This is a genomic window from Mycobacterium palustre, assembly GCF_002101785.1.
Taxonomy (GTDB): domain Bacteria; phylum Actinomycetota; class Actinomycetes; order Mycobacteriales; family Mycobacteriaceae; genus Mycobacterium; species Mycobacterium palustre.
Genome location: NZ_LQPJ01000109.1, coordinates 1 through 57,671, shown reverse-complemented (window position 1 = coordinate 57,671; position 57,671 = coordinate 1). Strand labels below are relative to the sequence as shown.

Genomic DNA, 57,671 nt, shown 5'->3' with positions numbered 1-57,671 from the left:
GCTCTCGGTGCACGTCTACCGGCTGGTGTGGCGGCAGATGATCCTGTTCGCGCACAACATCGTCATCTACATCGTCGTGGCGATCATCTTCCCCAAGCCGTGGTCGTGGGCCGACCTGTCGGTGATCCCCGCGCTGGGGCTGATCGTGCTCAATTGCATATGGGTGTCACTGTGTTTCGGCATCCTGGCCACGCGTTACCGCGACATCGGCCCGCTGCTGTTTTCGGTGGTGCAGCTGCTGTTCTTCATGACGCCGATCATCTGGAACGACGACACCCTGCGGCAGCAGGGCGCCGGGCGCTGGTCGAAGATCGTCGAGCTCAACCCGCTGCTGCACTATCTGGACATCGTGCGGGCGCCGCTGCTGGGAGCGCACCAGGAGCTGCGGCATTGGGTCGTCGTCGTGGTGCTGACACTTGTCGGCTGGATATTGGCGGCGTTCGGGATGCGGCAGTATCGGGCGAGGGTGCCGTACTGGGTGTAAGGGCCGCCCCGTCAGAAATGCGCCTGGGAAGGAACGGAAGTTTGCAGTGCCGTCGGCATCATGTCGCTGATCTCGGCCGCGATCTGCTCAAATAGTAACTGTCGCAATTTGAGTTCCGACGGCAAGCCACCGTTCACGAACTTTAGCAAGCTGACCGCCCGGAACCGAAAGCAACAGGCCGAAGGCCGCAGGCGGATCCGCTCCGTCACGATAATAATCCCTATAAAATGGCACCTTGTTGGCGAACCAGCGGAAAATTTCAGGTTGTTCAACCAAGAACATGTGCGCATTGGTCATGTGTGTCAGGTAGCCCCGGGCAGGGGGTTTACGCAAATCGACGTTAACCAAATTGTCCAGGTCACGCATCCAATCATTGAACGCATCCTTGTTCGGGTGGTCCATGAATCGCGGCGGAAAATGCCAGGCCTCGGCGAAGGCGGCAAAAAGAGCATCGAGCGTTCCGATGTGCGCCCCATTAATGTTGCGAAGCTGGACTCTGGGTGGTGGCACAAGCGGCGCGGGTGTCACGGCGTGTACGCCCACGCAGGGTCCCTGATCAGCGGCCTGCAGAAGGAAGTCATCTAGATTCACAGTCATCGTAGCCGCCGAAATGTGCCGTAGTGATCTGAGGTATACCACGCCGACCCGTCGCTGCCCGTAACGATGCGCTCGTCGTCGCGGACTTGACCAGGGACTCTCGGATTGACGTCCCACTCTTGATAGGTGATCGGCTTGCCGGATGAATCGGTGGTCGGCAAAAGTTGATCTTCATTCTCGTAAGGACGCCCGCCTTTAGTACCCGGCGCGTTCGCCGCCTGAGGCCACTTTCCTTCATCTATCTGCTTAAGAACTTCCTGAACCTTTTGCGGGACCTGCGGACCTGGCTGATGTGGTTGCTCCGGCGCCGGTTGTGTCCAGGATGGTATGTCCGTTCGTACAGCGTCTTTGGCGGGCGTGTATTGCGCGTTTGACGAATTTAATTGTCTCTCGAGTTGGTCCTTCCATGCGTTGTATGTCCACGCCTCTTGGTTGTAGGCGTTCACCGCTTCCAGATTAGTGGGGTCCGGACGCCACGAATTGTGATGCTCGATAGCACTTATCAAATCCTGGTATGCCTTTTGCGCCGCCTCCACCGATTTCGGTATCGGCGGGCTGGCCCATGCGGGAGGAGACGGGGGCTGTAGCGGAGGTTCGCCCGGTGACGGAGGGGGAGGCGGCGGAACGGGCGGTCGCGGATCAAGCGGAATGGGGAAGGGCGGCGCCTGAGGCGCTTGTCCCGGTCCGGACCCCAGCATTTGGGCGCCGAGGCCGCTAGGACCGTTGCCATCGGGAGGCGGCCCCGGCGGGCCGCTTTGCGGCGCAGCTGGCGGTCGCGATGCCGGTGGAAGCTGTGGCGGCGGTGGGGGGTTCAGCTTGTGCGCGGGGCCGCCAAAATCTAGCTGGGGCCGTTGCGATGGCGTGGAAGCGACGGTGGGACGTGACGGTTCGGGAGGAACGTAGGCCAGCGGCTGAGCGGCCGTAAGAGGCGCGGCAGTGACGGGGCAGCGCAGCTCGACGGCGTTAAGCATGCCAGGACGCGCGCTGCTGAGCTGCTCGTCGGTTGGAGGGGTGAAACCGTCGCCGGTGGGCCGGAGATAGCTGGTGAATCCCGCGCCCGGATACCCGCTGGCGACACCACCTGGCCCTGGAGCCGATCCAGTTGGCGGCCTTAGGGTTTCGGCTCGCGACATCAATGCCTGGTCAACCAGGGAGGGGGTCAGGCCCGGCCCGGGGGGTGCGCCCGTCGTCGGCGCGGCAACGGTTTCGGCCTGCGGAGGCCGGGCGAACATTCCCGTCGGAGCTTGCGGGGCCCCGGTCACCGTCCGGGCAGAGGGTTGTGCGGCCGCGGCTGGCGTGATCGCCGCCTGCACGGCTTGCTCGCTGGCCTGCATCGTGGCACCGGCAGCGCTCACGGCTGCGTTTTCGGCCAACGCCGCCGCGGCGACAGCAGGCGCCACCGCTGATCCTCCGGGGACCGCCGGCGGAAACGGAACCATGATCGCCGCCGTACTCGCCCGCAACGCCGCCCCATACGCCGCGCCCGCGGCGGCATTGCGCGGCCACATATGCCCGTAATACTCAAAATTCAGAGCCGCGATCCGCGGGGTCATGGCGCCCAACGTGATCAGGTTGATTTGCTCCGCGGCGTGCTCCTCCATCCGATTCGCCACGGCCTGCTCGGCAGTGACCATCGACGCTAACGCCGTCTGGTGAGCGGCGGCCGCCGCCGCCACATGCGGGACCTTTTCCGTTAGCGCCACGACCAGTAGCTCGTGCTGGGTGTCCAGCGCGGTCTGCGTGGTCGCCGAGGCCCCCGCGGAAGCCCCTTGCCAACTGGTGCCATAGGTCGCCGAACCGGTCGCCGTCGACGTCGCCGCCACCGTTTGCAAATTCGCCGCGTGGGCGCTCAATGTCTCGGCATACGCCAACGTCGATGCCGGACCCGACCCCGACATCAACGACGTGTAGTTGGCCTCCGGGCTAAAACTCGGCCACGGATGCGCCACCAGAACCCCTCAACTGCTACAGCGACAAGGTCGCCGCGCGGATCGCCTCACTACTCGCCGTGGTCGCAGCCGCCGTGGACTGGGCGTCAGAGAACAAAGCCCGTGCCGCCGCATGCTCAGCAGCGGTCACGAGAAACGCCGCACCGACCGCGGCCAGCGCCGCGGCGAAGGCCGCCGAATCAGCGTCGACGCCCATCGGCCTGGCTCCCAGCAACGTCGCAGCGCCCGCGGCCGCATCCGCACCTGTTTGAGCAGCCAAATCCGCCTGGGTCGCCGCCGAAGCCCCCACGGCAGCCGGCTCCATCGCAAATACCATCGGGCCGATCCTAGCCGGGAGCCAGTAGCGCCGCAGTTCACCGAACTGAAAGTCGGACGTGTCAGTGGAGTCAACTAATCTCGAACACATGTTCGAAGCAATGTCCGATGCCGCGGTGGTGGACGCCATCACCGATGCCGGGCGCGCTCAAAACATGGCGTCCGCACGCGAGCTCGCGGCCATCGGCGAGCTGTACGCACGCCGGGCGCCGGAGGATGACGTCGAGCGGTTTAGTTGGGTCGTCGACGGGCACGAGAACGTCGTCGCGGAGGTCGCGGCAGCGCTGCGGATCAGCCGGGGTCGCGCCCGTGGTCGATTGCGCCATGCGATCGCGTTGCGTGAGCGGCTGCCACGGGTGGCGGAGGTGTTCGCGCGCGGCGATATCGACTTCCGCCTGGTGGCAGCGTTGGTGACGCGGACGGAGAACATCGACGATGCCGAGGTAATCGCCCGGATCGATGCCGCGGTCGCGCGGCATGCCCCGAAGTGGATGCGCTTGTCCGGCCCCAAGACTGCCGAGCGCATCGACATGTGGGTCGCGCGCTATGACCCGACGGGAGTTCGGGTGCCGGGCCCGCGCAACCAGGACCGCTATGTCGAGGTCGCGTGCACCGATCCCGGGCTCGCCGGGGTGTGGGCGCAACTGCATGCCACCGACGGCGTAGCCCTCGATCACAAGCTGGACGCGCTGGCGGCCACGGTATGCCCGGACGACCCGCGTACGAAAGCTCAGCGTCGCGCCGATGCTTTGGGTGCGCTGGCCTTGGGGGCCGAGGTGTTGGGCTGCCAGTGCGGCAGGGCGGAATGCACTGCGCCCCTACGCCCGACAAGCGGCAACCTGGTGATCCATGTGCTCGCCGAGCAGGCGGCCGTCAACGGCGACTCGGAAGCGCCCGGCTACCTGGCCGGGCATGGCCCATTGCCCGCAGAGCTGTTGCGTGAGATGGGCGCGCTCGCCAGAATCAGGCCCCTGTGGATCCCGCCGGGCGTGGCGGAGTCGGGCTATCGACCGTCGACGGCGCTGGCCGAATTCGTGCGGTTCCGTGATTTGACATGCCGCTTCCCCGGTTGCGACGAGCCGTCCGAATTCTGCGACATCGACCACACCGTGCCGTTTCCGCTGGGTCCCACCCATCCGTCGAATCTCAAACTGCTGTGTCGCTATCACCACCTTCTCAAGACGTTCCACGTCGGCCCGGATGGGTGGCGAGACCGACAGGAGCCCGACGGCACCGTGGTCTGGACATCACCCTCGGGCCGCGAATACGCCACCAAACCCGGTGGGAGCCTGCTGTTTCCGGCCCTGGCCGTCCCTACGGGAGCGCTGGTGTTGCCGACGGACCCCCCTCCGGCGGAAAACCGCGGCCTCATGATGCCGGCCCGCCGGCGAACCCGGGCCCAGGAGCGGGCCGCCAGGATCAGCTGGGAGCGCGGCGTCAACGAAGCGCGGATCGCCGCGGAGGCGGCACGGCGCGCCGAGCGGATCGCGGCCAGCTACGAGCCACCGCCCTTCTAACGCCGCCAAGAATCCTCCAAGGATCCGTCAAGGCGCCGGCCCGACTCTTGGCCCATACGACGACGTCTACGTCGCCACCATGCACCGAGCGGCCGCACCGCGCGCTACCGAGCGCGCAAGGTTTTCGAGACCTGCTGTGCTGCCACCGCTCCTGGCCAACCTGGGCAAGCGCCGAAACCGAACCCAGCACCGGATCGAGGCGAGCGAGAGCCGCCACAACGTGGTCACGCTCACCGCGGGACCGGTAAGGGCGCCGGGTTGGGCATAGCCAGCAAACAAGGATAGAAACCCCGCCTTCCGGGTATGCACGTGTACAACAACGGGGCTAGCCGCGGAAATGGTGGCGGCTGCCTCGTCGTGGTGCGACACTGAAGCGCTACGAAGCACAGTTGCGGCAGACAGGGTCGAAGGACGTGAGCAAAAAAGCCCCCTCAGCGGCGGACTTGGCGCGGGAGAACCTCGCCGCCGAGCTGGACCGGTTACGGCAGCGGCGGGACCGCCTCGAGGCCGAGGTCAAAAACGACCGCGGCATGATCGGCGACCACGGCGACGCCGCCGAAGCCATCCAGCGCGCCGACGAACTGGCCGTCCTCGCCGACCGGATCAACGAACTCGACCGGCGATTGCGGTCCGGGCCCGCGCCCGACGAAGACGCCGAGGCGCTGCCCGGCGGCACCGAGGTGACCCTGCGTTTCCCAGATGGGGAAGTCGTCACGATGCACGTCATCTCCATCGTCGAGGAGACCCCCGTCGGCCGCGAAGCCGAGACGCTGACCGCGCGCAGCCCCTTGGCGCAGGCCCTAGCCGGGCACAAGGCGGGCGACACGGTGACCTACCCGACGCCCCAGGGCGAGAACCGGGTCGAGCTGATCTCGGTGAAGCTGCCCCGCTGACGCAGCCCGGGCACACCCCGGTCCCGTTAGAATGAGCCCGCCATGTCTCAAGCCGCGCCGTCGGGCCCATCGCTGAGTCTGACGACGCAAGTCTGGCGCTTCGTCGTCACCGGCGGCATGGCCGGCATCGTCGACTTCGGCCTCTATGTCGTCCTTTACAAGCTGGTCGGCGTGCAGGTCGACCTGTCGAAGGCGACCAGCTTCGTCGTCGGCACCATCACGGCCTACCTGATCAACCGCCGCTGGACGTTTCAGGCGCCACCGAGCACCGCCCGGTTCATCGCGGTCATGGTGCTTTACGCCGTTACCTTCACCGCGCAGGTCGGGCTCAACCACCTGGCCCTCGCCCTCTTGCATTACCGCGCGTGGGCGATACCGGTCGCGTTCGTGATCGCGCAGGGCACCGCGACGGTCATCAACTTCGTCGTGCAGCGAGCGGTAATCTTCCGCATCCGCTGAGCCCAGCCGGGCAGGCGGTACCCTCGTCACGATGTTCACCACCAAACGGCTCACCGGTTGGGGCCGCACCGCACCCTCCGTGGCGACGGTGCTTTCCACCCCCGACCCGGACGAAATCGCCAAGGCGGTGGCCAACGCGGGTGACCTGAAAAGCAAGCGGGGCGTGATCGCCCGCGGGCTGGGCCGTTCCTACGGCGACAACGCGCAAAACGGCGGCGGCCTGGTGATCGACATGACGCCGCTCAACCGGATCCACTCCATCAGCGCGGACACCGCGCTCGCCGACCTCGACGCCGGGGTCAATTTGGACCAGCTGATGAAGGCGGCGCTGCCGTTCGGGCTGTGGGTGCCGGTGCTGCCGGGGACCCGCCAGGTCACCATCGGCGGCGCGATCGCTTGCGACATCCACGGCAAGAACCACCACAGCGCGGGCAGCTTCGGCAACCACGTGCGCAGCATGGACCTGCTGACCGCCGACGGCCAGGTCCGCCACCTCACCCCGTCGGGCGAGGACGCCGAGCTGTTCTGGGCCACCGTCGGCGGCAACGGCCTGACCGGGATCATCCTGCGCGCCACCATCGAGATGACGCCAACGGAGACCGCGTATTTCATCGCCGACGGGGACGTCACGGCGAGCCTCGACGAAACCATCGCCTTTCACAGCGACGGCAGCGAGGCCGACTACACCTATTCCAGCGCCTGGTTCGACGCCATCAGCGCGCCGCCGAAGCTGGGCCGCGCGGCGATATCGCGCGGCTCGCTGGCCACACTGGACCAGCTGCCCGAGAAGCTGCGGCGCGATCCGCTGAAATTCCAGGCGCCGCAATTCTTTACGTTTCCCGACGTCTTCCCGAATGGTCTGGCCAACAAGTACACCTTCGGGCCGATCGGCGAGCTGTGGTACCGCAAGTCCGGGACGTATCGCGGCAAGATCCAGAACCTGACGCAGTTCTATCACCCGCTGGACATGTTCGGCGAATGGAACCGCGCATACGGCCCGGCCGGCTTCGGCCAGTACCAGTTCGTGGTGCCCACCAGCGCCGTCGAGGAGTTCAAGGGCATCATCCGCGACATCCAAAAGTCCGGGCACTACTCGTTTCTCAACGTGTTCAAGCTGTTCGGCCCGGGCAACCAGGCGCCGCTGAGCTTCCCGATCCCGGGCTGGAACGTCTGCGTGGATTTCCCGATCAAGCCGGGGCTCAACGAGTTCCTCAACGAACTCGACCACCGGGTCCTGGAATTCGGCGGCCGCGTCTACACCGCCAAGGATTCGCGTACCACCGCCGAAACCTTCCACGCCATGTACCCCCGCATCGACGAGTGGATCGCCGTGCGCCGCAAGGTCGACCCCACCGGCGTGTTCGCCTCCGACATGGCCCGACGACTGGAGCTGCTCTAGATGGTGCTTGACGCCGTGGGCAACCCGCAGACCATCCTGCTGCTCGGCGGCACGTCCGAGATCGGGCTGGCCATCTGCGAGCGCTACCTGAAGAACGCGCGGGCGCGAATCCTGTTGGCCGCCATGCCCGACGACCCGGGCCGCGACGACGCCGTGGCCCAGATGAAAGCCGCCGGCGCGCGCTCGGTGGAGCTGATCGACTTCGAGGCTCTCGACACCGACAGCCATCCGAAGACCATCGACCAGGCGTTCGCCGGCGGAGACGTCGACGTGGCCATCGTCGCGTTCGGCATCCTCGGGGACGCCGAAGAGCTGTGGCAAGACCAGCGTAAGGCCGTGCGGGCCGCCGAAATCAATTACACCGCGGCGGTTTCGGTGGGTGTGCTGCTGGCCGAGAAGATGCGGGAGCAGGGCTTCGGCCAGATCATCGCGATGAGCAGCGCGGCCGGCGAGCGGGTGCGGCGGTCGAACTTCGTCTACGGCTCCACCAAGGCCGGCCTGGACGGCTTCTATCTCGGCTTGGGAGAGGCGTTGCGCGAGTACGGCGTTCGCGTCCTCGTCATCCGGCCCGGCCAGGTCCGCACCCGAATGAGCGCGCACATCAAGGAGGCGCCGCTCACCGTCGACAAGGAGTACGTCGCCAACCTGGCGGTGACCGCGTCCGCAAAAGGTAAGGAATTGGTTTGGGCGCCAGCAGCATTCCGCTATGTGATGATGGTGTTGCGACACATCCCGCGGAGCATCTTCCGCAAGCTGCCAATCTGAACATGCGCAACGCCCTGGCCACGCTGGGCCAGATGGTCGCGGCGGTTGCGGTGGCTACCGTCGTCGCAGTGGTGTCGCTGACCGCGATCGCCGGCGTGCAGTGGCCGGCCTACCCCTCGTCCAACCAGCTGCACGCCCTGACCACCGTCGGACAGGTCGCCTGCCTGGCCGGGCTGGTCGCCGTCGGATGGCTGTGGCGCCGCCACCGCGGGCTCGCGCAGCCGGGCGGGCTGGTGTTCGTCTCCGCGTTCAGCGTCGTGACGCTGGGCATGCCGCTGGGTGCCACCAAGCTCTACCTGTTCGGCATCTCCGTGGATCAGCAGTTCCGCACCGAATACGTGACCCGGCTCGCCGACAGCCCCGCCCTGCACGACATGACCTACGTCGGCCTGCCGCCGTTCTACCCGCCCGGCTGGTTCTGGATCGGGGGGCGCGTCGCGGCGCTGACCGGGACGCCGGCCTGGGAGGCCTACAAGCCGTGGGCCATCACCTCGATCACCATCGCGGTCGCCGTCGCGCTGGTGTTGTGGTGGCGGATGATCCGCTTCGAGTACGCGCTGATCGTCACCACCGCGACGGCCGCCGCCACGTTGGCGTACAGCTCGCCCGAGCCCTACTCCGCCATGATCACCGTGCTGCTGCCGCCGGTGCTGGTCCTGACCTGGGCGGGCCTGCGCGCCGGCGACCGCGGCGGCTGGGCGGCGGTGGTCGGCGGCGGGCTGTTTTTGGGCTTCGCGGCCACCTGGTACACGCTGCTTTTCGGGTTCACCGCGTTCACCATGTTCCTGATGGCGCTGGCGGTGGCCGGCGCGCGGTGGCGCCGCGACGGGCCCCGGGCGGTGGTGGACCCGCTGCGGCGGCTGGCCGTCATCGCCGTCATCGCGGCGGCCATCGCGAGCACCACCTGGCTGCCGTTTTTCCTCCGCGCCGTCAGCAGCCCGGCCAGCGGCGCCGGCAGCGCCCAGCACTACCTGCCCGCCGACGGCGCCCAGCTCACCTTCCCGATGCTGCAGTTCTCCCTGCTGGGCGCGGTCTGCCTGCTGGGAACCGTGTGGCTGATCGTCCGGGCGACGTCGTCGGTGCGGGCGGGCGCCCTGGCCATCGGCGTGCTGGCCGTCTACCTGTGGTCGGTGCTGTCGATGCTGACCACGCTGGCGCGCACCACGCTGTTGTCGTTTCGGCTGCAGCCGACGCTGACCGTGCTGCTGGTAGCCGCCGGCGCGTTCGGCTTCGTCGAGGCGGTCCGGGCGCTGGCCCCGCGAGGCCGCGCGGTCGTCCCGGTGGCCGGCGCCCTCGGTCTGGCCGCCGCGATCGCGTTCAGCCAGGACATCCCCGACGTGCTGCGGCCGGATCTGACCATCGCCTACACCGACACCGACGGCTACGGCCAGCGCGGCGACCGCCGGCCGCCGAGTTCGGAGAAGTTCTACCCCGCCATCGACGCGGCGATCCTGCACGCGACGGGCAAGGCGCGCGACCAGACCGTGGTGATGACCGCCGACTACAGCTTCCTGTCGTACTACCCCTATTGGGGCTTCCAGGGCCTGACGTCGCATTACGCCAACCCGCTGGCCCAGTTCGACCTGCGCGCGGCCCAGATCGAGAAGTGGTCCAAGCTCAAGACCCCCGACGAGCTCATCCACGCGCTGGACGCCTCGCCCTGGCCACCGCCGACCGTCTTCCTGATGCGCCGCGGCGCAAACAGCAACTACACGCTGCGGTTGGCCCAGGACGTCTACCCCAACCAGCCCAACGTCCGCCGCTACACCGTCGAGCTGCCGGCCGCCCTGTTCGACGACCCGCGCTTCGCCGTCGACACGATCGGCCCGTTCGTGCTGGCCGTCCGCAAGCCGGGAGCCAACCGCTGATGGCCACCGAAACCCCGGCTGACTTGGTCGAAGAACTACCATCTACCCCCGTGGACGACGAGGGCGGCAACTACCGGATCGCCCGGGTGGTTGCCATCGTCGCCGGTCTGCTCGGCGCCCTGCTGGCGATCGCCACCCCGCTGCTGCCGGTCAACCAATCCACTGCCCAGCTGAACTGGCCGCAGAACGGCACGTTCGGCAGCGTCGAGGCGCCGCTGATCGGCTATGTGGCCACCGACCTGAACGTCTCCGTGCCGTGCCGGGCCGCCGCCGGGCTCGCCGGACCGCAGAACTTAGGCAAGACGGTGCTGCTGTCGACGGTGCCCAAGCAGGCCCCCAAGGCCGTCGACCGCGGGCTGCTCATCCAGCGCGCCAACGACTACTTGGTGCTGGTGGTGCGCAACGTCGCGGTGGTCACCGCCCCGCTGAGCCAGGTGCTCGGCCCGGCCTGCCAGCGGTTGACGTTCACCGCGCACGCCGACCGCGTCACGGCCGAATTCGTCGGGCTCACACAGGGACCCAACGCCGAGCACCCCGGCGCGCCGCTGCGCGGCGAGAAGAGCGGCTACGACTTCCGCCCGCAGATCGTCGGCGTCTTCACCGACCTGTCCGGGCCGGCGCCGCCCGGGCTGACCTTCTCGGCGACCGTCGACACCCGCTACAGCAGCAGCCCCACGCCGCTGAAGATGGCCGCGATGATCCTCGGGGTCGTGCTGACCGCGGCCGCCCTGGTCGCGCTGCACGTCCTCGACACCGCCGACGGCACCCGGCACCGCCGCTTCCTGCCGTCGCGCTGGTGGTCGGTTGGTGCCCTGGACGCCCTCGTCATCGCGGTGTTGGTGTGGTGGCATTTCGTCGGCGCCAACACCTCCGACGACGGCTACATCCTGACCATGGCGCGGGTGTCCGAGCACGCCGGCTACATGGCCAACTACTACCGCTGGTTCGGCACGCCCGAGGCGCCGTTCGGCTGGTACTACGACCTACTGGCGGTGTGGGCCCACGTCAGCACCGCCAGCATCTGGATGCGGCTGCCCACCCTCGCCATGGCGCTGACCTGCTGGTGGTTGATCAGCCGGGAGGTGATGCCCCGCCTGGGTCACGCCGTCAAGCGCAGCCGCGCCGCGGCCTGGACCGCTGCGGGCATGTTCCTGGCCGTGTGGCTGCCGCTGGACAACGGCCTGCGGCCCGAGCCGATCATCGCCCTGGGCATCCTGCTCACCTGGTGCTCGGTGGAACGCGCCGTTGCCACCAGCCGGCTGCTGCCGGTGGCGATCGCCTGCATCGTCGGCGCGCTGACGCTGTTCTCCGGGCCGACGGGCATCGCCTCGATCGGTGCGCTGCTGGTCGCGGTCGGGCCGCTGCGGACCATCCTGCACCGCCGATCCGCACGGTTCGGCGCGCTGCCTCTGGTCGCCCCCATGCTGGCCGCGGCCACCGTCACCGCCATCCTGATCTTCCGCGACCAGACCCTGGCCGGTGAGGCGCAGGCCAGCACGCTCAAGCGGGCCGTCGGGCCCAGCCTGAGCTGGTTCGACGAACACATCCGCTACGAGCGGCTGTTCATGGCCAGCCCCGACGGGTCGGTCGCTCGCCGCTTCGCCGTGCTGGCGTTGCTGCTGGCGCTCGGGATAACGGTCGCAATGTCGTTGCGCAAGGGCCGAATTCCGGGCACCGCTGCGGGACCCAGCCGCCGCATCGTCGGGATCACCATCATCTCGTTCCTCGCGATGATGTGGACTCCCACCAAGTGGACCCACCACTTCGGGGTGTTCGCCGGGCTGGCCGGGTCGCTCGGGGCGCTGGCCGCCGTCGCGGTGACCTCGGTGGCGATGCGCTCGAGACGCAACCGCACCGTGTTCGCCGCGGTGGTGCTGTTCTTGGTGGCGCTGTCGTTCGCCAGCGTCAACGGCTGGTGGTACGTGTCGAATTTCGGTGTGCCATGGTCGAATTCGTTTCCGCAGTGGCACTACGGCTTCGCGACCATGCTGCTGGGGCTGACCGTGGTGGTGCTGCTGCTGGCGGCGTGGTTCCACTTCGTCGCCACCTATAACGGGCCACCCAGGAGCCGGTACGGGGCCCAGGTGGCCGGAATCGTGCAGTCCCCCTTGGCGATTGCGGCATGGGCCCTGGTGGTCTTCGAGGTGCTGTCGCTGACCCTGGCCATGACGGACCAGTTCCCGGCGTGGTCGGTGGGACGCTCCAACCTGGAGGCACTGACCGGCAAGACCTGCGGGCTGGCCGAGGACGTCCTGGTCGAGACCGATCCGACCGCCGCGCTGCTGTCGCCGGTCAGCGGTTCGGCCGCCGACGCCCTGGGCGCCGGCCTGTCGGAGGCGTTCACCCCCAACGGGATTCCGGCCGACGTCCGCGCCGACCCGGTGATGGAGCGTCCGGGCGACCGCAGCTTCGTCACCGAAGACAGGCTGACCACCGGCGCCGAGGCCGGCACCGAGGGCGGCACCACCCCGGCGCCCGGGATCAACGGGTCGGCGGCCCAGCTGCCCTACAACCTGGACCCGGCCCGCACGCCGGTGCTCGGCAGCTGGCGCTCCGGCATCCAGGTGCCCGCGCACCTGAGGTCGGGCTGGTACCGGCTGCCGGCGCGGGACAAGGCCGGACCGCTGCTGGTGGTCAGCGCCGCCGGGCGCTTCGACCCGCGCGAGGTCCAGGTGCAGTGGGCCACCGACGGCGACGCGGCAGCCGGACACGCCGGCGGGTCGTTCCAGTTGGCCGACGTGGGCGCCTCGCCGGCGTGGCGCAACCTGCGGTTGCCACTGTCGGCCATCCCCAGGGCCGCCACCCAGATCCGTTTGGTCGCCGACGACGAGGACCTGGCCCCGCAGCACTGGATCGCTCTGACGCCGCCGCGGATTCCGCAGCTGCGCACGCTGCAGGACGTGGTCGGCTCGCGGGACCCGGTGTTTTTGGACTGGCTGGTCGGCCTGGCGTTTCCGTGCCAGCGACCGTTCGGGCACCAGAACGGCGTCGACGAGACACCGAAGTGGCGCATCCTGCCGGACCGCTTCGGCGCCGAGGCCAACTCGCCGGTGATGGACAACAACGGCGGCGGCCCGCTGGGCGTCACCGAGCTGCTGGTGAAGGCGACGACGATGGCGACCTATTTGAAAGACGACTGGTCGCGCGACTGGGGCTCGCTGCAACGGTTGACCCCCTACTACGCCGACGCGCAGCCCGCGCGCCTGCAGTTGGGCACCGCGACGCGCAGCGGTCTGTGGAACCCGGCGCCGCTGCGCAGGGGTTAGCGCCGCTTACAGCCCGGGGATGCCGAGCCCGGGGAGGCAGCCCAGGTTGGGCGGCGGATTCCTTGCGCCCGGGGTGTTGCCGGTCCCCATTGGTAAGCCTAGACTTACGGTTCGTGGTCACTTACCAAGCCGGCCGTCGCGGCGACGGCTGGCTGGCGCTGGCCGACGGGACGCGGCGGGCCATCGTCGAACGCCTCGCGCACGGCCCGGCGGCCGTCGGCGAACTGGCCCGCGAGCTGCCGGTCAGCAGGCCCGCGGTGTCCCAGCACCTCAAGGTCCTCAAATCGGCCGGCCTGGTTCGCGATCGGGCCGCCGGAACGCGCCGCGTCTACCAACTCGACCCGACCGGCCTCGAGGCGTTGCGCGCCGACCTCGACCGGTTCTGGACCCAAGCGCTGGCCGGCTACGCGCAGGCCGTCGACGAAGCGGAGGGAGAAAACCCATGACGAAGCCGCGCAGCGTCGCGCACCGAGTCGTCGTCAACGCGCCGATCGAGCGCGCGTTCGCCGTCTTCACCGAGCGGTTCGGCGACTTCAAGCCCCGCGAGCACAACCTGCTGGGCGTCCCGATCGCCGAGACCGTCTTCGAGCCGCGCGTGGGCGGACACATCTACGACCGCGGCGTCGACGGCACCGAATGCCGATGGGCGCGCATCCTGACCTACGAGCCGCCGCATCGCGTGCTGTTCAGCTGGGACATCGGCCCGACGTGGCAGCTGGAGGCCGACCCGGCCAAGACGAGCGAGGTCGAGGTCCGCTTCACCGCCGAATCCGGAGGCCGCACGCGCGTCGACCTCGAACACCGCCACCTCGACCGCCACGGCCCGGCCTGGGAATCGGTGTCCGACGGCGTCGGCGGCGACGCGGGCTGGCCGCTGTACCTGGGCCGCTACACCCGCCTGTTCGGTGTGGAGGCTGGCACGTGACGGACACCCTGATGGCGATGGCCAGCGCCGAGCGCGCCGACCTCGCCGACTTCCTGGGCACCCTCACGCCGCAGGACTGGGCGGCGCCGAGCCTGTGCGCTCGCTGGAGCGTCAAAGACGTTGTCGCGCACGTGATCAGCTACGAGGAGCTCGGCACGGCCGGGCTGCTGAGGCGCTTCGCGAAGGGCCGGATCGTGCGGGCCAACCAGGTGGGTGTCGACGAGTTCGCGGCCCTGACCCCCGAGCAGCTGCTCGCGTTCCTGCGCGAGCACCAAACGCCGCGGGGGCTGACGGCGTGGTTCGGCGGCATGATCGCGTTGGTCGACGGCACCATCCACCACCAGGACATCCGCCGCGCGCTGGGCCGCCCGCGCGCCGTGCCGGCCGACCGGCTCACGCGGGTGCTCGGGCTGGTGCCGGGCAACCCCAGGATCGGCGCCGGGCGCCGGATCCGGGGGTTGCGGCTGCGCGCGACCGACGTCGACTGGGCGCACGGCCGCGGACCCGAGGTGAGCGGGCCGGGCGAGGCGCTGCTGATGGCGATGGCCGGCCGCCCCGCGGCGCTCGCCGAACTCGGCGGCCCCGGCCGCGACACCCTGGCCCGACGGCTGGGCGGATAGCCGTCAGCGGGGGCGAACCTCGAAAACGAACTCGTGGCCGCCGATGCAGATGCGGTCGCCGTCGGCCAGGCTGGCGCTGCCCCGGACGCGCCGGCCGGCCACCTCCACGCCGTTGGTGGAACGCAGGTCGGTCATCATGAAACCCGTTCCGGTGTCGGTGATTACGGCATGATGGCGGCTGACGTCGGTGTCGTCGAGGACGATGTCGTTGTCGGTGAACCGCCCGATCCGGGTGATCGCCCCCGCCAGCGGGTGGAGCCGCCCGCTCCGGTCCCGCAGCCGGGCCACGGCGGCCTCGGCCGCCGCCGGCTCCTGGTAGACGCCGCGCTTGTGGGTGGTCAGGGCCGCGCGCGTCGCGCCCAGCGGCTCCTGGCGCAGGATCCGCTCGTGCAACGCGCTGACCGTCGGCCCCGGGTCGATGCCCAGCCCCTCGGCCAACGCCGACTTGAGCCGCCGGTAGGCGCCCAGCGCATCGGACTGCCGCTCGGTGACGTAGTAGGCGGTGATCAGCTGCGCCCACAACGGTTCGCGATACGGGTGCTCGGCGACGAGCGCCTCGAGCTCACCGATCACCGCCCCGGCGCGCCCGCACGCGATCTCCGCCTCGGCGCGCGCGGTGTGCGTCGCCACCTTCTCTTCCGTCAGCGCGGTGGCGAAGGCGTCGACGAAGGCGAAGTCGCGCAAATCGTCGAGCACCGGTCCGCGCCATTCGCCCAGCGCCAGCGAGAAGTGGCCGCTGGCGTCCTCGAAGCGTCCCGCCGCGACGGCCTGCGTTCCCGCCGTCCGCTCGGCGCTGAAGCGTCCCAGGTCGCAGTCGGCGTCGGCGACGCTGAGCTGATATCCCGGCGGGGCGCTGGCCAGCACCTGATACGCGTCGACCCCGGCGTCGCGCAGCAGCCGCCGCAGGTTGGACACATGGGCCTGGATGCTGGTGCGCGCCGCCGGCACCGGTTCGTCGCCCCATACCGCATTGATCAGCGCGTCGACCGACACCGGCCGGTTGCGGTTGACCAACAGCATGGCCAGCACCGCGCGCTGCTTGGGCGCACCCACCGGGACGCGGACGCCGTGGCTCGTCATCAACAACGGCCCCAAGACACCGAACCCCAGGCCTGCGTTCGTCATCGCAAACCATTTTGACCGCACCCGCTGCCGCCAGGGCGAATTCGCCCGACATTCGGCGCGCCACGTCGGGCACCGCGGCCCTGCGTCCGAACCGCGCTAATCCGCTTCCCTTACCATCGACCCTCGTGCCCCACGACGGTAGCGAGCGATCGCCACGCATCCCCCGGCTGATCGCCGTCGTCGCGGGAATCGCGGGCCTGCTGTTGTGCGCGCTGGTTCCGCTGCTCCCCGTCAAGCAGACCACCGCGACGGTCCTGTGGCCGCAGGGCACGACGGACGGCCACGTCACCCAGGTCACCGCGCCGCTGGTGTCGGGGGCGCCGCGGGCGCTGGACATCTCCATCCCGTGCCCGGCGATCGCCACGCTGCCACCCAACGGCGGGCTGGTCGTTTCGACCCTGCCCGCCGGCGGGGTCGACACCGGCAAGAACGGGCTCTTCGTGCGGGCCGACAGGGACGTCGTCGTCGTGGCGTTCCGCGACACCGTGGCGGCGGTGGCGCAGCGCCCGGCGGTCGCCGCCGGCGCCTGCAGCGTGCTGCACGTGTGGTCCGACATCGGCGCGGCCGGCGCGGATTTCGTCGGCATCCCCGGCGCCTCGGGCGTCTTGCCCGCGGAGAAGAAGCCTCAGGTGGGCGGGATCTTCACCGATTTGAAGGTGCCGCCGCAGCCGGGGTTGTCGGCCCGCGTCGACGTCGACACCCGGTTCATCACCGCCCCCACCGCGCTGAAGACCGTCGTGATGGCGTTGGGAGCCCTGTCGGTGCTGGTCGCCGTCGTCGCGATGGCGGTGCTGGACCGGCGCAGCCGCGGCGGTGACCTGCGGGTCAGCTGGCGCCCCCCCATCGGGTGGCGGGTCGGCGTGGCGACATGGGTCGCCGACGTCGGCGTGATCGGAACGCTGCTGGTCTGGCACGTCATCGGCGCCACCTCGTCGGACGACGGCTACAACCTGACCATCGCCCGGGTCGCGCCGAAGGCCGGCTACGTCGCCAACTACTACCGCTTCTTCGGCACCACCGACGCCCCGTTCGACTGGTACTTATCGCTGCTGTCGAAGTTCGCGGCGGTGAGCACCGCCGGCGTGTGGATGCGGATACCGGCCACGCTGGCCGGGATCGCGTGCTGGCTCATCATCGGGCACTGCATGCTGCGCAGGCTGGGCCCCGGCAGGGGCGGCCTGGCAGGCAACCGGGTCGCGGTGCTCACCGCCGGCGCCGTGTTCCTGGCCGCGTGGCTGCCGTTCAACAACGGGCTGCGGCCCGAGCCGCTGATCGCCCTCGGGGTGCTCGTCACCTGGATGCAGGTGGAACGCGCGATCGGGCTGCGGCGCATCGCGCCGGCGGCGGTCGCGATCTTCGTCGCCATGCTCTCGGCGACCCTGGCGCCGCAGGGGTTGATCGCCGTCGCGGCGCTGCTGACCGGCGCCCGCGCCGTGGCCCAGGCGATCCGGCGACGCCAGGCGACCGACGGGCTGCTGGCCCCCCTGGCGGTGCTGGCGGCGTCGCTCGCGCTGATCCTGGTGGTGGTGTTCCGCAGCGAGACGCTGGCCACGGTGGCGGAGTCGGCGCGCATCAAATACAAGGTCGGCCCGACGATCGCCTGGTACCAGGACTTCCTGCGCTACTACTTCCTCACGGTGGAGTCGAACCCCGACGGGTCCATGGCGCGGCGCTTCGCGGTGCTCGTGCTGCTCTTGTGCCTGTTCGGGATGCTGGTGGTGCTGCTGCGGCGCGGCGGGGTGCCCGGTTTGGCCGCCGGCCCGGCGTGGCGGCTGATCGGCACCACCGCGGTCGGCCTGCTGCTTCTGACGTTCACGCCGACGAAGTGGGCGGTGCAGTTCGGCGCGTTCGCCGGGCTGGCCGGCGCCCTGGGCGCGGTCACCGCGTTCGCCTTCGCCCGGATCGGCCTGCACAACCGCCGCAACCTGACGCTGTACGTCACCGCGCTGCTGTTCGTGCTGGCGTGGGCCACTTCGGGAATCAACGGCTGGTTCTACGTCGGCAACTACGGGGTGCCCTGGTACGACATCCAACCCGTCATCGCCAGCCACCCGGTGACGTCGATGTTTTTGACGTTGTCGATCGTGACCGGGCTGCTCGCCGGCTGGCAGCACTTCCGCATGGACTACGCCGGGCACACCGAGGTCAAGGACAACCGCCGCAACCGCGTGCTGGCCTCCACCCCGCTGCTGGTGGTGGCGACGATCATGGTCCTCGGCGAGGTCGGTTCGCTGGCCAAGGGCGCCGTCTTCCGCTACCCGCTCTACACCACCGCCAAGGCCAACCTGGCCGCGATCAGCTCCGGGCTTTCGCCGACCAGCTGCGCGATGGGCGACGACGTGCTGGTCGAGCCGGACCCCAATGCCGGTCTGCTGCAACCCGTTCCGGGGCAGCAGTTCGGTCCCGCGGGCCCGCTGGGCGGCGTCGACCCCGTCGGGTTCAAACCCGAGGGCGTCGGCGACGACCTGCGGTCCTACCCGGTGGTGACCAAGCCGGGCGTGGTGAACTCCGACGCCTCGCCGAACAAGCCCAACGCCACCATGAGTGACTCGGCGGGCACCGCCGGCGGCAGGGGCCCGGTCGGGGTGAACGGCTCGCATGCCGCGCTGCCGTTCGGGCTGGACCCGGCCCGCACGCCGGTGATGGGCAGCTACGGCGAAAACTCGCTGGCCGCCACGGCGACCTCGGCCTGGTACCAGCTGCCGCCCCGCACCCCGGACCGGCCGCTGGTGGTGGTGTCGGCCGCCGGCGCCATCTGGTCGTACAAAGAGGACGGCACCTTCACCTACGGGCAACAGCTCAAACTGCAGTGGGGGGTCGCCCGCCCCGACGGCTCCACCCAGCCGCTCGCGCAGGTGCAGCCGATCGACATCGGCCCGGAGCCGGCGTGGCGCAACCTGCGGTTCCCGCTGGCCTGGGCGCCGCCGGAGGCCAACGTGGCGCGCATCGTCGCCTACGACCCGAACCTCAGTTCCGAGCAGTGGTTCGCGTTCACCCCGCCGCGCGTGCCGGTGCTGCAGACCCTGCAGCAGCTGATCGGTTCGCGCACACCGGTATTGATGGACCTGGCCACCGCCGCCAACTTCCCATGCCAGCGCCCCTTCTCCGAACACCTTGGCGTCGCCGAACTTCCGCAATACCGCATCCTGCCCGACCACAAGCAGACCGCGGCCTCGTCGAACGGCTGGGAATCCAGCGAGGCCGGCGGCCCGTTCCTGTTCACCCAGGCGTTGCTGCGCACCTCGACGATCTCGACGTACCTGCGGGGCGACTGGTACCGCGACTGGGGATCGATCGAGCAGTACTTCCCGCTGGTGCCGGCCGACCAGGCGCCGGCCGCCGTCGTCGAACAGGGTGTGATCACAGTGCGCGGCTGGAGCCGGCAAGGACCGATTAGGGCACTGCCATGAGCGTCGTCAACCACGAACAGGAGGCGGCCACCGGACAGCGCGGCGCCCGCGACGGCGTGCGCGTGACGCGCTGGGTCGCGACGGTCGCCGGGCTGGTGGGCTTCGTGTTGTCGGTCGCGACGCCGCTGCTGCCCGTCGTGCAGACCACCGCAGAACTGAACTGGCCGCAAAGCGGCCAGCTGAACAGCGTTACCGCGCCGCTGATTTCGCTGACGCCGGTCGACGCGACGGCGACGGTGCCGTGCTCCGTGGTGCGCGGCCTGCCGCCCGACGGCGGGGTGGTGCTCAGCACAGCACCCAAAAAGGGCAAGGACGCCGCGCTCAACGCGTTGTTCGTCGTCGCCAGCAGCCAGCGCGTCGACGTCACCGATCGCAACGTGGTGATCGCCAGCGTGCCGCGGGCCCAGGCGGCGGGTCCGCCATGCCAGCGCATCGAAATCACCTCCACCCGCGCCGGCACCTTCGCCACCTTCGTCGGGCTGACCGACCCGGCCGGCAAACCGGTCGGCGGCGGCTTCGCCGACCCCAACCTGCGGCCCCAGATCGTCGGGGTGTTCACCGACCTGACCGGTCCCGCCCCGCCCGGGCTGCGGTTCTCGGCGACCATCGACACCCGGTTCTCCACCACGCCGACGACGCTGAAACTGGCGGCGATGGTGCTGGCGATCCTGGCCACCGTCGTCGCGCTGATCGCGCTGTGGCGCCTGGACCAGCTCGACGGCCGGCGCATGCACCGCTGGATACCGAAGAACTGGCGCAGGTTCACCCTGGTCGACGCCGCGGTGATCTTCGGCTTTTTGTTGTGGCACCTGATCGGGGCGAACTCCTCCGACGACGGCTACATCCTCGGCATGGCCCGCGTCGCGGACCACGCCGGCTACATGTCCAACTACTTCCGCTGGTTCGGCAGCCCCGAGGACCCCTTCGGCTGGTACTACAACCTGCTGGCGCTGATGACCCACGTGAGCGACCACAGCCTGTGGATGCGGTTGCCCGACCTGGTCGCCGGGCTGGTCTGCTGGCTGCTGCTGTCGCGTGAGGTGCTGCCCCGGCTGGGGCCGGCGGTGGCCTCCAGCACCGCCGCCAACTGGACGGCCGGATTGGTCCTGCTCACCGCGTGGATGCCGTTCAACAACGGCCTTCGCCCCGAGGGGATCATCGCGCTCGGTTCACTGGTCACCTACGTGCTGATCGAGCGATCGATGCGCTACAGCCGCCTGACACCGGCCGCGCTGGCGGTGATCACCGCGGCGTTCACGCTGGCCGTCCAGCCCACCGGCCTCATCGCCGTGGCCGCCCTGATCGCCGGTGGCCGTCCGATCCTGCGAATCCTGGTGCACCGTCACCGACTGGTCGGCACGTGGCCGCTGGTCGCCCCGATGCTGGCCGCCGGCTTCGTGGTGCTGACCGTGGTCTTCGCCGACCAGACGCTGTCGACGGTGCTGGAAGCCACCAGGATCCGCACCTCGATCGGGCCGAGCCAGGCCTGGTACACCGAGAATTTGCGCTACTACTACCTTTTCCTCCCGACGGTCGACGGGGCGGTGTCGCGGCGATTCGGCTTCCTGATCACCGCGCTGTGCCTGTTCACCGCCGTGTTCATCATGTTGCGGCGCAAGCGGATTCCCGGCGTGGCCCGCGGACCGGTGTGGCGGCTGATGGGTGTCATCTTCGCGACCATGTTCTTCTTGATGTTCACGCCCACCAAGTGGGTGCACCACTTCGGGTTGTTCGCGGCGGTGGGCGCGGCGATGGCCGCGCTGACCACGGTCCTGGTGTCGCACGAGGTGCTGCGCTGGTCGCGCAACCGCATGGCGTTCGCGGCGGCGGTGTTGTTCGTGTTGGCGCTGTGTTTCGCCACCTTCAACGGCTGGTGGTACGTGTCCAGCTACGGCGTGCCGTTCAACAGCGCCATGCCGAAGATCGCCGGAATCACCGTCAGCACAATCTTTTTCGCCCTGTTCGCGATCGCCGCGCTCTGGGCGATGTGGCTGCACTTCGCGTCGCGGGATCGCGGCGAGGGCCGGCTGGCCCGGGCGGTGACGGCCGCGCCGCTGCCGCTCGCGGCGGGATTCATGGCGCTGGTGTTCGTCGCGTCGATGGTGGCCGGGATCGTGCGGCAGTACCCCACCTACTCCAACGGCTGGTCCAACCTGCGCGAATTCGCCGGCGGCTGCGCGCTCGCCGACGACGTGCTGGTCGAGCCCGACAGCAACGCCGGCTTCATGGCGCCCCTTCCCGACAGGTACGGCCCGCTCGGGCCGCTGGGCGGTGTCAACCCGATGGGCTTCTCCCCCAACGGAATACCGGAGCGCACCCTGGCGGAGGCGGTCCGCGAGACGGCGGTGCCGCAACCGGGGACGGACTACGACTGGTACGGGCCGACCAAGCTGGCGGCGCCGGGCGTCAACGGGTCGCTGGTGCCGCTGCCCTACGGCCTGGATCCCGATCGGGTTCCGGTGGCGGGCAGCTACACCACCGGCCCGCAGCAGCAGAGCAGGCTGACGTCGGCCTGGTACCGGCTGCCCAAGCCGGACGGCGGGCATCCGCTCGTGGTGGTGACGGCCGCGGGCACGATCACCGGTAACAGCGTGCTGCACGGCCACACCTCCGGGCAGACCGTCGTCCTCGAGTACGGCAGGCCGGCGCCCGGCGGTGACCCGAATGCCATCGTGCCGGCCGGTCGCCTGGTGCCCTACGACCTCTACGGGGAGCAGCCGAAGGTGTGGCGCAACCTGCGCTTCGCCCGGTCACAGATGCCCGCGGACGCGGTCGCGGTCCGGGTGGTGGCCGAGGACCTGTCCCTGACGCCGGAGGATTGGGTCGCGGTGACCCCGCCGAGGGTGCCGGAGCTGCGCTCGGTTCAGGAGTATGTCGGCTCGACGCAGCCCGTGTTGATGGACTGGGCGGTGGGCCTGGCCTTCCCCTGCCAGCGGCCGATGCTGCACGTCGACGGCGTCACCGAGATCCCGAAGTTCCGCATCACGCCGGACTACAACGCCAAGAAGCAGGACACCGACACCTGGGAGGACGGCGTCAACGGCGGCCTGCTCGGCATCACCGACCTGTTGTTGCGGGCCCACGTGATGTCGACCTACCTGTCGCGTGACTGGGGCCGCGACTGGGGATCGCTGCGCAAGTTCGACACCATCGCCGACGCCCACCCCGCCCGGCTCGACCTGGGCACCGCGACGCGCAGCGGCTGGTGGTCGCCGGGCGAGATCAGGATCAAGCCGTAATCGAAGGCGAGCGCGCGGGTTTAATTTTGCCGGCGACAGGTCAATACCGGACCCATGCACGAGCTAGCGCGGTTAGGCACACGCGCGGCGGCGCTCACCGCGGCGATCGCCGCGGCGGCGGCGGCCGAAACCTTCACCGCCGCCGCGGCGAACGGCACCACCGTCGTCTTGGAGAGCAAGCTCAGACGCTGCGATTTCAGCCTCGTCAGCGAGGCGGCCCAGGTGCCGTTTCCCGCCCTCGGCAGCGGGTCGGCGCTCATCCGCACGACGGGATCGACGGTGACCGCGGAGGTGCGCGTCGCGATACCCAATCGGCCGGGCACCCACTACGACGTCGGCCTGATCCAGGAACCCCGGCCGTCGTCGGCCACCTGTGGCCCCGGGGATCCGGGGACCGCCTTCACCGGATTGGACACCGACGGGGCGGGCAACGCCGCGGTGACCATTCAAGACGCAGTGGGATCCGGCACGACGGGTGTCTGGGTGATTGTGGAACGCCCGGACCCGCACTCCCAGAACCCCGCCGAGTTCTACACCTCGGAGTTCCTGGCCCCGGTCTAAGCCTTGTGCGACGTCCGCTGTTGTTCGGCCGCGCTGACGACGAGGGCGTCCGAGCCCGGAAACACCGTCGCCACATGGCCGCTGGCAAGCCACCGCACCACGTACGGCGGGCCGCCGTCGGCCCCGCGCACCTCGGTGATCTCGCCCCGCTGATCCGGCAACTCCGTTGTGGCGCCCTTGATTACGAGCCAATCTCCGACATCGGCTTTCATCATCGACTCCCTTTGATAGCTAGCCGCTCAGCCGATCATGCGCCGCCGGGCCGCGTCATGGGAAGACCCGCGGTCGGCGTCTTTCACTTCGGGTTTCGGCTGTAATACCGTCGCGTCATGAGCGAGTACGGCCTGGAGGCCTTCGAAAGGCCGCGCCGGCTGCCCTTCTCCACCCCGGAAAAGTCGCGGCGCTATCGGACCGACGACTACCACGGGGCCGTGGGCCTCAATTGGTACCTCACCGACCCGACCCTGCAGTTCACCATGGCCTACTATCTGCGGCCCGACGAATTGGCCGTCGTGGAGCCGCATTTGGCGCGCATGGGCGAGCTGATGGGCGGCCCGGTGGCGCGCTGGGCCGAGGAAACCGACCGCAACCCGCCGCGGCTCGAGCGCTACGACCGGTGGGGGCACGACATCAGCCAGGTCGTCATGCCCGCGTCGTTCACCCAGTCCAAGCGGGCCGTCCTGGACGCCCAGCAGGCGCTGCGCTCCGACGCGCGGACCGCCAAGGTGAGCTCGGGGCTGGCGCTGTTCGCATCCAACTACCTGCTCAACCAGGCCGACATCGGGATGGGCTGCGCGCTGGGCACCGGTGGCGGCATGGTGCAGGCGCTGGTGGCGGCCCACGCGCCGGCCGACGTTCGCGAGCACGTGCTGGCCAAATTCGCCTCCGGCGAGTGGGCGGGCGAGACGGCGCAGCTGCTGACCGAACGCACCGGCGGCTCGGACCTGGGCGCGCTCGAGACCACCGCGACCCGCGCCGGGGACGCGTGGCTGCTCAACGGGTTCAAGTGGTTCGCGTCCAACTGCGCCGGCGAGGCGTTCGTCGTGCTGGCCAAGCCCGAGGGAGCCCCCGACTCGACCCGCGGCGTCGCCAACTTCCTGGTGCTGCGCACCCGCCGCGACGGGTCGCGCAACGGGGTGCGGGTGCGCCGCCTCAAAGACAAGCTCGGCACCCGCTCGGTGGCCTCCGGCGAGGTCGAGTTCGTCGACGCCGAAGCGTTCCTGCTGTCCGGGGAGCCGAGCGGGCAGGCGGGCCCGTCCGACGGCAAGGGGCTCGGCCGCATGATGGAGCTGACCAACGCCGCGCGGCTGGGCATCGCGCTGTTCGGGCTCGGCAACGCCAGGCGCGCCCTGGTCGAGTCCCTGTGTTACGCGCGCCAGCGGGAGGCCTTCGGCGGGGCGCTGATCGACAAGCCGCTGATGCGGCGCAAGCTCGCCGAGATGATCGTCGACGTCGAGGCCGCGCAGGCGCTGGTCTTCGACGGGACCGGCGCCGCCAACCATCGCCAGCCGCGCGCCATCCGGCAACGCATCGCGGTGCCCGTCACCAAGCTCAAGGTCTGCCGGCTCGGGATCACCTCGGCGTCGGACGCGATCGAGATCCACGGCGGCAACGGCTATATCGAGACGTGGCCCGTCGCCCGGCTGCTGCGCGACGCGCAGGTCAACACGATCTGGGAGGGCCCCGACAACATCTTGTGCCTCGACGTGCGCCGCGGCATCGAGAAGGCCAACGCGCACGAGGCGCTGCTGGCGCGGCTGCGGGACGCGGTGTCGGTCTCCGATGACGACGAGACGACGCGGCTGGTGGCGCGCCGCGTCGAGGACCTCGACGCGGCGATCACGGCCTGGGCCAAACTCGACGCCGGCCTGGCCGAGGCGCGGCTGTTCCCGCTGGCGCAGTTCATGGGCGACGTGTACGCCGGCGCGCTGCTCACCGAGCAGGCCGCCTGGGAGCGCGACACCCGCGGCGGCGACCGCAAGGCGCTGGTCGCCCGGCTGTACGCGCAGCGCTACCTCGCCGACCGCGGGCCGCTGCGCGGCATCGACGTTGACCACGACGAGGCGCTGGAGCGGTTCGACGAGCTGTTGGACGGCGCTTTCACGCATCGAGCGTGAATCCCGCGACACTCGGCGCCGGGGCCGGCGCGCGGCGGGCCTAGACCGGGATCAGGCCGTGCTTGCGGCCGACGCGGAACCACAGCTGCTTGTCGCGCAGCAGCCGCATCGACTTGCGGATCAGCAGCCGGGTGTCGTGCGGGTCGATGACGGCGTCGATGAACCCGCGCTCGGCGGCGATCCACGGGATCGCCATGTTGAGGTTGTAGCCCTCGATGAAGTCCCGCTTGATCGCCTGCGCCTCGGGCGTGGTCGGGTCGGGGAACCGCTTCATCAGCAGCTGCGCGGCCCCCTCGGCGCCGATCACCGCGATCCGCGCGGTCGGCCAGGCGAAGTTGAAGTCGGCGGTCAGCTGCCGCGATCCCATCACCGCGTAGGCGCCGCCGTAGGACTTGCGGACCGTGATGGTCACCTTCGGCACGTCGGCCTCGACGACGGAGTAGAGGAACCGGCCGCCGCGCTTGATGATGCCGCGCTTCTCCTCCTCGGCTCCGGGCAGGAACCCGGGCGTGTCGACGACGAAGACCAGCGGGATGTTGAACGCGTCGCAGAACCGGATGAACCGCGCCGCCTTGTCGGACGCCTCATTGTCGATCGCGCCGGACAAATGCATCGGCTGGTTGGCCACCACGCCGACCGGATGCCCGTCGACCCGGGCGAACCCGGTGATGATCGCCGGCCCGTGCTGCGCCGCGACGTCGAGGAAGTCGCCGTCGTCGAAGATCCGCAGCAGGATCTCGTGCATGTCGTAGGCCGCGTTGTCGTTGTCCGGCACGATCGCGTCGAGTTCGAGGTCGGTCGGGGTGATCTCCGGCTCCAGCCCGGGGTTGACGATCGGCGGTTTGTCGAAGCAGTTGGACGGCAAAAACGACAGGTAGTCGCGCACGTACTGGAACGCCTCGGCCTCCGAGTCGACAACTTGGTGGATGTTGCCGTAGCGGGCCTGCGCGTCGGAGCCACCGAGCTCGTCGAGGGTGACCTCCTCGCCGGTGACCTCGCGGATCACGTCCGGCCCGGTGACGAAGAAGTAGCCCTGGTCGCGCACCGAGACCAGCAGGTCGTCCTGGATCGGCGAATAGACCGCTCCCCCAGCGCATTTGCCGAAGATCAGCGAGATCTGCGGGACCAGCCCGGACAGCGCCTCGTGGCGGCGGCCCAGCTCGGCGTACCAGGCCAGCGAGGTGACCGCGTCCTGGATGCGGGCGCCGCCGGAGTCCTGGATGCCGATGATCGGGCAGCCGACCATCGCGCACCATTCCATCAGCCGGGCGACCTTGCGGCCGAACATCTCCCCGACCGTGCCCTGGAACACCGTCTGGTCGTGGGAGAACACCCCGACCGGGCGGCCGCCGATCATGCCGTGCCCGGTGACGCACCCGTCGCCGTAGAGCGCGTTCGGGTCGTTCGGCGTTTTGGCCAGCGCCCCGACCTCGAAGAAGGTCCCCGGGTCCAGCAGCGCGTGGACGCGGGCGCGGGCGCTGGGGATGCCCTTCTTGTCGCGCTTGGCGGCGGCCTTCTCGCCGCCGGGCTCCTTGGCAAGTTCCAGGCGAGCGTGCAGCTCGGCCAGCTTCTCCGCGGTGGTGTGGACGACGGGAGCCTGCGCTGGCGCCGGCACGGTGTCTGTCACTACTTGCCTACCTACCTTGTCCTGACTTGGCCTGCTGGAGTTCCGCCTCGATCCTGTTGAGCGCCTGGGTCATGTGCGCCCCGACCTTGGCGATGATCGGCTCGTCGATGGCCTGAATGTGCTCGCCACCGATCGGCACCACCTCGAGGTCCGAAACCCACTCGCCCCAGCCGCCGTCCGGCTTGCGGGTGGCGTAGCGCGGCTCGAACATGATCGCGTCGTCATGGTAGCGATCCGCCATGTACAGGGTGACGTGGCCGTCGTACGGCTGGATCTGGGCGGTGTCGATGGCCCGGTTGTCCAGGTACGACGTGCGCTGGTGCTCGATGATCCCGGCCGGGATCTGCACCCCGCTCGCCTTGACCGCGTCGAGGACCAGCCGGACCTGGCCCTCGTCGTCGAGCTCCTCGAGCTGCTCGTAGGGGATCTCCGGGATGGTGACGTTGAACGTCTTCTCGGCGAACCGGGCGTAGCGGTCCCAGCGCTTGCGGATCTCCTCCTTGGTCTGCGGGATCTCCTCGCCGGCGCGCACCGCGTCGATCAGGCCGACCCACTCGACGTCCTTGCCCATCCGCTTGAGCCCGATGGCGCACGCGTAGGCCAGCACCCCGCCCAGCGACCAGCCGGCCAGGATGTAGGGCCCGTCGCCCTGCATCTCGATCAACTTCGGCACGTACTGCGCCGCACGCTCCTCGATGGTTCCCTCGACCCGCTCGAAGCCGTACATCGGGGTGTCGGCGGGCAGCCGGTTGAGCAGCGGCTCGTAGACCACCGTCGACCCGCCGGCCGGGTGGAACACGAACACCGGGGCCCTCGTGCTGCCCTCGGGACGCGCCCGCAGGGTGCGGACGAAGCCGTCGACCACACCGGCCTCCAGGTACTGGCGAACCTTGTCGGCCAGCGCCTCGATGTTCTCCGACGCCAGCACGTCCTCGGCGGTGATCGGCCCGTCCGCGCGTTCGGAAAGCCGCTGCGCCATCTTGGCGGCGGCGTCGGCGTCCAGCTTGGGCAGCGGGTTGAAGATGCCGCCCGGCGACTTGCCGGTGACGATCGCCCACGTGGCGAACGTGACCCGCTCGGCGGCGTCGCGCGGCGGCACGTCGGAGTTCAGCGCCTTGGCGACCGCCTCCTGGTTCAGCTGGCCGTTCGCCGCGGGGCCCGACGGGTCCGTCGGCGGCGGCGGGACCGGAACGTCGGACGCCGGCGCCAGCACGCTGGCGGGGGTGGCGCCGCTGATCAATTCGGCTTGGGCCCTGGCGATCTCCTCGGCCGTCTGCGTCTTCTGGTACTCGTGCAGCTGCTCGACCTCGTCGCGGTGCTCGACCGCGTACTCGATCAGCTTCTCGACGTTGTAGAGGTTGGCGTCGCGCACGGCGGCCAGCTGGATCGGCGGCAGGTCGAAGTCGTACTCGACGCGGTTCTTGATCCGCACCGCCATCAGCGAGTCCAGGCCCAGCTCGATCAGCGGCACCTCCCACGGCAGGTCCTCGGGCTCATAGCCCATCGCCGACCCGACGATCAGGCCCAGCCGCTCGCCGATGGTCTCACCGGAGTCCGGTGACCATCTGGTCATGCCGCTGGGCATGTAGCGGCTGGTCAGGCTGTCGGACAGCGTCTCGGCGCCGGGTTCCTCGGCTGGCGCTTCCGGCGCGGCCGGGGCCGCCGCGGAGGCGATCGCGGTGCCGGCGCCGACCGCCGCGGGCAGCGCGGCGCCGGATCCGCCGCGGGTCACCAGCGCGTCGTACACCAGCGTGAAGGACTCGTCGACGCGGGCGTGCACCTGCACCGAGGCGCCGCCGGGATGGCGGGTCAGCGTCGTCACCAGGCGGGCGCCCTCGCCGGGCACCGCGCGCTGCTCGGCCGCCGCCAACGTCGCGTCCGGAAGGACTTGGGCGGCAGCGGCTTTCACCAGACCGGGCAGGTCGGTCATGCCGCGGGGCGCGTACTCCCACACGTGGCGGCCGTCCGGCAGCGCGACGTGGTTGCCCGGCATGATGGCAGCGCCGCTGCCCGACGCGACGTGCACGTCGAGCCAGTGCTCCTTGCGCTTGAACCTCGTCGGCGGGATGTTGGCGTAGTCGGACGGCCCGCTGGCCCGGGTGAACAGGGTCCAGATGTCCAGGTCGTGGCCGTAGACGTAGAGCTGGGCCATCGCCGAGATCATCGACTCGACGTCGTCTTGCTTGCGGGCCAGCGTCGGGATCAGCTGGGCGTCGTGCAGCCCGGCCGCCGCCGTGGTCAGGCCCACCTGCATCAGCGCCACCGGGTTGGGGGCCAGCTCCACGAAGGTGGTGTGCCCGCTGTCGACCGCGTTGCGGATGCCGTGGGTGAAGTAGACGCTGTGCCGCAGCCCCTTCTTCCAGTACTCCACGTCGTGGATCGGCTCGCCGCCCGGCTTGATGTAGCTGCCCTCGTGCACGGTCGAGAAGATCCCCACCGTCGGGCTCATCGGCGTGATGCCCTGCAGCTCCGCGGCCAGCTCGCCCAGCAGCGGGTCCATCTGCGAGGTGTGGCTGGCGCCCTTGGTCTGGAACTTGCGGGCGAACTTGCCCTCGGATTCCGCGCGGGCGATGATCGCGTCCACCTGCTCGGGCGGTCCGCCGATGACGGTCTGGGTGGGCGCGGCGTAGACGCACACCTCGAGGTCGGGGAAGTCGGAGAACACCGTCTTGATCTCCTCGGCGGAGTACTCCACCAGCGCCATCAGCCGGATGTACTCGCCGAACAGCATGGCCTCGCCCTCGCCCATCAAGTGTGAGCGCGAGCAGATGGCCCGGGTGGCGTCGCGCAGCGACAGCCCGCCGGCGAAGTACGCCGACGCGGCCTCGCCCAGCGACTGGCCGACCACCGCGGCGGGCTTGGCGCCGTGGTGCTTGAGCAGCTCACCCAGCGCGATCTGGATCGCGAAGATGGTGACCTGGGTGGTCTCGATGCCGTAGTCCTGGGAGTCGTCGAGGATCAGCTCGAGCACCGAGTAGCCCAGCTCGTCCTGGATCAGCGCGTCGACCTTCTCGATCCACTGGGCGAAGACCTCGTTGCGCAAATACAGGCTCTTGCCCATCTTGCGGTGCTGCGCGCCGAACCCGGCGAGCACCCACACCGGCCCGTTGGTCACCGGCCCGTCGACGCTGAACACGCCCGGCCGCTGCTTGCCCTCGGCGACCGCGCGCAGGCCCTTGATGGCCTCCTCGTGGTTGTGGGCGAGCACGATCGAGCGGGAGCGGCCGTGGTTGCGCCGCGACAGCGCCCGGCCGATCGATTCCAGCGACGACGCCTGGCCCTCGGGGCTTTCCATCCAGTCCGCCAGCTCGGCGGCCGCGGCCCTCTTGCGGGAGGTCAGGAACGCCGACACCGCAAGCGGGATCACCGGCGGCGGAAGCTCCTGCGCGGCAAGCTCTTCCAGCGCGGCCTGCTTGAGCCGCAGGGCCTCCTCGGTGAGGCCCGGCAGGTCGGGCTCTGCCTCTGCTGTGGGCGCGTCGCTGAGGATTTCGCCGTACTCGTCGAACCGCAACGACTGACCCTCGAAGCTGGGCGCCTCGCTCGCGTGGGGGGCCTCGGCCTTCGCCTCGGGTTCGGGTTCGGGCTCCCGCTCGGTCACGTCGCGCGGCAGGACCTCGCGCACCACCACGTGCGCGTTGGCGCCGCCGAACCCGAAGCTGGACACCCCGGCCAGCGCGTAGCCGCCGTAGCGGGGCCAGTCGGTGGGCTGGTCGACCACCTTCAGGTGCACGTTGTCCCAGTCGATGTAAGGGCTGGGGCCGGCGAAGTTGAGGGACGGCGGCAACTTGCCGTGCTGCAGCGCCAGCACCACCTTGGCCATGCTGGCCGCGCCCGCGGCCGACTCCATGTGCCCGACGTTGGTTTTCACCGCACCCAGCAGCGCCGGGCGGTCGGCCGGGCGGCCCCGGCCGACGACGCGGCCGAGCGCCTCGGCCTCGATCGGGTCGCCGAGGACGGTGCCGGTGCCGTGCGCCTCGATGTAGTCGACGGTGCGCGGGTCGATGCCGGCGTCCTTGTAGGCGCGGCGCAGCACCTCGGCCTGCGCGTCCTGGTTGGGGGCGATCAGGCCGTTGGACCGGCCGTCGTGGTTGACCGCGCTGCCGGCGATCACCGCCAGGATCTGGTCGCCGTCGCGGCGGGCGTCGTCGACCCGCTTGAGCACCAGCATGCCGCCGCCCTCGGAGCGGGTGTAGCCGTCGGCGTCCGAGGAGAACGACTTGATCCGGCCGTCGGGGGCCAGCACCGCGCCGATCTCGTCGAAACCGAGCGTGACCGCCGGGGTGAGCAGCGCGTTGACGCCGCCGGCGACCGCGACGTCGGCCTCGCCGTTGCGCAGGGCCTGCACGGCCTGGTGGATGGCAACCAGCGAGCTCGAGCACGCGGTGTCGACGGCGACCGACGGCCCGCGGAAGTCATAGAAATACGAGACCCGGTTGGGCACGATCGAGGTCGCGTTGCCCGTGATGGCGTAGGGGTGCGCGACGGTCGGGTCGGACACCGCCAGGAAGCCGTAGTCGTTGTTGGAGACGCCGATGTAGACGCCGACGGGCTTGCCGCGCAGGCTCGACGCCGGGATGCGGGCGTGCTCGAGCGCCTCCCAGGTCAGCTCCAGCGCCATCCGCTGCTGCGGGTCGATGTTGTCGGCCTCGGTCTTGGCGACGGCGAAGAACTCCGAGTCGAAGCCCTTGATGTCCTTGAGGTAGCCGCCGCGGGTGCGGGCCTTTTCGATCCGCTCGGCCAGCCGCGGCTCCTCGAAGAATTCCGACCACCGGCCCTCGGGCAGGTCGGTGATGGCGTCGCGGCCCTCCATCAGGGCCTGCCAGGTTTCGTCGGGGCTGTTCATGTCCCCGGGCAGCCGGGTAGACAGCCCCACCACCGCGATGTCGACGCGCTCGGCCGGGCCGGTGCGCGACCAGTCGGTGTTGCCGTCGCCGCTGGTGTCCGCCTCGGGCTCGCCCTCGATGATGCGGGTCGCCAGCGACTCGATCGTCGGGTGCTGGAACGCGACCGCGACCGACAGCGTGACGCCGGTCAGGTCCTCGATATCGGCGGCCATCGCCACCGCGTCGCGCGACGACAGGCCGAGCTCCACCATCGGCACCGACTCGTCGATGTTGTCGGGCGACTGCCCGGTGCACTTGGCCACGTAGTTGCGCAGCCACTCGCGCATCTCGGCGACGGTTGTTATGCGCCGCTCGTTCTCGGTGGAGCCTTCGGATGCGGAAACTTGTCCGGAATCAGTCTCTGTGTCAGCCATTTTCGTAAGGGGTTCAGTTGCCGGTGGCAAAAACGGTGGGCGAGCCGATGCCGCTGCGCAGGCTGCCGTCGAGGTAGGCGGCGCGGCAGGCGCGGCGGCCGATCTTGCCACTGGACGTGCGCGGGATCAGGCCGGCCTGCACCAGCAGCAGGTCGCGGACGGTCACGCCGTGGCGCACCGCGATGGCGGCCCGGATGTCGTCGGCGATCGGCTGGTAGTCCAGCTTGTGCGCGCCGGCGGCGCGCTCGGCGACGATGACCAGTTGCTCGGAGGTGTCGTCCGGGTCGTACTTGATGCCGGCGTGCGGGTTGTCGAACACTTCCCGGGGCAGCTGGTTGGCCGGCACCGAGAACGCGGCCACGTAGCCGACGCGCAACGCCTTGTTGGCCTCCTGCGCCGAGTACTCCAGGTCCTGCGGGTAGTGGTTGCGGCCGTCGATGATGACCAGGTCCTTGATGCGCCCGGTGATGTAGAGGTTGCCCTTGTAGAAGGTGCCGTAGTCGCCGGTGCGGACCCACAGGCCGTCGTCGGGCGCCCCCTCGGCGTGCGACGGGTTGGTGCGCGACTTGAGGATGTTGCGGAACGTCTCCTGGGTCTCCTGTTCCTTGTTCCAGTAGCCCAGGCCCATGTTGTTGCCGTGCAGCCAGATCTCGCCGATCTGCCCGTCGGGCAATTCGGTGGCCGTGTCGGTGTCGACGATCACCGCCCACTCGTCGACGCCGATCACGCCGGCGGACACCTGCGCGACGGCGTTGGGGGCGTCGGCGCCCACCTCGACGAACCGGTGCTCGTTGAGCGCCTCGCGGTCGACGTGGATGACCAGCGGCGCTTCGTCCATCGGGGTGGTGGACACGAACAGGGTCGCCTCGGCGAGCCCGTAGGACGGCTTGATGGCCGCCTCGCGCAGGCCGTACGGCTTGAACGCCTCGTAGAACTTGCGCATCGAGGCCGGCGACACCGGCTCGCTGCCGTTGAGGATGCCGCTGACGTTGCTCAGGTCGAGCGGCGGCTCGCCGTCCTTCGGCGCGCCCCGCAGCGCGGCGTGCTCGAACGCGAAGTTCGGCGCCACCGAGTACACCTCGCCGTCCTCGTCCTCGCTGCGCGCCATGGCGCGAATCCAGCGGCTGGGCCGGCGCACGAACGCCGCCGGCGTCATGAACGTCATGTGGTGGCCGAACACCGGCGAGAGCATGACCGTGATCAAGCCCATGTCGTGGAAGAACGGCAGCCAGCTCACCCCGCGGTCGTTCTCCCGGCCCTTCATGGACAGCGCGTTGAGCACCTGGACCACGTTGGTGGGCAGGTTGAGGTGGCTGATCTTGACGCCCGTGGGCGTGCGGGTGGAGCCGGAGGTGTACTGCAGGTAGGCGATGGTCTCGCGGTTCGACGTCGGTTCCACCCAGGTGGAGGCGACCTCGTCGGGCACCGCGTCGACGGCCACGACGCGTGGGCGCTCCTTGGCCGGGCGGCTGCGGAAGAACTTGCGCACGCCCTCGGCGGAGTCGGTCGTGGTCAGGATCGTCGACGGGCTGCAGTCGTCGAGCACCGCGTGCAGCCGGCCGACGTGTCCCGGCTCGCTCGGGTCGAACAGCGGCACCGCGATCCGGCCGGCGTAGACGGTGCCGAAGAAGGAGACCAGGTAGTCGATGTTCTGCGGGCACAGGATGGCGACGCGGTCGCCGGGCTGGGTGACCTGCTGCAGGCGCGCCGCCACAGCGCGGTTGCGCTGGCTGAAGTCGCGCCACGAGATGTCGCGGGCGACGCCGTCGCGTTCGGTGGAAAAGTCCAGGAACCGGTAGATGAGCTTGTCTTGGCGCACCGACGCCCACCGCTCGATGTGCCGAGCCAGGTTGAGGTTATCGGGAAACCTGATCTTCCCGTTCACGATGAACGGGTTGTGGTACGCCATACCGCTCTCCTGTCGCACTCATCCGGTCGGCCCGGCCGACGGTCACATCTCGGTGTCGGCGGTGCCGACGAATACCTCTATACACAAGGCGGTCCTCGCGCGGTCCACGCTCAGGGAGCGCCGCCCGGTGCCAGTCCCCGCCCGCTTCGACCCGATCGGGCCCGCAACAAGGTGCTGATTGCTCTTAAATTTCTCTTAATGTTAAGGGCCGCCTAGCGGCAGGCCAAATCTCAAGGTACCGCCGATGCCGTTTTGCGACCGGCTTGGCGGGGCTGTGTCCACCGTCCGGATTTGCCGGCGGCGCCTACCCATGCTTGGGGTGCGGCGCGTTTTCGATGAGCCCGCGGGCCCAGTTCAACGTCCAGTCGGTCGCGGGTGCCCCGTCCAGGCTCCAGAACTGTGTGGTGGCGTAGAGGGCGTGCACCGGCTGGCCGGCGCCGCCCGCCAGCGTGTTGAGCGTGTTCGGCAGGTTGGCCACGCTGAATGCCTCGTTCGGCGCCGCGCAGATGAGGTCGCCCGGAGCGCAGATCTCGTTCGTCTTGTTGTTCAGCGCGCCGAAGCCGCCCGGCCGCGCGCCGGTCATGGTCAGGCCCAGCCCGGACAGCACCGGAACCTCGTGCAGGGTGACCTCCGCCCCCTCGCCCGGCGGGTCGGGCCCGACGTCGTTGCCCACGCCCTGCTGCCGGCGGCCGTCGGCGATCAACGTCACACCCAGCACCAGGTCGTCGTCGACGGGTCCGCGGCCGTTGCCGATGTCGCTGGCGATGTCGCCGGCGATCACCGCGCCCTGGGAGAAGCCCATCAGCACGTAGCTGGTCAGCGGGCACTTGTTGTTCATGTCGGTCATCGCCTGGACCGTCGCGCGGGTGCCCTCGGCCCGGCTCTCGTTGTAGGACATCTGGGCGTCACCGCTTAACGGGTTGTGGAACTGCGCGGTGTACGGGGTGGTGTAGGTCTGCAGCCGCGACGACGGGAACTGCCCCGACAGCTCCGCGGTCACCTTGTGCAGCAAGGCATTCGGGAATTGCGCCGGGCTTTGCGGGTCGTCCTGGGGGGAAGACTCCCAGGTGCCCGGGACGTTGATCAGCTGCACGTCGGGGCACGACGCGTCCTGGGAGGAGGGCCGCGGCTTGTGGGGGTGGGCGGTCGTCGACGGGGGCGGCAGCACGCCGGGCGGAACCGCGCTGGGCGGCGTTTCGTGGCTGCGCAGCAGCGTCACTACGGCCAAAAGGACCAACAACACGACGCCGGCCACCGAGAGGGCGGCGATCCAGGCGAGTATTCGGTGGCGCTTGCGCCGGGCGTTGGTGGTCATGGTCTCCTGGCGGGGGGTCGAAATCCTGGCGTCAAGCGCTGGCCACTACACGGTACCGGCCCCGCCCGGGGCCGCGGGGCGGCGCGGACGCGATCGGCAGCGGTCGAATTAGCGGATGGCACCGACGATGTCGCCCGACATGGCGGCCAGCTGGCCCGACCACGAGCCCCAGCCGTTGTCGCCGCCGCCCAGGTCGAAGTGGCCGTTGTGGCCCCCGACGCTGCGGTATTGCTGGTAGAACTCCCGCGAGCTGCCCATCGCGGCGGCCGCCTGGCCGATCATGGCGGCGTCGTCGCCGCCCGTGTTCGTCGGGCTGAAGACCCACACGCGGGTGTTGTTCTGCGCCAGCAGCGACGCGTGCACCCAGGGGTCGTGCCACTTCCACCGGCCCAGCTGCGGGGCGCCCCACATCCCGTTGCCGTCGATGCCGCCCCACTGCTGCAGGCCCGCCAGGATGGCGCCGTTGTAGTTGGTGCTCGCCGGGTACAGGATCCCGGACAGGGAGCCGGCGAAGCCGAAGCGGTCGGGGTGGAAGGTGGCCAGCGCCATCGCCCCGTAACCGCCCTGCGCGGCGCCGACGGCGGCGTGGCCGCCGGGCGCCAGGCCTTTGTTGGCGGCCAGCCAGTTGGGCAGCTCGCTGGACAGGAAGGTGTCCCACTGCTTGCTGCCGTCCTGCTCCCAGTTGGTGTACATGCTGTAGGCCCCGCCCGCGGGTGCCACCACCGAGATGCCCTTGCCGGCGAGCGTGTTCATCGCGTTGCCCGCGGTCACCCAGTTGCTGACGTCCGGGGCCGCGTTGAAGGCGTCCAGCAGATAGACCGCGTGGGGGCCGCCGGCCAGAAAGGCCACCGGGATGTCGCGGCCCATCGCGGCCGACGGGACCATCAGGCTCTCGTAGCCGGCGGCCCGGGCCTTGCCGGTGGAGGCCGTCGTGACGGCCACGGCCATCCCGACCGACAGGGCGGTGAGGCAGAAAACCCGCAGCAGCGCTGACAGACCCCGTACGACCCTCATGTCCACCCTCCATCGTCTAGTCGCTGTGTGCACATTAACCAGCGCCGCGGGGCGACCGGCCCGCGGGTAGTGAAATAGACCACACCCGTCGAGACAGAGCGGCGGCGGCGATCCGCAAGGGGATCGCCGCCGCCGTCGTGTTGCTTAGGGCTAGCCGCCCTGGTTGCCCGCGTTGCTCGCGGTGGCCGGGCCGGCGCCGGGGGTGGCGCCCAGCGTCGCCTGCAGGTCCGGCTTCATGGCCTGCAGCTGCGCACCCCAGTAGGGCCAGTCGTGCGTGCCGTTGGCGTCGAAGTTCCACACCGCGTTGTGGCCACCGGCGGCGTTGTAGGCGTCCTGGAACTTCAGGTTGGAGGTCCGCACGAAGCCCTCGAGGAACTTGGCGGGCAGGTTGTCGCCACCGAGGTCCGACGGCTTGCCGTTACCGCAGTACACCCAGATCCGGGTGTTGTTGGCGACCAGCTTGCCGACCTGCAGCGACGGGTCGTTGCGCGCCCAGGCCGGGTCCTCCTTGGGACCCCACATGTCCGAGGCCTTGTATCCGCCGGCGTCACCCATGGCGAGGCCGATCAGCGACGGGCCCATGCCCTGCGACGGGTCCAGCAGCGCCGACAGCGAGCCGGCGTAGACGAACTGGTTCGGGTGGTAAGCGGCCAGGATCAGCGCCGACGACCCGGCCATCGACAGGCCGACGGCGGCGTTGTTGGTCGCCCGGACCTGCTTGTTGGCCGACAGGTAGGCCGGCAGCTCGCTGGTCAGGAAGGTTTCCCACTTGTAGGTGGTGCAGCCGGCCTTACCGCAGGCGGGCTTGTACCAGTCGGAGTAGAAGCTCGACTGCCCGCCGACCGGCATCACCACGGCGAGGCCCGACTGGTTGTACCACTCGAACGCCGGGGTGTTGATGTCCCAGCCGTTGAAGTCGTCCTGCGCGCGCATGCCGTCGAGCAGGTACAGCGCGGGAGCGTTGGCGCCGCCGCTTTGGAACTGGACCTTGATATCGCGGCCCATCGCGGCCGAGGGCACCTGCAGGTATTCCACCGGCAGACCCGGGCGCGAGAACGCGCCAGCAGTCGCCGAGCCCCCCACGGCACCGATCAGACCCGATAGCAGGGCCGCAGCGGCGGCCCCGATCACGAGCCGGCGCGGCATGCGAGCCACGGCGCCCCGAAACCTGTCGACAAGCGTCATCCTTGCTTTCCTCATCCTTCTTGCGGCCTTTCGGCGCGTTCCTCCGATTTGGCGCGATTAGGCGCATCCTCGAAATTGGGTCGTACCGCATACGCCTTACCCGAGTTCCGGCCGTCGGCGCAGCAGTGCTCGTGTAGTCAACCACACGTTGGGTCGTCCGCTCTCATCGAGCCCGCCGGGCAAACCCGCATTTGGCCGTCGTCCCCAACGATTTTCGGGCCACCAACGGGTCCGCGGATCCGCGTTTTTGCATGTGCCGGGCGGCCGTTGCACACTGGTCGAGCGCAGATGTGAAGTTGCTGGCAATTTCCCGGGGGCCCGCGGCGCACCGTCGGGGCGGCGGCGAAAAAATCTTTCGCTTTCCGGCCCCTCACTCCCGCGGGGGCGGCGGAGCGGGCTCGGGGATCGGAAGACCGCACCGGGCCAGCTCGTAGAGCGGCACCCGGTCGATCCGGTACTTGGTGAACTCATAGGAGTGCAAGAAGTTGGACACGAAGCGATGCAATGACATTGGGGCGCGCACCGACGCCAGCACCGCCTTGGTCTCCGGGCACTGCAGCGCCGCCACCGCCTGGGCGACCCAGTTGTCGTCCAAATAGCCCGGAATCCCCGGGTACAGCTTCACCCACGGGCCGTCGGCGATCACCCAGTCCGGGAACAGGTTCTTGTCATGCCCGATCCGGCCGTGCTTCAACCGTTCGGTGTGCTGGGCGAGCGGGTTTGCCAGCCCGATCTGGTCGATCACCCTGACATCCAGGCCGACGTTCATCCCGACCATGCCGAGGTTGGTGAAGAACACTGTGTGCTGCGGCTTCTGGGGCTCCTGGCCGCCCGGGGCCGCCCCGGGCGCCGGGCGCGCCATGGGCACCAGGTCCCACTGGATGTAGTTGCCGGAGGGCAGCAGCAACGCCCCGTCCGGGGTGTTGTCGAGCGTGGTCAGCACGGCGGCCATCCGCGGGTAGTCGAGGTAGTCCGCGGCGGTCAGCGGGTGCGCGTGCCCGGTGGCCTGCGCGTAGAAGCGGCGCTCGTCGACGATCCCGGAGTAGGTGACGTGGGTGGCGTCGTCACCCATCCCGGGCGAGTTTGCTGCCCACAAAGACCAGCCCGCGACGCCCAGCCACAGCGCGCCGGTCACACCGGCCACCCAATAGCCCGTCTCCCGCGAATAGTCCACCCCGTCGGGCGTCATCACCGGCACCACCGCGACCGGGGCCAGCAAACAAAACAGCGGCGCGAGCAAGACCCGGCCGTGCATGAAATCGCCGCCCTGCCGGATCCAGTAGAGCGCCTGCAGCAGCCCGCTGACGAGGACGAATGCCACTGCGGCGGGCGGACTTTGGACCGCCCGGGCCAGGCGGCCGTAGTCGGGCGCCGGGAGCGGGCGAAGGAAGGCGGGGTGGCGGCGGGAGACCACCAGCAGCACCCCGAGCGGCACCAGCAGCGCCACCGGTATCCACACCGAGTAGGGGGCGTTGAAGTTCGCCAGATAGATCATCCCCTGGGACCACTTGTCCCCGGCCGCGTCCTTGGCCAGTGCGGTCCCCGGGACCAGCAGGCCGTAGTAACCCATCCGGAAGATCTGGTAGGCCACCGGCAGGAAGCCGCCGGCCACCACGATCAGCGCGCGCCGGCGCCAGGTGCGGGCCGCGATCAGCATCATGATCAACGCCAGCCCACCCATCAGCGCCAGCTCGGGACGCACCAGGACGCTGAAGCCCGCGACGAAGGCCAGCGCCGCGGTGAACGCCCGGCCGTTCACCCGCCCCCGCACCGGCTGCGACCAGCACACCATCATCCACCACAACAACCCCAGGTAGGCCAGCGTCAGGCCGCTCTCCAATCCGGACGTGGCAAAGTCACGCGCCGGCGGAAGGGCGATGTAGACGAGCGCCCCCGCGGGCAGCATGATCGCCCGGCGGCCCCGCAGGCTGGGCGCATACAGGCGGCCCGCGCCCAGCATCAGCAGCGCCACGCCGAGCACCGACAGCGTCAGGGCCAGCGCCAACGCGACGTACTCCATGCGCACCGGCCCGCCGACCCAACTCCCGACGTACATCAGGTAGGTCCATGCCGTCGAGGTGTTGGCCTCCACCCGCTCGCCTTCGTTGAACACCGGCCCGTTGCCGGCGAGCAAATTGCGCACGGTGCGCAGCACGATCAGGCCGTCGTCGGCGATCCAGCGTCGCTGCCAGGCGCCCCAGGCGAACAGGGCGGCGACCACCGCCACGCCGATCCATAGGCTGGCCCGCGCCGCGGTGGGATACGGGAACAGCGGCCGGCCGGCCCGCCGGATTGCCGGCCTGCGGCGCAGCACCCCCGCCTTCAGCGCCTGCAGTGAGGGACTAGCCGAAGGCAACCGCGGCCCCAATTGTCGCGATCCACGCCACGAACAGCAGCTGCAGCACCCGGTCGCGGAGCGCGATGTCCTCGGGCTCCCCGGCGAGCCCGCCGTCGACGTCCACGGCGTAGCGCAGGATCGCGATGGTGAACGGGACCATCGACACCGCGTACCAGGAGCCCGAATGGTGATCGCGTTCGAACGCCCACAGCCCGTAACACATCACCACCGCGGTGGCCGACATCGTCCAGACGAACCGCAGGTAGGTACTGGTATAGCTTTCCAGCGACTTGCGGATCGCCGCGCCGGTGCGCTCGGCGACCTGCAGCTCGGCGTAGCGCTTGCCGGCGACCATGAACAGCGACGCGAACGCCGCCGAGAGCAGGAACCACTGCGACAGCGGGATGTCGGTGGCGACACCGCCGGCGATGGCGCGCAGCAAATACGCCGACGAGACGATGCAAATGTCCATCACCGCTTGGTGTTTGAGGCCGAAGCAGTAGCCCAGCTGCATGGCGATGTAGACGGCCATCACCAGCGCCAGGTTCGGCGTCAGCCACCACGCGACGGCCAGGGAGGTCACGCCCAGAAACACCGCCAAGACGTAGGCCAGCCACTCGGGCACCACGCCGGCCGCGATCGGCCGGAATCGCTTGGTGGGGTGCTCGCGGTCGGCGGCGATGTCGCGGACGTCGTTGACCAGGTAGATCGACGACGCCGCCAGGCTGAAGACCACGAACGCCACGCCGATCTGCGTCGCCAGCTGCAGGAAGTTGTAGCGGACGCCGCTGCCCAGCCCGGCCACCGGCGCGGCCAGCACCAGGACGTTCTTGACCCATTGGCGCGGACGGACGGCCTTGACGACGCCGACGATCAGGTTCGACGGCGGTCGGGTCACGACGTCTTCACTCATTCGGCGCACCCCTTTCGGAACCTTTCGCCGCCTCGCTCCGCGATGCCCGCGACGGCGGCGCCGAGGGCGACGCCGAAGGCCACGTCGCTGGGATAGTGCACGCCCAGCAGTATCCGCGACAGCGCCATCGGTGGTATCAGGACAGCCGGGAGGGGCAGCCCGGTGGCCCGGCGCATCAGGATCGCCGCGGCCGTGGTGGACGTGGCGTGCGCGGAGGGGAAGCTCAGCCGGCTGGGCGTGCCGACGTTGACGGCGACGGCCGGGTGGTGCGGCCGGCGGCGCCGCACCAGCCGCTTGACCAGCACGGCGGCGGCGTGCGCGACGAACGAGCCGGCGCCGGCGGCCAGCCAGTCGCCGCGCCGCGACGGCATCAGCAGCGCGCCGACCAGCGCCACGGCCAACCAGCCGATGCTGTGCTCGCCGAAGTGGGAAAGCCCCCGCGCCGCCCTCAGCACGCCGGGCCGGTCGGCCAGCGCCGACTGGACGGCGACCAGCGCGGCCACCTCGCCGCGCGGCGCCTCGGTGGCGGCGGTGTCAGCCATGGGCAGGCTCGGCCGCCTGCAGCAGCGCCGTCTCCCACTTCTGCTTGCTGGAGAGCACCGGCAGCGCCTCGCGGTACACGCGACGCATCTCGTCGAACCGGGTCAGCAGCTGACGCTGGCGGCGCAGCGACTGCAACAGCAGCGAGATCATCTTGCGCCGGTCGCGCTGCCGGTAGACCACGCCGCACCCGTCGGCGGTCGTCACCGTGACGCCGTCGACCGTGCACAGCCGGAACCAGCGCGCGTCCTGGGTCGGCACGTTGTACTCGGGGCGCCGGTGGGCCTCCGGGTCGGCCTTGGTCATGTTGTGCGCGATCCCGCGCGCCAGCCGGTACCCGATCGACACGGGGTTCACCGGCGGCTTCATCGCCTTGGTTTTGTGCTGCGCCGGCGGCAGCTCGGTGGCCGCGGGCAGCACCACCGCGTCCGGGTACTCCTTGCGCAACCGGTGCACTTCCGGCAGCGCGCTTTTTAGGATCGAGAAGATGTGCTCGGGGCCGGCCAGGAAGTCGTCGATGGCCCGGTTTTGGATGGCGACCGTCGAATATTCAAGGCAGGCAAGGTGTTTCAGTGTCGCCTTGAGGTGGCTGCGGACCAGTCCGGTGACGTCGCCGTCCCAGTGCATCGCGGCGACGACCAGCCGGTTGCGCAGGTGGAAGTAGGCCTGCCAGTCGATGGCGTCGTCCTTGTCGCTCCAGGCCATGTGCCAGATGGCCGCGCCCGGCAGCGTCACGGTCGGGTAGCCGCGCTCGGCGGCCCGCAGCCCGTAGTCGGCGTCGTCCCACTTGATGAACAGCGGCAGCGGCTGACCCAATTCCTCGGCGACCTGCCGCGGGATCATGCACGTCCACCAGCCGTTGTAGTCGACGTCGATGCGCCGGTGCAGCAGCCTGCTTCGAGGGTTGTTGTCGTTGAGCGGATATGCGGCGAAGTCGTGGTCGTATTCGGCGTGCGGCGCGGCGGTCCACATGAAGTTGTCCCGGTCCACCACCTCACCCATGATGTGCAGGTGCGACGGCTCCTGCAGGTTGAGCATCTGGCCGCCCACCAGCATGGGACTCCGCGCGAAGCGGTGCATCGCCAGCACCCGCAAAATCGAGTCCGGCTCGATGCGGATGTCGTCGTCCATGAACAGGATCTGTTGGCAGTCGGTGTTTTTCAGCGCCTCGTACATCACCCGGCTGTAGCCGCCGGAGCCGCCGAGGTTGGGCTGGTCGTGGATGGACAGCCGGTCACCCAGCCGGGCGGCCGCGGCGGGGAAGTCGGGGTGGTCGCGCACCTTGCGCACGCCCTGGTCGGGCACGATGACCGCGCCGATCACCTCGTCCACCAACGGATCCGCGGTGAGTTCGGCCAGCGCGTTGACGCAGTCGGCGGGGCGGTTGAAGGTCGGGATCCCGACGGCGATGTTGGCCGTGCCCGGCGCGGGCTCGGTCGCATACCAACCGCCGCCGAGCAGCGTGACCTTGCTGTCGGTGGTGACGTCGAACCAGATCCAGCCGCCGTCCTCGAAAGGCTTTAGCGGCACCTCGACTTCGAGCACCTGCGGCTCGTCCCCGGTGCCGGCGAACGGGCGGCCCTCGATGAAGATCCGGGCGCCGGTGGCCTTGGTGCGGTAGACGTCGACGCGCCCGGTGCCGGTCACCTCCACCCGCAACACCACCGACTTGCAGATGCTCCAGCGCCGCCAGTAGCTCGCCGGGAAGGCGTTGAAGTACGTGGCGAACGAGACCTCGGACTCCGCCCCGATCTCCAGCGTGGTGCGCGTAATCGCATGCGCGCGCTTGGCATTGGTGCTCGACTCCTCGAGGTACAGCTTGCGTACGTCGAGGGGTTCACCCGGGCGCGGGAGGATGATGCGGGAGAGCAGGCTCACCGCGGTCATGCGCTTGCTCCCTCCTCTTGCAGAAGCGGTGCGCCGTCGCAAAGGTGCGGCGCCAGAATGTTTTCGAACATGTTCAGTGCGCTGGCGATGGCCATGTGCATATCCAGATATTGGTAGGTGCCCAGCCGGCCGCCGAAAAGCACCTTCGACGACGCGGTCTCGGACTTCGCCCTCGCCCGATAGGCGGCCAACAGGGCGCGGTCGGCCTCGGTGTTGATCGGATAGTAGGGCTCGTCGTCGTCCCCGGCGAACCGCGAGTACTCGCGCATGATCACCGTCTTGTCCTTCGGGTAGTCCCGCTCGGTGTGGAAGTGGCGGAACTCGTGGATGCGGGTGTAGGGCACGTCGAGGTCGTTGTAGTTCATCACCGGCGTGCCCTGAAAGTCCCCGGTGGGCAACACTTCCACCTCGAAGTCCAGGGTGCGCCAGCCGAGCCGTCCTTCGGCGTAGTCGAAGTAGCGGTCCAGCGGCCCGGTGTACACGACGGGGGCGTCGGGGCTCTCGGCGCGCAGCTGGTCGCGCACGTCGAACCAGTCGGTGTTTGTGCGGATTTCGATGCGGTCGTCGTCGGCCATCCGGTTCAGCCACGCCGTGTAGCCGTCGACCGGCAGCCCCTCGTAGGTGTCGGAGAAGTAGCGGTTGTCGAAGGTGTAGCGCACCGGCAGCCGGTTGATGACGGCGGCCGGCAGCTTGACGGGGTCGGTCTGCCACTGCTTGGCGGTGTAGCCCTTGACGAACGCCTCGTAGAGCGGCCGCCCGATCAGCGAGATGGCCTTCTCCTCGAGGTTCTGCGCGTCCTCGGTCTTGATCTCGGCGGCCTGCTCGGCGATCAGCCGCCGCGCCTCGTCGGGGGTGAAGTACCGGCCAAAAAACTGCGACACCAGGCCCAGCCCCATCGGGAACTGGTAGGCCTGCCCCTTGTGCATCGCGAACACGCGGTGGCGATAGTCGGTGAAATCGGTGAACTGCCGCACGTAATCCCAGACCCTCTTGTTGGAGGTGTGGAACAGGTGGGCGCCGTACTTGTGCACCTCGATGCCGGTCTGCGGTTCGGCCTCGGAATAGGCGTTGCCGCCGATGTGCGGGCGGCGTTCGACGACGAGCACGCGTTTCCCGAGCTGGGTAGCCACGCGCTCGGCGATGGTCAGGCCGAAGAATCCGGAGCCGACGACGAGGAGGTCAAAGCGACTAGAAGGAGAGGTCATCGGTTGCTTAGGGTATCCGACCGCGCGGGCCGAACCCATTTGGCGACGCCCGGGCACCCGGATCCGCCATCACGGTCGGGGTCGCAATTGCCTCACGATTCAATATCGGCACTCTAGTCACACCATTCTCACTCGTACCATCAACTCTGTGTGGATCATGCCGGACAGGACAGGCAGGACACGCCGACACAACCGCAGTTCGAATTAAGTTGTCCAGATATTGAGGAGACTTCCGTGCCGAACCGACGCCGACGCAAGCTTTCGACAGCCATGAGCGCGGTCGCCGCCCTGGCAGTCGCGAGTCCTTGCGCATACTTCCTCGTTTACGAGTCCACGGCCGGCAACAAGCCACCCGAGCACCACGAGTTCAAGCAGGCGGCGGTCATGGCCGACTTGCCCAACGAGCTGATGGGCGCGCTGTCGCAGGGCCTTTCGCAGTTCGGGATCAACCTGCCGCCGGTGCCCGCGTTGGGCGGTGGCGGCACCGCTTCCCCGAGCCTGACCAGCCCTGGACTGGGCACGTCGGGGCTGACCAGCCCGGGCCTCACCAGTCCGGGCCTGACGAGCCCCGGCCTCACCAGCCCCGGTTTGACGAGCCCCGGCGTGGCGAGCCCGTCTTTGGCGAGCCCCGGCCTGCCGCCCACGACGCCCGGCGCCCCCACGCCTGGCGCGGTGGCGACCACGCCGGCGGCCGGGCTCAACCCGGCGCTGTCCAACCCGGGGTTGACCAGCCCGACGGGCGCGCTGCCCGGCGTGGGCAGCCCCACGCTGACGCCGAGCGAAGTTCCGATCGACTCGCAGACCGGCCTCGACCCCGGCGCGGGCGGTACCTACCCGATCCTCGGTGACCCGTCGACGCTGGGCGGCACCTCGCCGATCGCGTCCGGCGGGGGCGCCAGCGGGGGCGGCTCGGGCGGCGGCGGGCTCGTCAACGACGTGATGCAGGCCGCCAACCAGTTAGGCGCCGGCCAGGCCATCGACCTGCTCAAGGGGCTGGTGATGCCGGCCATCATGCAGGGCGTGCAGCAGGGCGCCGCGGGCGGCCCGGGTGCCGCGGGTGCCCTGCCGGGCGCCGCGGGCGCGCTGCCGGGCGCAGCGGGTGCCGTGCCCGGCGCCGCCAAGGCCCTGCCGGGTGCCGCCGGTGCGCTGCCGGGCGCGGCGGGTGCCCTGCCCGGCGCCGCCAAGGCCCTGCCCGGTGCCGCCGGTGCGCTTCCGGGTGCCGCCGCAGGCGCGGCTCCGGCCGCCGCGGGCGCGGCTCCGGCCGCCGCAGGCGCGGTTCCGGGCGCGGCCGGTGCCGCGGGCGCCGCACCGGGTGCCGCCGCAGGCGCGCTTCCGGCCGCCGCCGGTGCCGCGGCGCCGGCCGCCGGCGCGGTGCCTCACTAGACCCCGGAACCTGTTACCTGACGGCACCGCAGAGTTGCCCGGGCCCGGGTCGACGAACCCGCCCGGCGTCCCCACCCTCTGCGGTGCCGTCGAACAGGCTTTCGTGGACTTCTCAAGCCACCGGGCCGTGTCGCCTCATTAATAACACTAGAAACACAAGTAACATCAGCTGGTGTCCCGCAATCGCGCGCCGACGATGTTGCTTACCGCCATCGCGGCGACCGTCGTCCTCGTCTCGTGGGTGGGCGACGCCACCCGCGACGGCCGGGCTCCCAATTCGCCGCGGGTCGGCGACACCCGGCTCGCCGAGCAGCCGCTGATCGGGCTGGGCGGCGGCGTCACGGTCCGTGAGCTCAGCCAGCCGACGCCGTTTTCATTGGTCGCGCTGACCGGCGACCTCGCCGGCACGTCCATTCGGGTGCGGGCCAAGCGCACCGACGGCTCCTGGGGGCCGTGGTATCAGACCGAGTACGAAACCGCGGCGCCCGACGGCGGCCCGGCCGGTGGCGCCGGGCCCAGCGAAGGCCCCCGCAGCACGGATCCCGTCTTCGTCGGCACCACCACCACGGTGCAGGTCGCCGTCACCCGCCCGATCGACGCGCCGGTGACCCAACCGCCCCCGGCGCCGCCGAGCGCGTCCGTGGACGGCGGCGGGCTGGGGTACAAGCCGGCGTCCAAGGAGCGGCCGTACGCGCAGAACATCTCGGCGATCCTCATCTCCCCGCCGCAGGCTCCGGCCAAGACGCACTGGACGCCGCCGGCCGGGGTGCTGATGCCGGGCCAGGCGCCCGCGATCATCAGCCGCGCGGAGTGGGGCGCCGACGAGTCGTTGCGCTGCGGCAGTCCCCAGTACGACAACGGGATTCGGGCCGCCGTCTTGCACCACACCGCGGGCAGCAACGACTACTCGCCGCTGGAATCGGCCGGGATCGTCAAGGCGATCTACACCTACCACAGCAAGACGCTGGGCTGGTGCGACATCGCCTACAACGCCCTGGTCGACAAGTACGGGCAGGTGTTCGAGGGCAGCGCCGGCGGCCTGACCAAGGCGGTCGAAGCGTTCCACACCGGCGGGTTCAACCGCAACACCTGGGGCGTCGCGATGATCGGCAACTTCGACGACGTGCCGCCGACGCCGATCCAGCTGCGCACCGTGGGCCGGCTGCTGGGCTGGCGGCTGGGCATGGACGGCGTCGACCCCAAGGGCACCGTGGCGCTGGAGTCGGCCGGCAGCCACTACACCACCTTCCCGGCGGGCGCGATCGCCACCCTGCCCACCATCTTCACCCACCGCGACGTCGGCAACACCGACTGCCCGGGCAACGCCGCGTACGCGCTGATGGACGAAATCCGGGACATCGCTTCGCATTTCAACGACCCGCCCGAGGAGCTGATCAAGGCGCTGGAGGGCGGCGCCATCTACGAGCACTGGCTGGCGATCGGCGGGATGAACAGCGCGCTCGGCGCGCCCACCTCCCCCGAAGACAGCGCCGAAGGCGACGCCCGCTACGTCACCTTCGCCAAGGGCGCGATGTACTGGTCACCCGCGACCGGCCCGCAGCCGATCACCGGAGCGATCTACGACGCCTGGGCGTCGCTGAGCTACGAGCGGGGCCCGCTGGGCCTGCCGACCAGCGCGGAAATCCAAGAGCCGCTGCGGATCACGCAGAACTTCCAGCACGGAACCCTCAATTTCGAGCGGCTCACCGGAAACGTCACCGAGGTGGTGGACGGGATCACGACGCCGTTGGCCACCCAGTCGCCGAGCGGGCCGACGGTCCCGCCCGAACACTTCTCGCTGCCCTCCCATCCCGCCGCGACCTAGACGTTTCGCGGGCCGCTTTTCCGGGCGGAACGCGCCATTCTCCGGCGCGTGTGCGTTGCGTGACAGTACGCTGGCTCGGGCCGGCAAACGCTGATCGCGGGATCGAGTCGAGGAGAGACGGCGGTGTCGTTCGTGATGATCGCGCCGGAGTTCGTTACGGACTCGGCGGACAACTTGGCGGATATCGGCTCGGGCCTGCGGGAAGCGGCCGCGGCCGCGGCGACCCGCACCACCTGGGTGGCGGCCCCGGCCGCCGACGAGGTGTCGGTCGCGATCTCCGAGCTGTTCGGCACGTACGGCCAACAGTTCCAGGCGCTCAGCGCCGAGGCGGCGGCATTTCACGGCCAGTTCGTGAGCCTGCTCAACGGGGGCGCGGCGGCCTACGTCGGCGCCGAGGTCGCCAACGCCGAGCAGGTCCTGCTCGGCGCGGACAACGCGCCCGCCGCGGCGGTCACCCTCTATCCCGGCGGCGCCTACGGACAGCTCATCGCCAACACGACCGCGAACCTCGAATCGCTGTTCGGCGCCTGGTCCGCCGACCCGTTCCCCTTCCTGCGCCAGGTCATCGCAAACCAGCTCGGCTATTGGGAGCAGGTCGCCGCGGCGCTGACCTTCGCCGCGCAGAACTTCCCCGCCGTGCTGGCCAACCTGCCGGCCGCCGTCCAGGCCGGCGTCCAGCAACTCCTGGCGTTCGACCCGGCGTTCTACATCCAGCAGTTCGTCACCGCGCAACTGGGCTTCGCGCAGTCGTTCTTCACAAACCTCGGCAGCGCGTTCACCGGGATCGTGACCGGCCTGCCGGCGTTCGGCGCCCAGCTGCAGGTGGCCCTGCAAGCGGTGCTGGCGGGCAATTACTACGGCGCCGTGCAGGACGTGGCGCAGGCCTTCGCGAATCTATTGGTGACGGGGGTGGACCCGGGCACCGTCGAGGTCACCTTGAGCGGAGGAAGGATCTTTCCGCTGCCTATAGTCCTTCCCACGGTGACCGCCACGGTGAACCCCACGATCCTGGGCCCGCTGGGAAACTTCTTCGCCATCGCGAACATCCCGGGGCAGGAGGCGCAGTACCTCACCAACCTGATGCCCCCGTCCATCCCTCGACAGATGGCGCAGAACCTCACCAACGTGCTCAATGTCCTTACCATTCCCAGCATTTCGGCGACCGCGGCGTTGCCGCTGTCGAACCCCACCACCGGTTCGCTCAGCGCGTTCTTCGGGCTGCCGTTGGTGCTCACCTACGCGGTGGCCGGCGCGCCGATCGCGACCCTCAACGGGCTGGCGACCAGCGCGACGGCGGTTCAGCAGGCCCTGCTGGCGGGCAACGGCCTGGGGGCGGTCAACGCGCTCATCGACGCACCGGCCGTCGTCGCCAACGGCTTCCTCAACAGCGACACTTTGGTGGACTTCACGGTCCCGGTGCCGATCAACCTCACGCTGCCGCCACCGTTTCCTCCCATCGGCTTCGCCACGACCGTGCCGATCACCCTGCACCTGCCGTTTGACGGGATTCTCGTTCCGCCGCACCCGGTTACGGCGACGATCGACCTCAGCGGTCTTGGGTTCCCGCCGACGCTCGTCACCATCTTCGGCACGCCGTTCATGGGGCTCGCCCCGCTGTTCGTCAACTACATCCCCGAACAGCTCGCGGCGGCGATCACCCCCGCGGGCTGACGGGCTCAAAGCCACCAGCGTTCCAGCACCCGGCCCACGCCGTCGTCGTTGTTGGGCGCGGTGACCTCGTCGGCGGCGGCAAGCACGTCGGGATGCGCGTTGCCCATGGCCACCCCGAGGCCGGCCCAGCGCAGCATCGGCAGGTCGTTGGGCATGTCGCCGAACGCCACCACCTCGTCGCTGGCGATCCCCAGCGGCTTGGCGATCTCCTCCACGCCGCTGGCCTTGCTGATCCCCAGCGGCACGATCTCGACCAGCCCGTTGTTCGTGGAGTAGGTGATGTCCCCCTCGAGCCCGACATGCTTGGCCAGTTCGGCCGCCATGTCCTGGCTGCGGGCCCCGCTCTTGCGGATCAGCAGCTTGATCGCCGGCGCGCTGAGCAGGTCCTCGATCGACACCTCCGTGTTGTCCGGGTTGAGCCAGGCGTGCTCGTAGCCCGGCGAGCTGACGAACTGCGGGGTGGCCGAGTCATGGGCGCGTTCGCCGATCCGCTCGACGGCCAGGCCCGCGCCCGGGATGACGCGGGTGGCCAGTTCGGCCAACTCGGCCAGGGTGTCGACGGACAGGGTTTGCGCCGACAGCACCCGGTCGTGCTCGGGGTCGTAGATGACGGCGCCATTGGCGCACACCGCGGTTGGCGCGAACCCCAGCGCCTCGACCACGGGACGTATCCATCGCGGTGGGCGGCCGGTGGCCACCAGAAACCGGGCCCCGCCGGCGACCGCGGCGCGCACGGCGTCGCGGGTGCGCGGAGTGATGGTCTCGTTCTCGTCGAACAGGGTGCCGTCGACGTCGCAGGCGATCAGCCTCGGCAAGGTCATCGAGGCGGTCCGCCGGCGCGGAAAACCGATGCCGTCAATGCAATCCGCTCTGGTTCTGCCCCGGGCGGGTCACCCCGTCGGTGCCGTGGCGCCGCACGCGCTCCTGCAACTCGGCCAACCGGATCGCCCGCGAATCCTCCTGGCTCGGCGCGGCGCCGCCCAGCCGTCGCGGCACCCAGAACTCCCCTTCCGGGTGCGGATACTCCTCCTGCACCCGGTACAGCAGCGCATTGAGCGCCTGGCGCAACGCGACGTTGAGCTGCTCGGAGGTGCCCATCGGCGCCAACGGCCGGCCGGCCGCCACGGTGATCGGAACCTTGTTGCGGAACACCTTCTTCGGGTGATCCTTGGGCCAGATCCGGTGGGCGCCCCACACGACGACCGGAATCAGCGGCACCCGCGCCTCCAGCGCCATCCGCGCGGCGCCGGTCTTGAATTCCCTGAGTTCGTAACTGCGGCTGATGGTGGCCTCCGGATGCATCCCGATGAGCTCGCCCGCGCGCAGGCGGTCGACGGCCACCTCGAACGAGTCGTGGCCCGCCCGGCGGTCCACGGGAATCAGCCGGGCGTGCTTGATGACGTAGTTGACCGCCTTCACCTCGGCCATCTCGGCCTTGATCATGAAGTACGCGCGGCGGCCGCGCTCCTTGACGGCCATCAACGTCGGAAGCCAGTCGAGGTAGCTGGTGTGGTTCTGCGCGAGCAGGGCACCGCCGCGCGACGGGATGTTCTCCAGGCCCTGGAACGTGAACGTCGTTCCCTGCATGGCTACGACCGGTGGAACGATCCACTCGCACAACCGGTAAAAACCTTCCGCCATGTCCCTCTCCTTCGCCCTATCGCGACCGATGCGGGGTACGGTTCGCGGCCCGGGCCGCGGCCTCCTCGGTTTCGATCTGAGCCGCCTCGGCCAATGTCGGCGCAGCGCCGCCGAGCCGGCGCGGAACCCAGTATTCGCCGGGTGGGTGCGCATAGCACTGCTGAGCCCGGTGCAGCAGCGCGTTCATCGATTCGCGCAGCGCGGCGTTGGTGCAGGTGATGTCCTTGTCGGCCCGCAGCGGCTCGCCCACCCGCACGATGATCGGGATCTTGTGGCGGCCGACGTGGCGCGGGTGATCTTTGGTCCAGATGCGGTGCGCGCCCCACACGATCACCGGGACGATCGGGACGTCGGCTTCGGCCGCCATCCGCGCCGCACCCGTCTTGAACTCCTTGAGCTCGAAGCTGCGGCTGATCGTGGCCTCGGGATAGACGCCCACCAGCTCGCCCTCGCGTAGCCGCTGCACGGCAACCGCGTAGGCGTCGGCCCCGGCCCCGCGGTCCACCGGGATGGTGCGGGTGTGCTTGATCAGGAAATTAACCACCTTCACCCGCTGCATCTCGGCCTTGATCATGAACCGCAGTCGGCGGTGCCGGCGATGCACGGCCAACGCGGCGGGCAGGAAGTCGACGTAGCTGGTGTGGTTGATCGCGATCACGGCCCCGCCGCGTTCGGGGATGTGCTCCTCGCCGGCATAGCTGATGCGGGTGCCGGTGGCCAGCACGACGAGCTGGGCCAGGATCTCGAGGGTGCGAAAGGTCGGTTCCGCCATCGGCTACCGCTCCCGCGCCCCTGGGGAGTGGGCGCGGCGGGCCGCCCGCGCGGAGGCTTCCTCGGCGTCCACGCGGGCCGCCTCCGCCAGCGACGGGGCGCCCCCGCCCAGCCGGCGCGGCACCCAGAACTCGCCGGCCGGATGCGGCCCGTACATTTCTTGGGCCCGCTCGAGCAGATGTTGCATCCGCGAGTGCAACAGCCCCTTGAGCTCCTCGACTTCCAGCGTCGGTTCGATCGGCTCGCCGACGAGCACCAGGACCGGCACCTTGGGGCGCCACAGCTTCTTGGGGTGGCCCTTGGTCCAGATCCGCTGGGCGCCCCAGATGATGTGCGGGACGATCGGCACCCCGGCATCGACCGCCATCCGCGCGGCCCCCGACTTGCACTCCTTGATCTCGAAGCTGCGGCTGATCGTGGCTTCGGGGTAGACGCCGACGAGCTCGCCGTCCTTGAGGTTCCGGACGGCCTCCTCGTAGGACGCGGAACCGTCCTGCCGGTTGACGGAGATGTGCCGCAGGCTGCGCATGATCGGCCCGGTGAGCTTGTGGTCGAACACCTCCTGCTTGGCCATGAAACGCACCTTGCGGCCGAGGCCCTGCTTGTAGGCGGGCAGACCCGCGAAGGTGAAGTCCAGGTAACCGGTGTGGTTGATCGCGATGACCGCACCGCCGGTCTTCGGCAGGTTCTCCTCACCCAAGACGGTGATCTTGAGACCCTGGACGCGCCAGATCAGGCGGGCGAGCTGAATGACAGTCCCGTATACCGGTTCCACAGCCCCTCAGCCTAGTGCTCCGGGCTGTGAGCCGCCGAGGACGCGAACCACGAGGCGGCGTCGCGCTAAGCTCGGGGGCTGAAACGCCGTAAACCGTCGGCAGGCCCAACGTCCCCCACGGAAGGTATTTGTGCAGGTCACGAGCGTAGGCCACGCCGGATTTCTGATCCAGACCCCCGCGGGCAGCATCCTGTGCGACCCCTGGGTCAATCCGGCCTACTTCGCGTCGTGGTTCCCGTTCCCGGACAACAGCGCGCTGGATTGGGACGAACTGGGCGCCTGCGACTACCTGTACGTCTCGCACCTGCACCGCGACCACTTCGACGCAAAGAACCTGCGCGAGCACGTCAACAAGGACGCGGCGGTGCTGCTGCCCGACTTTCCGGTGCCAGACCTGCGAAACGCCTTGGAGGAGTTGGGATTTCATCGCTTCTTCGAGACCAATGACTCGGTCAAGCACGTAGTCAGCGGGCCTAAGGGTGACCTCGAGATCATGATCATCGCGCTTCGGGCTCCGGCCGACGGCCCGATCGGCGACTCGGCGCTGGTGGTATCCGATGGCACCACAACGGTTTTCAACATGAACGACGCCCGGCCCACCGATCTGGACGTGCTGGCCGCCGACTTCGGTCACGTGGACGTGCACCTGCTGCAGTACTCCGGGGCGATCTGGTACCCGATGGTCTACGACATGTCGGCCCGCGCCAAGGAGTCGTTCGGCATCCAGAAGCGCCAGCGTCAGATGGACCGCGCCCGCCAGTACATCGCCCAGGTCGGGGCGACCTGGGTGGTGCCGTCGGCCGGGCCGCCGTGTTTCCTGGACCCCGAGTTGCGCCACCTCAACGACGACCACGGCGACCCGGCCAACATCTTTCCCGACCAGATGGTCTTCCTGGACCAGCTGCGCGCGCACGGGCACGACCGCGGCCTGCTGATGATCCCCGGGACGACGGCGGACTTCACCGGCCCCACGCTGAACTCCCTGCGCCATCCGCTACCCGACGACCAGGTGGAGGCCATCTTCACCACCGGCAAGGCGGCCTACATCGCCGACTACGCCGAACGGATGGCGCCGGTGCTGGCCGCGGAGCGGGCGAGCTGGGCGCCGCCCACCGGCGCGCCGCTGCTGGACCAACTGCGCGCGCTGTTCGAGCCGATCATGCTGGCCAGCAACGAGGTCTGCGACGGCATCGGTTATCCCGTCGAGCTGGTCATCGGCGCCGAGGCGGTGATCCTGGACTTCCCGAAACGTGCCGTGCGCGAACGCATTCCCGACGAGAAGGTCCGCTACGGCTTCGTCATCGCGCCCGAGCTGGTCCGCACCGTGCTGCGCGACCGCGAGCCCGACTGGGTCAACACCATCTTCTTGTCCACCCGGTTCCGGGCGTGGCGGGTCGGCGGCTACAACGAATACCTGTACACGTTCTTCAAGTGCCTGACCGACGAACGGATCGCCTACGCCGACGGATGGTTCGCCGAGACCCACGACGACTCCGCATCGATCACCATGGACGGCTGGGAGATTCAGCGCCGCTGCCCGCACCTCAAGGCGGACCTCTCGAAGTTCGGTGTGGTCGAAGGGAACACGCTCACCTGCAACCTGCACGGATGGCGGTGGCGGTTGGACGACGGCCGCTGCCTGACCGCGCGCGGCCACCAGCTGCGAAGCGCCCGCAAATGAACGCCTCCTACGACGACGGCCTGGTCCAGCTGGACCGCGCGGCGATCACGCTGCGCCGCTACCACTTTCCCTCCGGCACGTCGAAGGTCATCGCGCTGGACGCGATCCGCGGCTACCGCGCCGAGGCGTTGGGCCTGTTCGTGCAGCGCTTCCGCATCTGGGGCAGCTCCGACTTCCGGCGCTGGCTGCCCCTGGACGTGCAACGGCCGTTCAAGTCGACGCTGATCACCCTGGACGTGCCCGGCACCTGGCCCAGCCCCGCGTTCACGCCGGCCCGCGCCGACGAGTTCACCGCTTTGTTGGACGAACTGCTGGACCGGCGCCGCTACCTTAGCTAGCGGCCGAGGTCTTCCAGCGCCGCGCGGGCGGCGTTGTAGCCGGGAATGAACGTGATCCCCGGCCCGCCGTGGCAGCCCGCGCTGCCAAGGTACAGGCCCTGGATCGGGATAGGCTGGCCACGAAAGCCTTTCGGGCCCGGCCGGTTGGGGCCGATCTGGTCGGGGTTGAGCAGCCCGTGGCAGTAGTCGCCGCCAGGGGCGCCGAACATCACCCCCATGTGCCTGGGCGTGAACGTGGTGTGCCGGGTGATGCTGGCCTCGAAGTTCGGCGCCAGCCTGGTGATCTTGTCGATCACCCGCTGTCCCATCTCGACCTTCGCCTGACCGTAATCCGCCCCGCCCTCGATCGGGAACCACAGCGCGAACGCCGACGCGGCGTGCTTGCCCTCGGGCGCCAGGTCCGGGTCGTTCTGCGAGGGGATCTGCAAGACCACCGTCGGGTCGGCCGGAACGATGCCGCGCCGGCAGTCCTCCCACTGCCGCTGGACCTCCTCGGGCGTGCAGAACAGCCCAATCGAGGCCTGCATGGCCGGCTCGTTGAGCGCCTCGTAGGGCGCGGCGAACTTGGGGGCCTCTTCCAGCGCGAAGTGCATCTGCAGGTAACTGCCGCGGTGGTCGATCCGCGCATACCGCTCCCGGATGCCGGCGGGCAACGCGGCGGGATCGATCAGCTCGTTGAGCGTGGTGTCGGGCGCGATGCCCGGCACGACGACCGGCGCCGTCAGCGTGTCCCCGGCCTCGGTGCGCACGCCGGTCACCCGGCCTTGGGAAAGCAGGATCTCGGTCACCCTGGTGCGCAACCGCACCTCGCCGCCGTGGCTTTCGAGCACGTCGCCCAGGTGGGCGGTGAGCGCGCCGATGCCACCGCGCAGCTTCTTCATCTGCATGGTGTCGCCGTCTGGAACGCCGAGCCCGAACGCCAGCGCCGCCGCGCTGCCCGGGGTGGCCGGGCCGCGGTACAGCGTGTTGACGGCCAGCACGGTCATCGAACCGCGCAGCGCGCCGTGCTTTTCGCGGTCGGGCAGATAGCGGTCCAACACGTCGGTGACCGAGCCGAACAGCATGTCGTCGATCGAGGAGCGCTCGAACTCGTTTGTGGCACAGGCATACATCTCGTCGAACGTCTTCGGCGGGGTCCCGGCCTCGAACCTTCCCAGCGCCCGCGTCGGCGCCTGGCTCCAAGCCATCAGGCCCGCCATGCCGTTGACGGCGTCCGCGCCGTGCACCTCGTTGAGGTGGGTGAACAGCTTGACGGGGTCGCTGAATTGGATCAGCGGATCGTCGCCGACGCCGCGCAGCGCGACCGACATCACGTCCAGGTCGATCGTGGGCAGGCTGTTTAGCCCGAGCTCCTCGACGACGACGGCCGACGTCGGGAACTGCACGGAGCCGGCGATCTCGAAGCGGTACCCGTCGAAAAGCTCCACCGTCGAGGCCATCCCGCCGGCGTATAGCTTGCCGTCCAGGCACACGGTCCGCAGCCCCGCCTTCTGCAGCAGCACCGCCGCGGCCAGCCCGTTGTGGCCCGCGCCCACGACTATCGCGTCAAAATCGGTGTCTGATCCGGTCATGCCCTGCCCTCCACGCATGGAGGCTGACACGGCTCCTCGGTTTTGTCAATTTTGACGAAACCTTTTGCTTCAGCCGCGGGTCGCCCACGTGTCCGTGATGCCCGCCCGCAGCGTCTCCAGCGCCGCGTGGCACATGCGGGCCAGCTCGCCGAGGGACCGGTCGTCGCCGAGCATCCAGAATTCCATCGCGCCGAAAACCGCCGCGGCGACGCAGCGGGCGGTGACGGCGGCGCGCAGGCGGGCGTCCGGCGATTGCTCGGCCGCTCGGTTACGTCGCCGCAACTGCTCCTCAATGGCGTTGGCGAAGTCCGCCTGGACGTCCTGGATGTGCCGGACGATGCGGCCCGGGTCCAGCTCACCGCCCCGCAGCGCGGCGATTTTCGTCACGGCCTCAACGTCATACGGGAACGAGAAGACGGCCGATTGGACGGAATCGATGATCGGTTCGTCGGCCGGCCTCGCGTCGAGCGCGGCGCGGAACCAGTTCAGCCCGGTGTAGTCGGCAAACAGCAGATCGTGCTTGGACTTGAAATGGCGATAGAACGTCCGCAGCGACACCCCGGCGTCGGACGCGATCTGCTCGGCCGACGTCCCCTCCACACCCTGGGCCAGAAACCGCACCAGCGCGGCCTGGACCAGCGCCTCCCTGGTGCGTTCGCTGCGCGCGGTCTGCGCCGGCCTGACCATGGCAGTACGGTACCCCCTATTGTGTTCTGTCATTATTGACAAAACTTCGCGGCAAGAGCGACACTTCGGCCATGATCTGGCTTTATGTCCACGCCATACTCGGGGTCGCCGTCATCGCCTGGATTGTCGCGTCCAACCCGACGATTTACGCCAAACCGGCTGAAGGCCCGTGGTTTTCGCCGTTGGAGTGCGTGTATTACGCGGCCGGCATCGCGTCGATCGCGCTGGGCTGGTATTTCAACATCCACTTCGTGCTCGACGCGAACGGCCAGGGCAACATCGTGCAGGGCCCGGCCAGCTATCCGCACTTCCTGCGGATGCAGTTCGGCAACCCGGCCGCCGGCTCGGGCTGCCAGGACTACCTCATCGCCAATGTCGTTCTGCTGCCGGTGTTTACCATCGTCGACGGCTATCGACGCGGCATCCGGCGCCCCTGGCTGTTCTTTCTGGCGAGCTTCTTCACCAGCTTTTCGTTCCCGTTGGCGTGGTACTTCGCCACCATCGAACGGGTGCGCCGCCACGAGCGATCCCGCGAGCCGGTGAGCGCCTAGCTGTACTCGGCCAGGACGTTGGTAGCAGGCGTGTCGGCTTGATGTGAGGAGAACCCCCGGGTGGGGTGTGGCGTGTCG

Annotated in this window: 42 protein-coding genes and 1 pseudogene (1 of these 43 running past the window's edge); 21 read left to right on the top strand and 22 right to left on the bottom strand. The window is 69.5% G+C overall.

The window, feature by feature from the left end; all coding sequences use genetic code 11:
• A protein-coding gene (gene wzm, locus AWC19_RS16175; protein WP_085079075.1) for a galactan export ABC transporter permease subunit Wzm/RfbD crosses the window boundary here: on the top strand, positions 1-484 show its 3' portion. Its footprint begins 347 nt before the window's first position; only the last 484 of its 831 coding nucleotides appear in the window; the start codon falls outside the window, past its left edge; its stop codon occupies positions 482-484.
• Between the two features lie 87 nt (positions 485-571).
• On the opposite strand, the gene AWC19_RS16170 is transcribed toward wzm, so the two are convergent.
• From AWC19_RS16170 to AWC19_RS29695, 3 genes are read right to left on the bottom strand one after another with little or no spacing between them, the layout of a single operon-like run.
• A complete protein-coding gene (locus AWC19_RS16170) occupies positions 572-1,027 on the bottom strand; it encodes a barstar family protein (protein ID WP_158090893.1) in 456 nt (151 codons plus the stop codon).
• Positions 1,028-1,077: 50 nt separating this feature from the next.
• Complete coding sequence (locus tag AWC19_RS31410) at positions 1,078-3,030, bottom strand: PPE domain-containing protein (protein WP_085079073.1); 1,953 nt, start codon at positions 3,028-3,030, stop codon at positions 1,078-1,080.
• 16 nt (positions 3,031-3,046) lie between these two features.
• Complete coding sequence (locus tag AWC19_RS29695) at positions 3,047-3,346, bottom strand: PE family protein (RefSeq protein ID WP_158090892.1); 300 nt, start codon at positions 3,344-3,346, stop codon at positions 3,047-3,049.
• A gap of 88 nt (positions 3,347-3,434) precedes the next feature.
• Here AWC19_RS29695 and AWC19_RS16155 point away from each other — a divergent pair, with 88 nt between their 5' ends.
• The 10 genes from AWC19_RS16155 (at position 3,435) to AWC19_RS16110 (ending at position 15,057) form a co-directional block, all read left to right on the top strand.
• Positions 3,435-4,862 (top strand): HNH endonuclease signature motif containing protein, encoded by a 1,428-nt coding sequence (locus tag AWC19_RS16155; protein ID WP_085079072.1) that lies wholly within the window; start codon positions 3,435-3,437, stop codon positions 4,860-4,862.
• Between the two features lie 413 nt (positions 4,863-5,275).
• Positions 5,276-5,755, top strand: coding sequence for a GreA/GreB family elongation factor (locus AWC19_RS16150; protein WP_085079071.1), 480 nt, complete (start codon positions 5,276-5,278; stop codon positions 5,753-5,755).
• A gap of 42 nt (positions 5,756-5,797) precedes the next feature.
• Positions 5,798-6,214 (top strand): GtrA family protein, encoded by a 417-nt coding sequence (locus AWC19_RS16145; RefSeq protein WP_085079070.1) that lies wholly within the window; start codon positions 5,798-5,800, stop codon positions 6,212-6,214.
• A 31-nt stretch (positions 6,215-6,245) separates the two neighbouring features.
• A complete protein-coding gene (gene dprE1 / locus AWC19_RS16140; RefSeq protein ID WP_085079069.1) occupies positions 6,246-7,613 on the top strand; it encodes a decaprenylphosphoryl-beta-D-ribose oxidase in 1,368 nt (455 codons plus the stop codon).
• On the top strand, positions 7,614-8,378 hold the full coding sequence (gene dprE2, locus AWC19_RS16135) for a decaprenylphospho-beta-D-erythro-pentofuranosid-2-ulose 2-reductase (protein WP_085079068.1): 765 nt from the start codon (positions 7,614-7,616) through the stop codon (positions 8,376-8,378).
• 2 nt (positions 8,379-8,380) lie between these two features.
• Positions 8,381-10,246 (top strand): galactan 5-O-arabinofuranosyltransferase, encoded by a 1,866-nt coding sequence (locus tag AWC19_RS16130; RefSeq protein ID WP_085079067.1) that lies wholly within the window; start codon positions 8,381-8,383, stop codon positions 10,244-10,246.
• Entirely contained in the window at positions 10,246-13,512 is a 3,267-nt protein-coding gene (locus AWC19_RS16125; RefSeq protein WP_085079066.1) for an arabinosyltransferase domain-containing protein, read from the top strand. The genes AWC19_RS16130 and AWC19_RS16125 overlap by 1 nt, the downstream gene beginning before the upstream one ends.
• A gap of 113 nt (positions 13,513-13,625) precedes the next feature.
• Positions 13,626-13,958 carry an ArsR/SmtB family transcription factor gene (locus AWC19_RS16120; protein ID WP_085079065.1) on the top strand — a complete coding sequence of 111 codons (333 nt, stop codon included), beginning with the start codon at positions 13,626-13,628 and terminating at the stop codon, positions 13,956-13,958.
• On the top strand, positions 13,955-14,437 hold the full coding sequence (locus AWC19_RS16115) for an SRPBCC family protein (RefSeq protein WP_085079064.1): 483 nt from the start codon (positions 13,955-13,957) through the stop codon (positions 14,435-14,437). The genes AWC19_RS16120 and AWC19_RS16115 overlap by 4 nt, the downstream gene beginning before the upstream one ends.
• Positions 14,434-15,057, top strand: a complete 624-nt coding sequence (locus tag AWC19_RS16110) for a maleylpyruvate isomerase family mycothiol-dependent enzyme (RefSeq protein WP_085079063.1) — start codon at positions 14,434-14,436, stop codon at positions 15,055-15,057. Before AWC19_RS16115 ends, AWC19_RS16110 begins: the two co-directional genes overlap by 4 nt.
• A 3-nt stretch (positions 15,058-15,060) precedes the next feature.
• On the opposite strand, the gene AWC19_RS16105 is transcribed toward AWC19_RS16110, so the two are convergent.
• On the bottom strand, positions 15,061-16,182 hold the full coding sequence (locus AWC19_RS16105) for a BTAD domain-containing putative transcriptional regulator (protein ID WP_085079062.1): 1,122 nt from the start codon (positions 16,180-16,182) through the stop codon (positions 15,061-15,063).
• A gap of 125 nt (positions 16,183-16,307) precedes the next feature.
• Between AWC19_RS16105 and AWC19_RS16100 the strand changes: the two genes are divergently transcribed.
• The 3 genes from AWC19_RS16100 to AWC19_RS16090 are packed head-to-tail and all read left to right on the top strand — an operon-like array spanning position 16,308 to position 23,392.
• Positions 16,308-19,592: an arabinosyltransferase domain-containing protein gene (locus tag AWC19_RS16100; protein ID WP_085079061.1), complete on the top strand. Its 3,285-nt coding sequence runs from the start codon at positions 16,308-16,310 to the stop codon at positions 19,590-19,592.
• Positions 19,589-22,831 (top strand): arabinosyltransferase domain-containing protein, encoded by a 3,243-nt coding sequence (locus AWC19_RS16095; RefSeq protein WP_085079060.1) that lies wholly within the window; start codon positions 19,589-19,591, stop codon positions 22,829-22,831. Before AWC19_RS16100 ends, AWC19_RS16095 begins: the two co-directional genes overlap by 4 nt.
• A 54-nt stretch (positions 22,832-22,885) precedes the next feature.
• The gene (locus tag AWC19_RS16090) at positions 22,886-23,392 is read left to right on the top strand and encodes a hypothetical protein (RefSeq protein ID WP_085079059.1); all 507 of its coding nucleotides are present in this window, start codon (positions 22,886-22,888) and stop codon (positions 23,390-23,392) included.
• Here AWC19_RS16090 and AWC19_RS16085 read toward each other — a convergent pair.
• Positions 23,389-23,604: a DUF1918 domain-containing protein gene (locus AWC19_RS16085; protein WP_085079058.1), complete on the bottom strand. Its 216-nt coding sequence runs from the start codon at positions 23,602-23,604 to the stop codon at positions 23,389-23,391. The two genes, AWC19_RS16090 and AWC19_RS16085, sit on opposite strands and share 4 nt — an antisense overlap.
• A gap of 117 nt (positions 23,605-23,721) precedes the next feature.
• Between AWC19_RS16085 and AWC19_RS16080 the strand changes: the two genes are divergently transcribed.
• Positions 23,722-25,509 carry an acyl-CoA dehydrogenase family protein gene (locus AWC19_RS16080; RefSeq protein ID WP_085079057.1) on the top strand — a complete coding sequence of 596 codons (1,788 nt, stop codon included), beginning with the start codon at positions 23,722-23,724 and terminating at the stop codon, positions 25,507-25,509.
• Positions 25,510-25,549: 40 nt separating this feature from the next.
• On the opposite strand, the gene AWC19_RS16075 is transcribed toward AWC19_RS16080, so the two are convergent.
• The 11 genes from AWC19_RS16075 to glf form a co-directional block, all read right to left on the bottom strand.
• Positions 25,550-27,124, bottom strand: coding sequence for an acyl-CoA carboxylase subunit beta (locus tag AWC19_RS16075; RefSeq protein ID WP_372508539.1), 1,575 nt, complete (start codon positions 27,122-27,124; stop codon positions 25,550-25,552).
• Between the two features lie 19 nt (positions 27,125-27,143).
• Complete coding sequence (gene pks13 / locus AWC19_RS16070) at positions 27,144-32,393, bottom strand: polyketide synthase Pks13 (protein WP_085079055.1); 5,250 nt, start codon at positions 32,391-32,393, stop codon at positions 27,144-27,146.
• A gap of 13 nt (positions 32,394-32,406) precedes the next feature.
• On the bottom strand, positions 32,407-34,302 hold the full coding sequence (gene fadD32, locus AWC19_RS16065) for a long-chain-fatty-acid--AMP ligase FadD32 (protein WP_085079054.1): 1,896 nt from the start codon (positions 34,300-34,302) through the stop codon (positions 32,407-32,409).
• Positions 34,303-34,606: 304 nt separating this feature from the next.
• Positions 34,607-35,617 carry a carboxylesterase Culp6 gene (gene culp6, locus AWC19_RS16060; protein WP_085079053.1) on the bottom strand — a complete coding sequence of 337 codons (1,011 nt, stop codon included), beginning with the start codon at positions 35,615-35,617 and terminating at the stop codon, positions 34,607-34,609.
• 108 nt (positions 35,618-35,725) lie between these two features.
• On the bottom strand, positions 35,726-36,631 hold the full coding sequence (locus AWC19_RS16055; RefSeq protein ID WP_085079052.1) for an esterase family protein: 906 nt from the start codon (positions 36,629-36,631) through the stop codon (positions 35,726-35,728).
• 150 nt (positions 36,632-36,781) lie between these two features.
• On the bottom strand, positions 36,782-37,816 hold the full coding sequence (ag85A, locus tag AWC19_RS16050; RefSeq protein WP_085079051.1) for a diacylglycerol acyltransferase/mycolyltransferase Ag85A: 1,035 nt from the start codon (positions 37,814-37,816) through the stop codon (positions 36,782-36,784).
• A 370-nt stretch (positions 37,817-38,186) separates the two neighbouring features.
• Positions 38,187-40,172 carry a terminal beta-(1->2)-arabinofuranosyltransferase gene (gene aftB, locus AWC19_RS16045; RefSeq protein WP_276043513.1) on the bottom strand — a complete coding sequence of 662 codons (1,986 nt, stop codon included), beginning with the start codon at positions 40,170-40,172 and terminating at the stop codon, positions 38,187-38,189.
• Positions 40,159-41,067: a decaprenyl-phosphate phosphoribosyltransferase gene (locus AWC19_RS16040; RefSeq protein WP_085079049.1), complete on the bottom strand. Its 909-nt coding sequence runs from the start codon at positions 41,065-41,067 to the stop codon at positions 40,159-40,161. Before AWC19_RS16040 ends, aftB begins: the two co-directional genes overlap by 14 nt.
• Positions 41,064-41,609, bottom strand: a complete 546-nt coding sequence (locus AWC19_RS16035; RefSeq protein WP_211284938.1) for a phosphatase PAP2 family protein — start codon at positions 41,607-41,609, stop codon at positions 41,064-41,066. Before AWC19_RS16035 ends, AWC19_RS16040 begins: the two co-directional genes overlap by 4 nt.
• Positions 41,602-43,494, bottom strand: coding sequence for a glycosyltransferase (locus AWC19_RS16030; protein ID WP_085079048.1), 1,893 nt, complete (start codon positions 43,492-43,494; stop codon positions 41,602-41,604). Before AWC19_RS16030 ends, AWC19_RS16035 begins: the two co-directional genes overlap by 8 nt.
• Positions 43,491-44,738, bottom strand: a complete 1,248-nt coding sequence (gene glf / locus AWC19_RS16025; RefSeq protein WP_142281235.1) for a UDP-galactopyranose mutase — start codon at positions 44,736-44,738, stop codon at positions 43,491-43,493. The genes AWC19_RS16030 and glf overlap by 4 nt, the downstream gene beginning before the upstream one ends.
• A 195-nt stretch (positions 44,739-44,933) precedes the next feature.
• Between glf and AWC19_RS29230 the strand changes: the two are divergent.
• The 3 genes and pseudogenes from AWC19_RS29230 to AWC19_RS16005 all read left to right on the top strand — a co-directional run.
• Positions 44,934-45,836, top strand: a pseudogene (locus AWC19_RS29230) (PirG); the annotation flags it as partial.
• 415 nt (positions 45,837-46,251) lie between these two features.
• Positions 46,252-47,907, top strand: a complete 1,656-nt coding sequence (locus AWC19_RS16010) for an LGFP repeat-containing protein (protein ID WP_211284942.1) — start codon at positions 46,252-46,254, stop codon at positions 47,905-47,907.
• A gap of 123 nt (positions 47,908-48,030) precedes the next feature.
• Positions 48,031-49,578 carry a PE family protein gene (locus tag AWC19_RS16005; RefSeq protein ID WP_085079045.1) on the top strand — a complete coding sequence of 516 codons (1,548 nt, stop codon included), beginning with the start codon at positions 48,031-48,033 and terminating at the stop codon, positions 49,576-49,578.
• Positions 49,579-49,583: 5 nt separating this feature from the next.
• On the opposite strand, the gene AWC19_RS16000 is transcribed toward AWC19_RS16005, so the two are convergent.
• The 4 genes from AWC19_RS16000 to AWC19_RS15985 are packed head-to-tail and all read right to left on the bottom strand — an operon-like array spanning position 49,584 to position 52,765.
• On the bottom strand, positions 49,584-50,399 hold the full coding sequence (locus AWC19_RS16000; protein WP_085079044.1) for a Cof-type HAD-IIB family hydrolase: 816 nt from the start codon (positions 50,397-50,399) through the stop codon (positions 49,584-49,586).
• A gap of 34 nt (positions 50,400-50,433) precedes the next feature.
• Positions 50,434-51,219, bottom strand: a complete 786-nt coding sequence (locus tag AWC19_RS15995; RefSeq protein WP_085079043.1) for a lysophospholipid acyltransferase family protein — start codon at positions 51,217-51,219, stop codon at positions 50,434-50,436.
• 16 nt (positions 51,220-51,235) lie between these two features.
• Positions 51,236-51,991, bottom strand: coding sequence for a lysophospholipid acyltransferase family protein (locus tag AWC19_RS15990; RefSeq protein WP_085079042.1), 756 nt, complete (start codon positions 51,989-51,991; stop codon positions 51,236-51,238).
• A 3-nt stretch (positions 51,992-51,994) separates the two neighbouring features.
• Positions 51,995-52,765, bottom strand: coding sequence for a lysophospholipid acyltransferase family protein (locus tag AWC19_RS15985; protein ID WP_085079041.1), 771 nt, complete (start codon positions 52,763-52,765; stop codon positions 51,995-51,997).
• A 130-nt stretch (positions 52,766-52,895) separates the two neighbouring features.
• Here AWC19_RS15985 and AWC19_RS15980 point away from each other — a divergent pair, with 130 nt between their 5' ends.
• Entirely contained in the window at positions 52,896-54,446 is a 1,551-nt protein-coding gene (locus AWC19_RS15980; RefSeq protein ID WP_085079040.1) for an MBL fold metallo-hydrolase, read from the top strand.
• Positions 54,443-54,784, top strand: coding sequence for a hypothetical protein (locus AWC19_RS15975; protein ID WP_085079039.1), 342 nt, complete (start codon positions 54,443-54,445; stop codon positions 54,782-54,784). The genes AWC19_RS15980 and AWC19_RS15975 overlap by 4 nt, the downstream gene beginning before the upstream one ends.
• On the opposite strand, the gene AWC19_RS15970 is transcribed toward AWC19_RS15975, so the two are convergent.
• Together AWC19_RS15970 and AWC19_RS15965 are read right to left on the bottom strand one after the other, a co-directional pair.
• Positions 54,781-56,355 carry a phytoene desaturase family protein gene (locus AWC19_RS15970; protein WP_085079184.1) on the bottom strand — a complete coding sequence of 525 codons (1,575 nt, stop codon included), beginning with the start codon at positions 56,353-56,355 and terminating at the stop codon, positions 54,781-54,783. The genes AWC19_RS15975 and AWC19_RS15970 overlap by 4 nt on opposite strands.
• Positions 56,356-56,424: 69 nt before the next feature.
• Entirely contained in the window at positions 56,425-57,042 is a 618-nt protein-coding gene (locus AWC19_RS15965) for a TetR/AcrR family transcriptional regulator (RefSeq protein WP_085079038.1), read from the bottom strand.
• Positions 57,043-57,113: 71 nt separating this feature from the next.
• On the opposite strand from AWC19_RS15965, the gene AWC19_RS15960 reads away from it, so the two are divergent.
• On the top strand, positions 57,114-57,593 hold the full coding sequence (locus AWC19_RS15960; protein WP_085079037.1) for a DUF2834 domain-containing protein: 480 nt from the start codon (positions 57,114-57,116) through the stop codon (positions 57,591-57,593).
• The last annotated feature ends 78 nt before the right edge of the window (positions 57,594-57,671 follow it).

Coding starts and splice junctions, on each gene's coding strand:
- AWC19_RS16090 (WP_085079059.1), top strand. CDS start 22,886: ATGCACGAGCTAGCGCGGTTAGGCACACGCGCGGCGGCGCTCACCGCG.
- AWC19_RS16000 (WP_085079044.1), bottom strand. CDS start 50,399: ATGACCTTGCCGAGGCTGATCGCCTGCGACGTCGACGGCACCCTGTTC.
- ag85A (WP_085079051.1), bottom strand. CDS start 37,816: ATGACGCTTGTCGACAGGTTTCGGGGCGCCGTGGCTCGCATGCCGCGC.
- AWC19_RS15990 (WP_085079042.1), bottom strand. CDS start 51,991: ATGGCGGAACCGACCTTTCGCACCCTCGAGATCCTGGCCCAGCTCGTC.
- dprE1 (WP_085079069.1), top strand. CDS start 6,246: ATGTTCACCACCAAACGGCTCACCGGTTGGGGCCGCACCGCACCCTCC.
- glf (WP_142281235.1), bottom strand. CDS start 44,738: ATGGGTTCGGCCCGCGCGGTCGGATACCCTAAGCAACCGATGACCTCT.
- fadD32 (WP_085079054.1), bottom strand. CDS start 34,302: ATGGCGTACCACAACCCGTTCATCGTGAACGGGAAGATCAGGTTTCCC.
- pks13 (WP_085079055.1), bottom strand. CDS start 32,393: ATGGCTGACACAGAGACTGATTCCGGACAAGTTTCCGCATCCGAAGGC.
- AWC19_RS16080 (WP_085079057.1), top strand. CDS start 23,722: ATGAGCGAGTACGGCCTGGAGGCCTTCGAAAGGCCGCGCCGGCTGCCC.
- AWC19_RS16040 (WP_085079049.1), bottom strand. CDS start 41,067: ATGAGTGAAGACGTCGTGACCCGACCGCCGTCGAACCTGATCGTCGGC.
- AWC19_RS16130 (WP_085079067.1), top strand. CDS start 8,381: ATGCGCAACGCCCTGGCCACGCTGGGCCAGATGGTCGCGGCGGTTGCG.
- AWC19_RS16035 (WP_211284938.1), bottom strand. CDS start 41,609: ATGGCTGACACCGCCGCCACCGAGGCGCCGCGCGGCGAGGTGGCCGCG.
- AWC19_RS16125 (WP_085079066.1), top strand. CDS start 10,246: ATGGCCACCGAAACCCCGGCTGACTTGGTCGAAGAACTACCATCTACC.
- AWC19_RS16055 (WP_085079052.1), bottom strand. CDS start 36,631: ATGAGGGTCGTACGGGGTCTGTCAGCGCTGCTGCGGGTTTTCTGCCTC.
- AWC19_RS16145 (WP_085079070.1), top strand. CDS start 5,798: ATGTCTCAAGCCGCGCCGTCGGGCCCATCGCTGAGTCTGACGACGCAA.
- AWC19_RS16155 (WP_085079072.1), top strand. CDS start 3,435: ATGTTCGAAGCAATGTCCGATGCCGCGGTGGTGGACGCCATCACCGAT.
- AWC19_RS16095 (WP_085079060.1), top strand. CDS start 19,589: ATGAGCGTCGTCAACCACGAACAGGAGGCGGCCACCGGACAGCGCGGC.
- AWC19_RS16085 (WP_085079058.1), bottom strand. CDS start 23,604: ATGAAAGCCGATGTCGGAGATTGGCTCGTAATCAAGGGCGCCACAACG.
- AWC19_RS15960 (WP_085079037.1), top strand. CDS start 57,114: ATGATCTGGCTTTATGTCCACGCCATACTCGGGGTCGCCGTCATCGCC.
- AWC19_RS15970 (WP_085079184.1), bottom strand. CDS start 56,355: ATGACCGGATCAGACACCGATTTTGACGCGATAGTCGTGGGCGCGGGC.
- AWC19_RS15975 (WP_085079039.1), top strand. CDS start 54,443: ATGAACGCCTCCTACGACGACGGCCTGGTCCAGCTGGACCGCGCGGCG.
- AWC19_RS16030 (WP_085079048.1), bottom strand. CDS start 43,494: ATGACCGCGGTGAGCCTGCTCTCCCGCATCATCCTCCCGCGCCCGGGT.
- AWC19_RS16115 (WP_085079064.1), top strand. CDS start 13,955: ATGACGAAGCCGCGCAGCGTCGCGCACCGAGTCGTCGTCAACGCGCCG.
- culp6 (WP_085079053.1), bottom strand. CDS start 35,617: ATGACCACCAACGCCCGGCGCAAGCGCCACCGAATACTCGCCTGGATC.
- AWC19_RS16105 (WP_085079062.1), bottom strand. CDS start 16,182: ATGACGAACGCAGGCCTGGGGTTCGGTGTCTTGGGGCCGTTGTTGATG.
- AWC19_RS15965 (WP_085079038.1), bottom strand. CDS start 57,042: ATGGTCAGGCCGGCGCAGACCGCGCGCAGCGAACGCACCAGGGAGGCG.
- AWC19_RS29695 (WP_158090892.1), bottom strand. CDS start 3,346: ATGGTATTTGCGATGGAGCCGGCTGCCGTGGGGGCTTCGGCGGCGACC.
- dprE2 (WP_085079068.1), top strand. CDS start 7,614: ATGGTGCTTGACGCCGTGGGCAACCCGCAGACCATCCTGCTGCTCGGC.
- AWC19_RS15995 (WP_085079043.1), bottom strand. CDS start 51,219: ATGGCGGAAGGTTTTTACCGGTTGTGCGAGTGGATCGTTCCACCGGTC.